The following is a 57,671-nucleotide window of genomic DNA, read 5'->3' on the forward strand; positions in this document are numbered from 1 at the left end:
AGGGGGTTTTTTGTTGGGGGGTTACATATATTTATTAATGGATAATTTGCCATCATCCAAGGTGATTTGGGAGCGCGAGATTATGTGGTCCATTCCAGCGCATCAAGGATCTGTGCAATGCCATCCTCATCGTGACGAGGCGCTATAATATCTGCAGCTTGCTTGGTTTTTGGATGGGCGTTCCCCATGGCGATGGCAGTGCCAACCAAGTCAAACATTTCTAGATCGTTTAGGCCATCGCCAAATGCTGCTGCATCTCGAGGCTCGATATTAAGCTTTGCTAACAGCTGCTCGATGGCCCGAGCCTTTGAACTTCTGACATCCAGCACATCCACAGCGTTTGCATGCCAACGAGTGGTTTTGATGCCCTCAGGTAATCTTAAGTGGATGCCTTGTTGTTCTGTATAAAACGCCAAAATCTGATAAATCGGTTCATTCAGTATGTCGGTAGAGTGACGATCGACAAGAATGGGATGAATGTTTAAAGAGCTGAGTGCTGATCGCAAATAATCGCTGTCAGCAAAGTGATAAACTTCGGATTTGGTCATATAAGCGGTCGCAATTTGATGCTTATCAAAGACATCAAAAATCGATATCACCTGTTCAGGCGTCAATGGGTGATCGAATAGCAGCTGATTTTGATATTGATTGTACTGGCCATTCATGGTCAGCAGATACTCGATACCCACTGTGTCTATCAGTTGGCGGATGGGTTTGGGTATGATGCCTAGACTGCGACCTGTGGCGATGGCGAGTATGACGCCCTGCTTTTTAAGTGCCATCAGTGCGCCTTGCACGCTTTTTGGGATGCGCTGCTCGTCTTTGATATATAATGTATCATCAATATCAAAGAAAATGATTTTTGGGCGCGCTGTTTGTTGATCAGTCATGTTTCCTCCAAACAGTTTTGATGCGTCGATAAAGCAGATAACTAAAAATCAGCACCATTAGCAAGACAACATAATGGCTGACGGACTCAATGTATATCCCCACTTTTTCATAATTAGCACCCAGTACAAAGCCAGCATAAGCCAGTAAGGCGCTCCAAATCATCGAACCCATTGCCGTCAGCATCAAAAACGGTAATAACGACATGCGCGCCATGCCTGCTGGAATCGAGATCAAAGAGCGTATCGCTGGAATCATACGCCCAAAAAACACCACAGTTTTGCCGTGTCTATCAAACCATGCTTGGGCGCTGACGATGTCTTTGGGTGTGATTAGTAGATATTTGCCGTAGCGTTCGGTGAGTCGAATGAGCCTGGTTTCATCCAAGCGGCTGCCAAGATAATACAAAGGCAAAGCGCCCAGCACGGAGCCGATGGTGCCTGCGATGATCACGCTGATCAAACTAAGTTCACCGATGGCGGCTGCAAATCCTGCAGCGGGCATGATCAGTTCGGAGGGGATGGGTGGAAAGACATTTTCCAAAAACATCATTAGAGTCACTCCGATAAGCCCAAGCTTATCCATGACCATCAAAATCCACTCGCTTAATTGCATTGGTTGTGCCTGCTATCAGATCATTTGTGTTAAATCGATGATTTTAACATTTTTGGGCGATCTTTGGGCGGTTTTTGTTGCCTTGTTGGTTTTTTGTGTTTAAGATAAATTTAAGGTTTTTGGGCTAAAATAGGCCAAAATTTTATGCTAAAATCAGCTTTTGACATTCATCTGGTAAAATTATGACCAAAATTTTATTGATCGAAGATGATGCGGACATCGCGCGCGGTTTGATCTCTGGCCTATCCATGCAAGGCATGAGTGTGGAGTGGTTTTCTGACGCCAAAACTGGTGAGGCAGCGCTGCATAACGCTGCGTTTGATGCGGTGTTATTGGATTTAAGTTTGCCTAATGGCGATGGCATGCAGGTGCTGGATCATTGGCGCTCAGAAGGCATCACTACGCCTGTCTTGATCATCACCGCACGCGATGCGATTGCCAATCGCGTGGCAGGACTTAATGCTGGCGCTGATGATTATTTGGTGAAACCGTTTGCGCTTGATGAGATGGTTGCCAGAATCTGGGCATTGATCCGCCGCAGCCAAGGCCGCGCTCAATCGTTGATGGAGTTTGGCTCGTTGAGCTTTGATGCGCAAAACCGACAAGCTTTTATTCATGGCAAACCGATTGAGCTTAATAATAAAGAGTTGGCATTGTTAGAGCAGTTTTTGGCAGCACCAAAGATGATCCATAGCCGAGCTGCGCTTGAGGATAAATTGTATGGTTGGAGCTCAGAGGTGGACAGTAACACCATTGAAGTACACATCCATCATCTGCGCAAAAAGCTGGGCAGCGATTTTATTTTAACCAAACGTGGTATCGGTTATTATCTAAACCCCGCATGGCAAGCTGAATAAAAGACTGGATCGTATTTGCCGATCATCTGCCGATGTCGTATTTGTCAAATCTTAATTTATCATAAAACACACATCATAATGCCACTGTCCTTGTTAAAATCATCAAAAAAACCGCTTCCAAACAAACAAGCAAATTATAGCATTCAATCGCGTCTGTTAAAGGTGCTGCTCATCGGGCTGCCAGTGATTTGGCTAGGCGTGGTTGGCACGGTCGGAGTGATGCTATGGCAGCAAATGAGCAAGCTTGGTGATGCCCAGATGATGCAGCTGTCAACCTACATGCTGGCGTCGTCGGTGGAGTTTTATGATGGCGATGACGATGATGCGCTAAGACTGGTGGAAGATGCCAGTTTTTCGCAGGTGCAGACAGCACGGCTGAAAGATTTTGAGGATGAATATACGGGCTTTGCCATTTGGGATGGTGGCGGTCGCTTGCTGATGGCCGATGATAATGGCGAGGAGTTTTTGTTTCGCTCCGATCGGCAGGGCTTTGTTAATACCAGTCGGGGCATCAATCCGCTTGAAGATCGCTGGCGATTGTTGTATGTGCGTGATGAGCAGCATGATCGCGTGTTGGCCGTTGGTCAAAATCTTGAATCTCGTCAAGAGATGATCATGGCAGCAATGCTTGCGCAGCTTTTGCCTGTGGTTTGTGGTCTTTTGTTGTTTTTGTTGTTGGTGTGGTGGTCGATCCGCCGCGGCTTTGCGCCATTAACTGCACTTAGCAAAAACATACAAGCGCGAGATCCTGCAAGCAGCTCACCTTTGGATGTTGGGGTGCCAAAAGAGGTGCAGCCGTTGATCGATGCTTTGAATCGATGGTTTGTTAAAGTCGCCGAAGCCATCAGTCGCGAGGAGCGTTTTACTGCCGATGCGTCACATGAGCTAAAAAGCCCGCTAACAGCGATGAAGCTGCAAGCGGACATGCTTGAGCAGGCGATACTCACCGCATCTTTGGATGAAGCCGATGAGCGTACCTTGTTCGAGCATAGCCTTGCCATCAAAGCTGGCATTGAGCGCAGCAATCATTTGGTCGGTCAGCTTTTGACCTTGGCAAAACTGTCTGCCGATGATCGTCAAGCGATGGTTTTTGATCAAAAAATAGATTGGCAGGCCATCACTGAGACGGTGCTGAGTCAAAGCAATCTGTTTGCGCGTCAAAAGCACAGTCAACTCATCCGCCTGCTCGATGATGAGCCAATGACGCTTTATGGCGATGAGACTTTAATAGAAATTTTATTGACCAATTTGATCGATAACGCCATCCGCTATTGCCCCGAGGGTAGTCATATTTGGCTAGAAATTGGCCGCAGCGCCATCTGTGTCTATGACGATGGCATGGGCGTTGACGAGGCGCATTTGTCGCGGCTAAGCGAGCGCTTTTTTCGTCCTTCAGGGCAGGTGCAGTCAGGCAGCGGTTTGGGTTTGTCAATCGTGCTGCGCATCTGTCAGCTGCATGGCTTGCAGGCCAATTTTGCCAATCGGTATCAAGGCAAGCAGCGCATTGGCTTTAGTGTGACCATCACGCCCAAATCTTAATATGAGGCGATAATCATGCTAAAAACTTGTATTTTTGACAAAATTAGCACAGTTAACCAAAAAAAAGTGTAATCTTATGTAAAAATCGGCGATTTTTTGGCGATTTTTTGGCGATTTTTGCCATTTATCACTTTCACTTATCGATAAAATACGCTAACATATGCTAATTTTTCTCAATGTTAAGTTTGAGCGGCGCTGACTGTGGTTTTTATGGGATCGGATGATTCAAAAAGTCAAAAATTTGCCATCAAAGCCGAGTAAATCGCCGAAATCTTATGCATAAGATTGATTAAAAAAGTTTGACAATCAGCTGGCAACCTATCCATGACCAAACAGTCCATTCAACAATTTGCATTTAAGCCTTGGCAGTCTGCACTGATCATTCTGCTATTGATTGCTGTGTTTGGATTTTTGGCGGTGTATTTGCTCAAAAATGAAAGTGCCAAGCCAGTGGTCATCACAGCCCAAAATCTGTCGGCGGCACAGCATACTGCACTACAACAGGCAGTTGAGCCTTTGGGCGGTGTCCGATTTTTTAGTGCTGATTTAAGTCAGATCCATGATAAGATCAGTCAGCTGTCTTGGGTTGAGAGTGCCAGCGTTTATCGGGATTGGCAAGAGGGCGTGGTGGTCTCAGTGACTCCCAGAAAAGCCGTTGCCAATTTTGGCAGTGATCAGTTGGTCGATGCCAATGGTGTGGTATATCAGCCAGCCGATGGCGCGGAGCTGATGGATACACGCTTGGTGAATCTGCACGGCCGCGACACTGAAGCGATGCAAATCATGCAAAAGCTCAAGCGCATCAATACTTGGTATGCACCTTTGGGTGTGCATGTGCAAGATCTGATTCTCACACCGCGTCAGACTTGGATTGTCCGCTTTGATAATGGCATGCGCATCATGGTCGATCACGAAAACACTGAGCAAAAATTATACAACTTGGCATTACAACTTCAAAGCTCATTGGCCAGCGATTTTCCCAAAATCGACTCGGTGGATCTGCGCTATAAAAATGGCTTTGCCATCGCATGGCGCACTCAGGCTTGATGGCGTGATTGGATTGAATTTAAAATGACATCGTATTTGTTGCGGTGATATTGGGGTAGTTTAAGGAAATTGCGTGACTCTTCAGGTGGTAATACACATCAGTTCCACTGCTGTCTGCACAGCCGTCGGTCAATTTGAGACCAAAGGGGCGGAGAAATATCTAAAAATTGCAGCTGTGGGCTTGGCACACACAGATGCTTATTTTGGCGGTCGTGTGGGTAACCGAGAGCATCTGCTGTCTGCAATTCACAAATCCGTACGCGAAGCCAGTGATATGGCTGGGCTGCAGATCATCTCATCGGCACTGTGTATCGCCTCGCCGGTGATGCAGATGCAAAACATGCAGCAAGCCATTAAAATCGACAGTCCTGATCGCAGCGTAACATCCGAACACATTCATGCTGCCAATCAAGCCATGGCTGCCAAAATTGCTGCCGAAGATCGCGCAGCTTTTCAAATTTGCCGCCAGTTGATTTTTTTGGATGATTATTTTGTTCAAGATGCCAAAGGATTGATGACTGATGAGATCTCGGTGGCAAGTCATGTGATTGATATGCCAGCACATCAACTTAAACAGATGATTGGCCTTGTCGAGCAAGATGATCTGCGGGTCGATGTTGGGATTTTTGATGGCGTGGCAGGCGCAGAATACGCGCTTAGCCAAGAAGAAAAACAAGCAGGCGTCTGCTTTATTGACATCGGCGCTGGCACGACCAAAGTATGTATCTATAAAGATGGCGTGCTGATTTATAGCCGCTGTCTTGAGATGGGTGGCGTAACTGTCGATATGGACATCGCCAAAGAATGCGGCATCGCGCTCAGTGATGCTGACAGCTTTAAGCGTCAAGAAGGCACACTCAATCGCCGCAAATACAGCCCTGGCGCTGTCGTCACCTATAAAAAGCACACCAAACACGAAAAAACCATGCTCAGACGAGAACTTAATCAGGTGATCGAGGCGCGATATCGCAGGCTGTTTGATGAGCTGATTGGTGATATCGATGAGTCGCTGCTGGTGAGCTTGGATGCTGGCATTGTGTTGGCTGGTGGTGGCGCGATGATGGATGGCTTGCTGGATTTTGCTCGTAATCAACTGGGCATCAAGGCTCGCATGATCACAGGCAATCCATACATCAAGCTTGATCCTGAGCATTTGACCGATGACAATATTAAGTTATTAAACAAACATTTGTCGGACAACACATTGCATACAGCCATTGGTGCTTTGTTGTTCATGGGCAGCACACAATTTGCCCAAGATCAACAGATCGAAGAGATGCAAGTCGCTAAACAAAACTGGTTTAAAGAGTCTTGGGTAAAAATCAGCACGCTGTTTGCGCAGTTTTCGGCGTGGATTCGACGAGTTTTTTAATAAAATTTTGCTGCTAGTGGCTTGATGGCTATTGATTGAGTTTTTACTCAGTGGCATGACAGATAATTTCTTAAAAATTTCTGCGCGTAATGGCTTGAGCAGCTTGCCAAAAATGCCGATTGTGCGTACAATGGTACTATACATTTTTAATTTTACATTTTATCGGAGTTAGGTTATGAAATACGGAATGGCTGATGAATTTCAACCAGAAACCAACGGTCAAGCACGCATCATCGTATTCGGTGTCGGCGGCGGTGGCGGCAATGCCGTGGAGCATATGGTTCGCCAAAACATTTCTGGCATCACTTTTGTCTGCGCCAATACCGACCTACAAGCTCTGAACAAACTGTCTGCACCAAATAAAATTCAGATCGGTGCCGATGCCACGCGTGGCTTGGGTGCAGGCGCCAACCCTGAAGTCGGTCGTAATGCCGCTGAAAGCAACGAAGATGAGATTCGCGCCATGCTTGAGGGCTATAACATGGCTTTCATCACCGCAGGTATGGGCGGCGGTACAGGCACAGGCGCTGCCCCAGTGGTGGCGCGCATCGCCAAAGAAATGGGTATCTTGACAGTGGCTGTCGTCACCACGCCATTTACCTTTGAAGGTAAGCGCCGCGCAGCAGCAGCGCGCAATGGCATTGATGCACTGACTCAGCATGTCGATTCGATCATCACCATTCCAAATGACAAGCTGACCCAAGCGTATCGCAACCTAACCATGGTCGATGCCTTTAAAAAGGCGGACGATGTGCTATTGCACGCGGTAAATGGCTTGACCGAAACCATCGTCAATCCTGGTATGATTAACATTGACTTTGAAGATGTGCGCACTGCAATGAGTGCCAAAGGCCATGCGATGATGGGTATCGGCCGCGCCAGTGGTACCAACCGTGCTGCTGAAGCGATGGAAAAAGCGATCCGCTCACCACTGCTTGATGACCTAAATCTGCGCAATGCTCAAGGTTTGATCATCAATATCATCGGCTCTGGTGTGAGCATGGATGAGGTGATGTCGATCGTTGCCATTGGTGAGGGCATGATGGATGAAGACGCGCATGTATTTTATGGCTTGGTCGAAGATCCAGACATGGAAGATGAAATCCATGTGACTGTGGTAGCTACAGGCTTGACAGTCAATGATCAGCCAGCGCCGACCAAAGTAAAAGTCGAGCCACAGCCTTCATTGGATCAGCATACCAGTGCATTGGCTGAAGAAAATCGCCAAGCGCCAACTGTGCGTCAAAGCTCACCAAAGCCAATTAGCGTCGGTACATTCCTACAAAGAGAACAGCAAAAAAACAGCTGATTGACTTTAAAGCCCTGCCATGCGGTGGGGCTTTTTGATGGACCGTATTGCCATATATAGCCAGATGATCTCAACCCTTTGCCGCTTTGATATTCATGACAAAAATAGATTTACACACTCACAGCACCTGCTCTGATGGTACTAATACACCGACCAGACTGATCGAACTTGCCAAACAAGCCGGCATCGATCTGCTCGCCTTAACCGATCATGATACTGTGGCAGGACTAGAGGAGGCGCGCAGTGCCGCCGATGCTGCTGGTATTCGACTGATAGATGGGGTGGAGATCAGCTGCACGCATACGCTGTCAGGCGGCTATGGCAAGCATCAGCAGATCGACAAGATCATCCATGTGGTCGCATTAAATTTTCATGACATCAATCGGATGCATCAAGCGCTGCAAAGTCTGCAAGACAGCCGCCATCAGCGCGGTCAAGCGATGGTCAATAAGCTGTCAGAGCTGATCGATGATGGCAAAGCGGCTTTGCAAGAGCGTCTATGGCAGGCAGTGTTGGCGAAAGTCGGTGGTAATCCGCGTGCAGTCGGTCGAGCGCACATCGCCCAAGTGCTGTATGAGATGGGGTTTGTGGGATCGGTACAAGCGGCTTTTGATAAATATCTGGCGGATAATAAGCCTGCTTATGTGCCGATCCAGACCATCAGTATGGCCGAAGCTGTGGCGCTGATCCATGACTGCGGTGGCGTCGCTGTGCTGGCGCATCCGACACGCTATAAGCTGTCAGCGACGCGTATCCAAAGACTGATCGCTGACTTTGCTGAGTGCGGCGGTGATGGCTGTGAGCTGCCCAATGCCGAACCTGTCAGCACGGTGGATATGGTCAGCCGAGCCATCGCCAAGTATGGCCTGCTCGTGTCTGTTGGTAGTGATTATCATGGCGCCAATATGCCGTGGCGAAAACTTGGCGCAACCGCCACTCCCCGAGTGGATCAAACAGGTGTTTGGTCAAGATTTTGATACAATCTGCGCTATTTAATTTTAAGTTCAGTAAACGATGCTGTACTAAAAATCGGATGGACGCAGCTTTAAAGCATCCAAACAAACGCCCATCTCAAAACCCCGATATTGCAAAAATCGCAACTGCCGTGCTTTTTCTTTGGGCGTGGTGGGAATGCTGTCGCCATATTTTCTGGTGCGCGCTTCGACAGCAAGCCGCAGCCAGTCTACTTCCTCGCCATCATCATCAGCCAATGCTGTGCCATCTGTGAGGCTATCGATACCAGCTTGCTCAATCAATACATCCAGTGAGTCTGGCAGGGCGATGTGCGCTGACTTTAGCGCCTGACGGATGTGGATTTTGCCGCGACCTTTGCGGATGCTTTCGCGAATCAACATCGCAGCACAGCGCTCATCAGACTGATAGCCTTTTTCGGCAAATTCTTCGATGAGTGCATCGATGGCGACAGGATCGCAGTCTTTGGCGAGCAGCTTTTGGCGCAGCTCATGTCGGGATAGTTCACGGTTTGATAGATAATAAAACGCCAGCCAGCGCATGTAGTTGGTCGCGCGATCATTGATAGCCAGTGGCTCGATCGCGACATCAGATAGGGCGGCAGCAAGCTTGTCGGTGATGACGGCATTGGTTTGGCCTTGTTTGGCATCATCGAGCAGGGCTTTGATTTTGGGTGTGTCATCATGAGCTTGGCGACGACGGCGAATTTTGCCGATCGCTTTGGGCTGCTGTACTTCATCAGCGCAGGTTTGTTCATTTGATGCTGTGCTTGGCTTGGGCTGTGTCTGATGGCTAGGTGTGTCATGTGCATCAGCTGCTTGATGGGACGCGGGGTTTGTTTGTGGCTGATTGGTTGTCTTTTTGGCGGTGTGCTTGACGGAGGCTGGTTTTTTGGTGCGCAGCTGTGGTTGTTTAAAAGCTGGCTTGGTGGTCGTGAGCGCATAAAAATTGGACGCATCAAGCACGGTCGGCTGATACGACTCGGCAGAAACAGGCGACTCGCCCATTTCTGCCAAGATTTCAGATAAGGTTTTGATGGTCATGGTTGATTAGACAATGACTAAGCTTGATTAAAAGGCGCCGCCATCTTCCATGCCTTCGACAAATTCAGGCACCTCATCAGGCTCGTCTGCAGATGGCGCAGGCTGGGTGGCAAGCTTAGCTTCACGCACCTTGGCCTCGATCTCAGCGGCGATGGCAGGGTTTTCTTGTAGGTATTTGACGGTATTGGCTTTACCTTGGCCGATTTTGCCGTCGCCATAGCTGTACCATGCGCCTGATTTGTTGACAGCACCGATGTCCACACCCAGATCGATGACCTCGCCCAAGCGGTTGATGCCCTCACCGTAGAGGATTTGGAATTCGGTTTGGCGAAACGGAGGCGCCATTTTGTTTTTGATGACTTTGACGCGCGTTTCTGAGCCGACGATTTCTTCGCCCTCTTTCACGGCACCGATACGGCGAATGTCTAAGCGTACTGAGGCATAGAATTTAAGCGCATTACCGCCAGTGGTGGTCTCAGGTGAGCCGAACATGACACCGATTTTCATACGGATTTGGTTAATAAAAATCACCATACAGTTTGAGCGCTTGGCATTACCGGTGATCTTGCGCAAAGCTTGGCTCATCAGACGCGCTTGCAGACCCATGTGGCTGTCGCCCATTTCGCCTTCGATTTCGGCTTTTGGGGTGAGGGCGGCGACTGAGTCCACGACGATCATGTCGATGGCACCCGAGCGCACCAGCATGTCAGCGATCTCAAGGGCTTGTTCGCCATTGTCAGGCTGTGAGACCAATAGGGCATCGATGTCCACGCCCAGTTTTTTGGCGTAGATCGGGTCGAGTGCGTGTTCAGCATCGATGAACGCACAAGTGCCGCCTTGCTTTTGGCATTCGGCGATGGTTTGCAGGGTCAAAGTGGTTTTGCCCGAGCTTTCGGGGCCGAAGATCTCGATGATACGGCCTTTTGGCAAGCCGCCAATACCCAAAGCGATGTCTAGACCCAGTGAGCCTGTTGAGACTACATCCACATCCAGCTTGGCAGTCTCATCACCTAAGTGCATGATGGTATTTTTGCCGAACTGCTTTTCAATTTGTGCCAAGGCAGCCTTGAGTGCTTTTTCTTTATTTTCGTCCACAGTGGATTCCTTTGATGAGGGCAGTGCGTCTGATAGCGCTTGCCGTATGAATAGTCAAGATGATTAATTATAACATACAATAGCACATTAGATCGAAAAAATCATCTGCAAAAACCCGAACTTGATGGCGCAGATCTGGGCGTCAAGTTTTTGGCGCCACACTCATCGGATGCGTCTTTTGCCTTATTTAAATGATGTTCAGCCATCGATCAGCCATGGCAGTCGGGTGCATTAACAGACCAGCTATTGGCATAGGCATGGAGGAAAGTCATGAATGCTGTGATCGCAGGCGTGACAGATCGTCGCTTGTGGGTGTAGAGCATGAATCGGCGGCTGATGATCGGGGAGGCTAAAGGAATCATCACTAGCCCATGCTGATCCACCCAATTTTTGGCATAAGGCATGGCGATGCTAAGACCAAAGCCCTTTTGGGTCATGCCCAGCGCTGTCGATAAAAAATTCACCTGATAATCAGGGCGAAATAGGCGATGGCTGATCTCTTTGGGCAGCTCATCGATCAGCTTTTGGGTGAAATTCCCCCGCAGCGTGGTCACAGGCTCATCGATATCATCCCAAGCCACCCATTGTCGATCGGCAAAGGCGTGGCAAGGCGGCACCACCAAACAAAAATCAGCAGAAAAAAGTGCACTGGCAGCGACATCTTGGATCAGCACGCGCTCAGGCCCGATGCCGATATCCGCCTCCAATGACTGCACCCGGCTGATGACCTCTTCGATGGAGCAGTCCAGTAGAGTCACTTGAATGTTCGGGTGCGCTTGGCGAAACTGATGAATCAAACCTGGCATCGCTGATGCAGCCAGCTGCTGTGAGACCGCCAGACGCACTTTGCCTTGATCGAAATCTTTGAGATCATCAAGTTCATTGCCTAGCAGTCTTAGCTCGCCCAACACCCGAAATGCATAAGGCAGCAGCCGCTCGCCTGCACCAGACAGATGCAGCTGCCGTGTGGTGCGATCAAACAACTGCACCCCCAAATTTTTCTCAAGCTCTTTGATAATACCGCTTAATGATGACTGTGTCAGATGCAGCTCATCGGCAGCTTTGGTAAAGCTTTTATATTCGGCGATGGCCACGAAAGCTCTGAGTTGTCGCAGGGTGATATTCATTGAATCATCCGATAAATAAAAGAAAAAAACTGTTTGTCTAACATCTTTGCTTATTCTATGATAAAGCCATCAGCTTGGCAATGATGGCGCATCAATCTTTTAGATTCTGTGGATTTGATGAGTTTTTCGCATTTTTGCCAGACTGCTTTGCGATTAATATCTGATCAAAATTTCATGATAATCATCTGGGATATGGAGGAAATGTAATGGATTTATTTGATAACCCAATGGGATTGTGTGGCTTTGAATTTGTGGAATTTGCAAGTCCGACACCAAATGTGCTTGAGCCATTATTTGAAAAAATGGGCTTTACGCTCGTTGCCAAGCATCGCTCAAAAGATGTGCTACTGTACCGTCAAGGCGGCATCAATTTTATCGTCAATCGTGAGCCGAAGTCTGAGGCGATGTACTTTGCCAATGAGCATGGCCCATCGGCGTGCGGTATGGCGTTTCGGGTGCGTGATTCGCAGTTTGCGTATCAGCGTGCCATTGAGCTGGGTGCTCAGCCTGTACAGATTCCGACATCGGTGATGGAGCTTCGCCTGTCTGCGATCAAGGGCATCGGTGGTGCGCCTTTGTATTTGATTGACCGCTATGAGGATGGCAAATCGATTTATGATATTGATTTTGAATTCATCGAAGGGGTGGATCGCCATCCAGTTGGTTATGGCTTTTCGGTGGTCGATCATCTGACGCACAATGTCTATCGTGGGCGTATGGATTATTGGGCGAAGTTTTATGAAAAATTGTTCAATTTCCAAGAGATTCGCTATTTTGACATCAAAGGTGAATACACAGGATTGACCAGTCGTGCGATGACTGCACCAGATGGCTTGATTCGCATTCCATTGAATGAAGAGTCCAAGCAAGGCGGCGGTCAGATTGAAGAGTATCTGATGGCGTTTGGCGGTGAGGGTATTCAGCATATTGCATTATTGACCGATGATTTGCTTGGTGCGATTGATAAGCTTAGAGCCGCTGGCATTCCGCTGATGACTGCGCCTAATGATGCCTATTATGAGATGCTTGATGAACGCCTACCAAATCACGGCGAAGATGTCAAAGCACTACAATCTCGTGGCATTTTGCTTGATGGTACAACCGAAGGCGGTCAGCCACGCCTATTATTGCAGATTTTCTCAGAGACGGCGCTTGGCCCTGTATTCTTTGAATTTATTCAGCGTAAAGGCGATTATCGCGAAGGTTTTGGTGAGGGTAACTTTAAGGCACTGTTTGAGAGCCTTGAGCGAGATCAGATCCGCCGTGGTGCTTTGGCGGTGGAGTGATTGATTATTTTTTAGAAAAAACTTAAAAGGATGATCGGCACCCATCAGCACTGGAATTGATATTAATCGATGTGGTTGATGGGTGTTTTGCAATGGATAGCAAGTGATCAAGTAGGGATATATCACCATTTGTGCGATATTTATCAAGTTTTCTGTGAGTTGGGTGTATCAAAGTTTGTTATAGTAAATGACAGACACACTTTTGTGATGAATATCCATAGCTGCTTAGCATGGCTCGTCGATTGACAGTCGTGGTATCATGGTAGATTGATTGGCTTTTGCCACTTTGCTATCCATTTTAAGCGTTAAGGATATGGATATGAACGAACACAACAAACACGAACCATTACTTAAAATCAGCCCAAGTGCCGCCGTACCGATGGCAATCGTGATGGTCATCATCTTGGGCGTGACGATGATTGCTTGGGGCTGGGTACCGCATCTATCGCTACTGCTTGTGATTATCGGCTTGATGATGTTTGGCCTGATAAAAGATGTCAAATTTGACGCCATGCAAGACAAGATGATCAGCGGTGTCGGGGCGGGCATGGGGGCGATTTATCTGTTCTCATTCATTGGGCTATTGGTATCGGCTTTGATGATGTCTGGGGCGATTCCGACGCTGATTTATTATGGCTTTGGTATTTTGTCCGCTGATTTGTTTTATTTATCAGCATTTGTCTTATCAAGCATCGTCGGCATTGCACTGGGTAGTGGCTTTACGACTTGTGCGACCATTGGGGTGGCGTTTTTGGGTATGGCGGCAGCGTTCGGTGCAAACCCTGCCATCGTCGCAGGTGCAGTGGTGTCTGGTGCATTATTTGGTGACAAAATGTCGCCACTGTCTGACACGACCAGTATCGCAGCATCGATTGTTGGTGTGGATTTGTTTGATCATATCAAAAATATGATGTACACCACCGTACCAGCTTGGCTCATCAGCGCAGGGCTGTTTTGGTTCTTATCCAGTGGTCAGCTGTCGGCAGATCTGATCGATGTCACTGTGTTAAAAGAGCAGCTCATCACCAGTGGCTTGGTTCATGGCTATGCTTTGTTGCCATTTGTGGTGCTTGTTGTGTTGGCAGTGTTAAAAGTCAACGCCATTTATACCATCTCAGCGACCATTGCCGTGTCATTGGTGCTGACCTTTACACACAGCAGTCCAAGCTTGTCTGAGTTGGGCGGTTGGTTCTTTGCAGGCTATGCACCTGCGGAGAATCTGGCGCTTGGTGATGTTGGCAAAATCGTCAGTCGTGGCGGACTACAAAGTATGTTCTTTAGCCAAATTTTGGTGATTTTGGCATTGTCGTTGGGCGGATTACTCCAAGGCTTGGGCATCTTGCCTGCACTGCTTGATGGGATGCGTCATCTATTGACCAAAGCAAGTCGTGGTGTGGCAGCGGCAGCCTTCACATCACTTGGCATCAATGTGCTGGTTGGTGAGCAATATTTGAGCTTATTATTATCGGGTAATGCATTTTTGCCTGAGTATAAGCGACTTGGACTACATCCAAAAAATCTGTCACGCACCATCGAAGATGCTGGCACGGTCATCAATCCGCTTGTGCCATGGGGCGTGTACGGCGGCTTTTTGGCAGGGGCATTTGGGATGCCTGTGGTGGCGTATCTGCCGTATGCGTTCTTTTGTTATTTGTGCTTTGTGTTGACGCTGTTTTTTGGGTTTACGGGCTTTACCATTACCAAGCTTGATAAGGCATGAAGATCAAGTCAGTTACAAGCTTGGCCATCAAGCAGACCCAAAGCCCACTTGGATTGTGATGTTAATTTACTTCTGATTAAGGATGAATGATGAAACTCTACTCATATTTTCGCAGTTCAGCATCGTATCGTGTGCGTATTGCTTTGGCACTCAAAGGATTGGATGCTGACATCTTGCCAATCAATCTGCTCAAAGGCGAGCAAAAAAGCGATGATTATCTCGCCATCAATCCCCAAGGGCTGATACCTAGCCTGCAAGTCGATGATACCGTGCTATCGCAGTCGCTTGCCATCATGGAGTATTTAGAAGAAGTGGATAACACTGTGCCACTTTTGCCAAGTGATCCTGTGGCTCGAGCAAGCGTGCGAGCGATGTCGCAGCTGATTGCCTGTGAAGTGCATCCGCTGAATAATTTACGCGTGCTTCAGTATCTCACTGGTGAGCTGGGTGTCGATGATACGACCAAGGTGACATGGTACGCGCACTGGATTCATCAAGGCTTTGCATCACTTGAAGCCATGCTAACACAGCACGCAGGTCAGTTTTGTTATGGTGATATCCCAACGATGGCAGACTGCTGTCTGATACCACAGGTTTATAATGCCAAGCGGTTCAATGTTGATTTGTCCAATTATCCTACCATCATGCGGATTTATGAGCATTGCAACAGCCTGCCAGCTTTTATTCAGGCCCAGCCTGAAAACCAAATCGATCATCAGTAATCATAATGCGCCAGAGTGATTCTGGCGCATTTAGCTTGCATTGATTGGTGGCCATCATAGCGCCCAAGTTTGGCAAATCTTCGAGGATATTGCGATCATCAAAAAAAGTTATCCACAATTTTATCCACAAATTTGTGGAAAAATCGTGAAACCAAAAAGCCTGTTATTTTGGGGAAAATATTTTGATTGATTTGTCAATATTTGGCAGTTAAAATCATAAAAATTTTTATAAGTATATGATTTTTAATGATTTAAAATATGATGATTGAATTGGTTAAATTTTGTACAGTTGCAGCCAAGCCAAGATGGATACACGCTTTGATGACCAAAAGTACGCCGATTTTAAAAAGTTATCCACAGTTTGTGTGGAAAAATATCACCAGCCTAATGATCATCAGGGATGGCGCAAGTGGATAATAGACTTGCAGGCATTTTACTCTGAGTCACGCTCAAATCCACCGACAAAAAAACCACCAACTGATCGCTTAAAGCACCTCCAAAATCAGCGATGTTTCACAAAATTGTCATCAAAATCTCTTGGGTCATCTATAAGGCTGCCATTGGTTGAAGTGAGGGTCTTGGGTGTCTGACACCAAAGCATGACACAAAATGTGGTACAATGATTGGATTGGCAGTGTGATGCGATGCGATGGGCGCTCGCTGAATCACTGTAAGTTCATATCATAACAAGGATCACCATGAGCAGATATCAAGCGGCGATCACCCAGCTTCAAGCGCGTTTTGATCGCCAGTTATCGACCAATCTCACCGTGCGACAGCAGCATGCGCATACCACCACTTGGCTGAATAACCAGCCTGCTGATGCGGTGCTGACTGCCAAGAATAAATATGATGTGGCAGATGCCGTAAAAATTTGTGCAGAGCATCAGATGCCTGTGGTGGCTTTTGGGATTGGCTCATCACTTGAGGGTCAGCTCAATGCACCACAAGGCGGTCTGTGCATCGATATGTCGCAGATGGATCAGGTACTTGAGGTGAGTGCTGAAGATCTCACCGCCACAGTGCAAGCAGGCGTGACGCGTGAGGCGCTCAATCACTATCTGCGGGATACAGGCTTGTTTTTCCCGCTTGATCCAGGGGCGAATGCCACCATCGGCGGTATGGTCGCGACACGCGCCTCAGGCACCAATGCGGTGCGTTATGGCACGATGAAAGATGTGGTGCTATCCTTAGAGGTGGTAATGCCTGATGGCCAGATCATCAAGACCGGCAGCCGCGCCAAGAAATCATCGGCAGGCTATGATCTGACGCGTCTGATTGTCGGTTCTGAAGGGACGCTGGGCATTGTCACGGAAGTGACGGTCAAGTTGTTTGGCCAGCCTGAGGTGGTGGGCAGTGGGCTATGTCATTTTCCCAGCATTGATTTGGCATGTCAGGCGACCATCGCCACCATACAGATGTGCCTGCCGATCGCACGCATCGAGCTGCTCGATCCTGTACAGATCCGTGCGTGCAATCAGTATTCACAGCTAAATCTGGCAGAGCAGGCGACTTTATTTGTCGAATTTCATGGCACACAGCAAAGTGTGGCCGAGCAGACGGCGCTGTTTGCCGAGATCATCGCGGACTTTGGCGGCGCTGATTTTAGTTGGCATAGCGACGAGGCGGCACGCAAAAAGCTGTGGACAGCCAGACATCATGCGTATTTTGCCGCGTGCGCCTTAAGACCTGGGGCTAAGGGTCTATCCACCGATGCTTGCGTGCCGATCTCACGACTGGCCGACTGCGTCACCGCCACTCAAGATGACATCATCGCCTCTGGCATGCTGGCACCGATCGTCGGTCATGTCGGCGATGGCAATTTTCATGTGCTACTCTTGGTCGACACCAACAATCCTGATGAGATCAAAAAAGCAGAAGAGATCATCGGCAGACTGGCGCATCGCGCCATCGAGATGGGTGGCACTTGCACAGGTGAACATGGCGTCGGGCAGGGCAAGCGCAAATACATGGCCGCAGAACATGGCGAGGCGCTCAAAGTGATGCGCGCCATCAAGCAAGCCATCGACCCAAATAACATCATGAACCCAGATAAAATCTGGCCAGATGAGCTGTAAAACTGCCGCCTGCCGATCGTTTCGTCATCAAGCAGGCCTGACGATGATCGAGCTGCTGACAGTGCTTGGCATCATCGCGGTGATGGCGATGATCGCGCTGCCTGCTTATGACAGGCTGATGCAGCGTTATGAGTCGCACAGCGTCGCTCGCCATATTCAAGAGGCCATCCGCCGCGCCAAAATCGAAGCGGCGCTGCACCAAAAAGATGTCATCGTCTGCATCGTTAATGATGCAGGTGTCTGCGATCGCTTCGGTCAAAACGCTTTGATGGTGTTCGTCGATAAAAATCGCAACAACCGCCCAGATGCTGCTGATGTGATGGCGCTCAATCAGCCTTTGCAGCTACAGCACGGCATGCTGTCGATGAATGTATCTTTGTCGCGTCATTACATCAAATTTATGGGTGATAATGCCAAACCGCGTGGCCACATCGGTAATATCCGCTACTGTAGCCACGCCAAAAACAGCTCTTTGGATCATAAAATGGTCATTAACATGCATGGCTTGGTGAGAGTAGAGCGCGGCGATGTGGAGAATTTAAACTGCTGATCACCAAACAACTACCCAAAGCGGCTAACTGTGATAAAATGGTCACAAAGTGGTGAGTTGGCATAAGGCAGACTATGGCGGTAGATTTTTCAAATACATTAATCGTGGCGATCTCGGCGACGGCGCTGTTTGATTTGGCAGAAAATGAAGCCAAATTGGCCGAGCTTGTCGCCAAAAATAAAGACACGGCAGCACGCAAGTTTCAGGCCTATCAGCAGGCGCGTGAAAATGACATCCTACAAAAAGGCTCGGGCTATCCACTGATCGAAGCCTTATTGAATCTCAATCAGTATCAGGACAATCAGCACTATGAGATTGAGTCGCCATTTGTTGAGGTGGTGATCGTCTCCAAGTCATCCCCAGACATCGGTATTCAGGTGTTAAACTCGATCCGTGCCTATAATCTTGGCATCACTCGTTCGGCATTCATTTCGGGTGATTCGGTGGCAAGCTATATCAAGGATTTTGATGTGGATCTGTTTTTGACCACCAACCATGACGATGCCCAAGCGGTCGTCGATGCCAAAATCTGTGCCTGTGCGGTGCTTGATGCCACGCCTGTGCCGATGGATGAGCTTGATACCGAGCAGCTGCGCATCGCTTTTGATGGTGATGCGGTATTGTTCGACGACTCAGGCGAGCTGGTGTTTAAGCAAGAAGGTCTGTATGCTTTTCACGAGCGTGAGACGCAGATGGCAGATATGCCCATCGAAAAAGGCCCTTATGCAGATTTTTTAATAAAACTTTCAAAATTACAAGCCAAGCTGCCCAATCAAAGCACCGATGCACCACACAATCCGATCCGAATCGCTCTTGTGACTGCGCGCAATGCACCAGCAGATATGCGTGCGATCAAGACCTTGCGAGAGTGGGGCGTGACAGTCGATGTGGCGTTTTTCTTGGGTGGGCTTGATAAGACAGGCGTGCTAAAAACCTTTGCACCGCACATCTTCTTCGATGATTCGATCAAGCATATCGATGCAGCGCGCTCGGTCGTGCCATCGGCTTTGGTCCCTTATCATTCTGAATCCCAGCTTAATATTCTGGCGCCTCAAGCAGTGCCTGATATGGAAGATCAGGCGTTCACCCCAGTCAAAAAATCAAAGGCAAAACCATGATGAAATCCGCTCTTAAAATCGCCATCGTATTGGCATTGGTGCTGATTCCAAGACGCAGCAGTAGATCCGTCAAGCCCCACCGAAAAGACAAACGCCATGCTACAGCTGATTGATACACATACGCATTTTGATGTGCCTGAATATGATGGGTTTCGTGCCAAGATGGCTGATAGCGCTTATCAACAAGGCGTGCGTCATTTGATTTTGATTGGCTTTGTTGCCAAATATTTTGCGCAAATGGTCGCTGCCAATGATGAGATTAATGGGCTTGATCGCGCGCCAAAGTCGCATTTGGCATTTGGATTACACCCTTTATATATCCAAGAACAGCAGCATAAAGATTTATACATTCTTGAAGAATTTATAAAAAATCATAAGCCAATCGCGCTCGCTGAAATTGGCCTCGATACTTATCCAAGTGAATTAAAAGAGCCAACAATTTTTGCTAAGCAAGAGCTGTTTTTTATTGAGCAGATCAAACTTGCCAAAGCATATGAATTGCCGATTTTATTGCACATTCGCAAAAATCACGCCGATGTGTTGCGACTGCTTGAGCGATATCAGTATCATGCGCATGAACGGGGCGGTATCGCACACAGTTTTAGCGGTGGCGAACAAGAAGCTTTGGCCTTCGTCAAGCGGGGCTTTAAGCTTGGCATCACAGGACAAATCACCAATCCCAATGCCAAAAAACTGCGTCGCGCTGTGATGGCGGTATTTGCCAAATATGGGGCGGATGCTTTTGTGATTGAAACCGATTGCCCTGATATGATGCCACTGCCGTGTCAGCATTTAGGCAGTTTTAATGAGCCTGCCAATTTGCCTTATGTGCTGGATGAATTATCCAGTTTGTTTAATATATCTAAAGATGAATTGGCACAAATTTTGTGGAATAATAGTTGCCAAGCATTACGAGTTGATTGGAAATATCATGACCCAAATTGATGATTATGAACGCCGTTTCACGGGTGTGCGGACGCTGTATGGCGATGCATTTGACAAATTTACCAATGCCATCGTCTATGTCATCGGCGTCGGTGGCGTCGGTTCGTGGGCGGCCGAGAGCCTTGCGCGTACAGCGATTGGCAAAATCGTGCTTGTGGATATGGATGTACTGGTGGCCAGTAACATCAATCGCCAGTTGCCTGCACTGACGGACACCATTGGCGAGAGTAAAATCGATGTGATGGCAGATCGCATCCGTGGGATTAATCCGAAGATTGAGCTTGAGTTGATTGATGATTTTTTGACACCTGAAAATGTGACATCGATTTTGCCAAACAAGACACAAGCACAAGCTTTGGCAGCTGATGGTAGGCAGGTGGTTGTGCTTGATTGTGTTGATGATATGGCGGCGAAATTTGCCATCGCCATGCATTGCCGATACCACAAAGTCCCATGCATCGTCTCAGGTGGTGCAGGGGCGAAATTTGACCCAACACGGCTAAAAATTGCTGATTTGCGTGATGTCACCCAAGATCCACTACTTGCCAGACTGCGTGCCAAACTACGTGAAAAAGGCATCGCCAAAGGCGGCAAGGCAAAATTTGGGCTAAAATGCGTCTATTCGGATGAGCAGCCGACGGTGAATAAGTCTTGCCAAGCAGGGCTTAACTGCGGCGGCTATGGCTCGGCAGTGGTGATGACGGCAACAGCGGGCATGGTGATGGCAAGTACGGCACTGCAGCTGGTTGCTAAGAAATAAATATAATTTCCAGAAATTCATACTGGTAAGCAGTGCAAAACCAAAGAATTAAGTGACGGCGCCCGTGCCATATCCCAAGAAATCATATCGCAACTTTCTTGGAATTGCCTATGAGACCAAGGCTTGCTTTCTCAAATAGCAAGCTTTTTTAATTTTTAGTGTATTATATAGATATTGACTAATGGTATGTTAATTGGTATCATTAAAAACATCAAGAATAATCATTTATAAAAAACATTATGCATCCAATGATATACGAAAATTATTCCGAACCAGCCCCTGATAGCATCAGATTGCTAATCAATCACATTTTTGAAATTATTAATAGTAAGAGTGATGATTTTAGCAAATCAAGAAATTATAAAATCAGAGGTGCTAATAGAATCATTCAGCACCTGTTGCGCTGTCGCTATACAGCAGAATGGCTAGAAAAACTGATATTTTTATTCATTCTTCTATTGGCGTGTTTTATTCAAGCTAATAAAAAACCAAAACACTTTTTCAAAAGAACCAATCTAAACAATGAGCCAACATTCTTAGTTGCAAGGCTAAGCAGCCCATTGTTTAACGAACCTAAGGAGACCCTATGCTTAACACCATCCACAGCAAATACATTGCAAGCATCAGTGAATTTAAGAAAAGTCCAATGGATGCTTTAAAGATTGCCAATGGTGAAGCTGTTGCCGTGCTTAACCGTAATGAGCCAGCATTTTATTGTGTTCCAGCTGCACTATATGAAAATATGCTTGACCTTATTGAAGATCTAGAACTTTCTCAAATTGCAGAGGAGCGAAGAAATGAACCTAGAATTAGAGTAAATATTGATGAGTTATGACTTAGCTTTCACAGAATCAGCCCTAAAAGAATTTTCAAAGCTGAATGACAATATTAAGAACCAGTTTAAGAAGAAGCTGATGAGTATTTTGGAAAATCCAAAAATTCCAAAAAACAAGCTTAGCGGTTCTCATGCTGCCAATTTGTACAAAATCAAACTTAGGACCGCTGGTTATCGATTGTTATATGAGGTCATTGATAACGAAGTTGTGGTTTTGGTAGTTGCTGTCGGAAGAAGAGATAAAATATACAAAAAGATCAATGATTGATGGGTGTAATAAGCGTGTACTGGTACAGACCAACATAAAAAAGTGAAAGTAGTATAAAAAATTGGGCGTATCATCGGATACACCCAATTTTTTTTATGCAGGTGAATGATTATTCAGCACGCAATAGGTCGTTTAGACTTGTTTTGGCACGCGTTTGTGCATCGACTTTTTTGACGATGATGGCAGCGTATAGGCTGTATTTGCCATCTGCTGATGGTAGGCTGCCTGGTACGACGACAGAGCCTGCTGGTACACGGCCATAGTGGATTTCGCCAGTTTCACGATCGTAGATACGAGTTGATTGACCGATATATACGCCCATTGAGATGACTGAACCTTCTTCGACGATGACGCCTTCGACGATTTCAGAGCGAGCACCGATAAAGCAGTTGTCTTCGATGATGGTTGGGTTGGCTTGTAGCGGCTCAAGTACGCCACCGATGCCGACACCGCCTGATAGGTGGACATTTTTACCGATTTGAGCGCATGAACCGACAGTCGCCCAAGTATCAACCATCGTGCCTTCATCGACATATGCGCCGATATTGACATATGATGGCATTAGTACGACATTTTTGGCTTGATAGCTGCCGCGACGAGCGACCGCAGGTGGGACGACACGCACGCCAGCTGCTTTAAAATCTTCTTCGCTCCAGTTGGCATGCTTGGTAGCAACTTTATCAAAAAATTGCAAATCGCCTGATTGCATTGGGGCGTTGTCATTGAGTTTGAATGAGAGTAGTACAGCTTTTTTTAGCCATTGATGCACGACCCATTCACCGTCGATTTTTTCGGCGACACGGTATGAACCATTATCAAGACCTTCGATGGCTTGTTCAACAGCATCACGAATCTCGGCTGATACGGTTTCGGCGGTGAAATTGGCACGGTCTTCGAACGCTTGTTCGATGATGGCAGCTAGATTTGACATAAAATTTCCTTAAGGTTGGTGAAGTGAATGAGTGTTAAGCTGGTCTTTGAGCCAGCACAAAATATCTTGGTGTACCCGCTGATAATCACGCTCATGCAGTGGCTCATGACGCATATTTGGGTATAGTTGTACTCGCACATTGCGTCGGCCCGCACGGATGAGCGCTTGCTGTAGCTGTCTGATATCGGTACCTAGATTGCCGACGGGATCGTCTTTGCCGCTGACTAGGAGTATGGGATAATTGGCATCCATCATCTGATACCAGTCGCTTTGGCAGGCACGGGCGATGAGTGCTTGCAAGGTGACAAAGCCATTATTGGTAAAACAAAATCCGCACAAAGGGTCGGCTTCAAAGACCTTAATGGCATCGATATTCTCGCTAAGCCATGCAAATGGTGATGCGCTGATTGGCGATCGCAGCTGATTAAGCAGGTATTGATTGAGTAGATATCCCATGCGTTCGTTAATTTGCTTGGGGGCAAGGCGATTCATTAGGCTTAACGCACCTAGGCTAAGTTGATTGATCAGTCCAAAGCGATTGCCCGTACCCATCAAAATCACGCCATCAAAGCTTGTGGCATGATGCACAAGCACTGTACGCACGATGAACGAACCCATCGAATGACCCATGATAAAGTGTGGCACGGTGGGTGCTTTTTCTTTGAGCTTGTCTGCCATGATGATGACATCTTTGCACAAAGTCTGTACGGGGTGCTTTTCGTCAAAAAACCCAAGCTCGTATTTGTCCTTGACCGTCTGTCCATGCCCAAGCTGATCATAAGTCGCAACAAGAATGCCATGCTCGGCAAGGAATTTGGCAAAGGCATCGTAGCGACCGCTATGCTCACTCATGCCATGCACGATGAGCAGAGTCGCTTTGACATCGCCTGCCGGCTCATAGAAGCGATGGTGTAGGCGATGGACTTGGTTGGATGATAAAATAATCTGGGTCATGGTGTTTAATTAATGACTTATATATTCAACGGTATTGCCTTGTTTATCAATAAATTGCCATTGACCATTTAAACTAACCAATGCAACACCATCATGAAAGATATACGAATAAGATGAATATATCATATTCATTGTAATAAGACCTGATGAGTCATAATCAATAGGATAATCATAAATAAAGGGTAGAATAGTATTGCCGTACTTGTCAATAAAACCGTATTTATATTCTTTATTTAGTACGCCGATTAAGCCTTCGCTATAGTCTTGACCAAAAATATAAATGGGTTCAACGACAAAACTGCCTTTCTTGTCAATATAACCAATATGCCTGCCAAAGATACTATCATCATTTTCAACATCTATGGCAACCCTTGCCAAGCCGTCAGAAAATGAGCTTGCGCTTTTAAATTGATGGGGGATGATAACCTTCCCGTATTCATCGACATACCCATGTTTACCATCAATAACATCATGCGCCAAACCATCAACCAAGCAACTTGTGTAATTGTTAATATAGTCTGATTCGCCAGTTTTGATGACGGTTGGTATAAAGCATTTTCGCAGAAAATCTATTTCTTTGCCATAATGGCTGAAATATTCATTAAGTCTGTCAGGCTGTTGCGGGTCTGCACCATGTAATAAAGCCGAGTGGGCAAATTGCGTCATGCCGACAGTTATCATAACAATCAGTAATTTTAAATAACTTAACATCAATTACTCCCACATGATTTCTTAACAATAGAAAAAATTCCAATTGTTAAAAACATCCAGCTTTCTCACCACTCTCCGCCTTAGCCAATTTTTCTTCGGCAAGGGCTTTGGCACTACGCACAGGCGGTGGGCAGTCTTCGCCATAGTATTGGCGATCGGCAAAGTAGCTTGAGCGTACCATTGGGTTTGCCCAAATGTTAAAAAAGCCTAATTTTTTGCCGTATTCGGTATAGCGTGCGAACTCATCAGGGTGTACATAGCGATCGACTGGCGCATGGTTTTTGCTTGGTGCTAGGTACTGACCGATGGTGACGATATCGACATCATGGGCTTTTAGGTCGTCCAGCAGCGCATAGACTTCTTCTTCGGTCTCGCCAAGTCCCACCATAAAACCACACTTGGTTGCCACATCAGGACGGCGAGCTTTATAGTCTTTTAGCAAATTCAATGAGTGCTGATAGTCTGAACCTGGACGAAATGCCTTATATAGGCGTGGCACAGTTTCGATGTTGTGATTGAAGACATCGGGTGCTGTCTCGGTCAATAGGTCCAGTGCGATGGCTTCACGGCCACGAAAATCAGGCACAAGAATCTCAATCAAGCAATTGGGACTAAGTTTCTTGGATTCGGTGATGACTTCAACAAAATGACCAGCACCACCATCTTTTAGGTCATCACGATCAACTGAGGTGATGACGGCGTATTTTAGCCCAAGACCCAAGATGGTCTCGGCAGTATGGCGTGGCTCATCTTTATCCAGTGGATTTGGTCTGCCGTGTGCCACTTCACAAAACGGACAGCGGCGTGTGCAGATATCCCCCATGATCATAAAGGTCGCTGTACCATCACCAAAGCACTGCGGTAGGTTCGGGCAGGCGGCTTCTTCGCAGACGGTGTAGAGCTTTTGTTTGCGAAGCGTGGCTTTGATGCGATCAACTTCGGCAGGGCTTGAGAGCTTGACACGAATCCAGTCGGGTTTTTTTGGTGTTTCGACCGTTGGAATGACTTTGATGGGAATGCGAGCAACTTTATCATAGCCACGCAATTTTTCGCCTTGGATGGCTTTTTTTGGGGCGGGCTTGGCTTCTGGGGTAAAGGTTTGGACAGTCATGGCTTATCCTAATGGTATGATAGCTAATTTGATAGAGGGTGTTGCGATAAATGGTTTATAAAAATTATCGTGTAAAAATCGTCTTATTATACGCCAAAATGCCAAAAATAACACGCACAAATTGGCATTGTCTGTATCTCGGGGCGAATGTCAAAAATACAATCAGTGTAAATAAAATGTCTGTCTGAGTTGAGCGGATTCATAGGATTGACGGTCATTGATACTTACAATATACTAAGTTGCAGAGAATAAATCAATCAAGGTGGTGATGATATGCAAGCATTGGTGAATGCGTTGATCTTGGTGGTGGTGCTTGCGGTATTTATGCTGTCTGTCCGATGGATGCCGTGGGTACAAAAGATTTGGATAAAAAACGGCAAATGGCACACTTGGCGATTTATGCTGATAATTATGTCATTGATCATTATCCAAAATATCATCACAAACGCGTTTGCTAAGCCAATCGCGGCGTGGCTGACAACACAAGGCATAAGCTTTGGGGCGGCATATGCTGTCTATGCGCTACTGGTGGTGATGGCTGTGATGTTGAGTCAAAATACTTCTAAAACTTCTCAAACAACTCCAAAATGGCTGGGTGTTGGCATTAATGTGGTGCTATGTGTGTTGATGCTATCAATGCCGTTTTGGTGATGATTTGATGAGCGAAAGACAAAAAGCAAGCAAAACCGCAGATTTTTTGGCAAAACAGTGCTAAAATTAACCCGATTTTATAAAGATTTACTGTTATGACCAACAAAAAAACCGCCATCATCCTCGCCAATCTTGGCACGCCAGATGCGCCGACCCCGACAGCGGTGCGCGCTTATCTAAGAGAGTTTTTGAGTGACACGCGCGTCATTGAGATCCCTAAGCTGATCTGGCAGGTGATTTTAAATTGCTTTGTTTTAACCACACGCCCCAAGCGCGTCGCAGAAGCTTATGACAGCGTCTGGACAGCCGATGGCTCACCACTTTTGGCGATCCTAAAGCAGCAAGCCCAAGATCTGCAGACGCGATTGAGCCATCAAGGCATTCACACGCCTGTCTATGCTGCCACGACCTATGGCAACCCATCGATCAAGTCGGTGATGACCCAGCTGATGGCCGACGGTGTAGAATCCTTTGTGGTGCTGCCGTTATTTCCGCAGTATTCTGCGACCTCGACCGCAGCTGCTTTTGATAAGATATTCAAGCTGATGCTAGATACGCGCAATGTACCTCAGTTGCAGCTGATCAAAGATTATCATGATCATCCTTTGTACATCGAGGCGTTGGCACAAAGTGTGGAGCGCTATTGGCAAGCTCATGGCCGCGCCGATAAGCTTTTGATGAGTTTTCATGGCATCCCAAAGCCGTATGCCGATAAAGGCGATCCATACCCTGAGCAATGTCGCACCACGGCTGTGCTGCTGGCTGATCGCTTGGGTCTGGCGTCAGATGCATGGGCGATCAGCTTTCAGTCGCGATTTGGCGCGCAAGAGTGGCTCAAGCCTTATACCGATGAGTTGCTGGCTGAATGGGGGCAGGCAGGCGTCTCGGTGCAGGTGATGAGTCCTGCGTTTTCGGCGGATTGTCTTGAGACATTAGAAGAGCTTGCGGTCGAAAACCGCGATCACTTTTTGCAGGCGGGCGGCAAGTCCTATGACTACATCCCTGCATTAAACACCGATCCTTTGCACATTGATATGATGGCTGATCTTGTCAAATGGCGTCTGATTGATCGGTATGATCACGCCTAAAGCCATGCCGCCATACAGTGACTTGTGTGGCGTTTTTTTTATGCTTATTCATAAAAACAGTTTTTACAAATTGCAAGACTGATTGATGGACTGTGACAGTCATTTTCATAGTCATACATACAGTTTTTTGACAGAAATATATTAACATAAAATAACATATCCAACCCCAAACGACCACAAAAAGCGTCTCGCTAACCTCTTAAAACTTGTTATACTCAAATCATCTGATGAGTTATGCAAATTTTTAATAACCACCGATATTCGCGTGATGATTAAAAATATCATAAATAAATCATGCCAAGATGATCAGATCGTTGAGTGCTTGACAGCCTTAATACAGGTCAAAAATTCACTCAATGCTGTGGCATGAATGGCAGACACTGTGTGTGCAAATAACCATGGAAAATTGCTTTTAAGAGGAGAATATATGAAAGCTGTGCTAAAACAACTGCGTCAAACCCAAGCCAATCCTGCGGTGAGTGTGTTCGTAAAGACACATCGTACCCATCCTGAAAATGAACAAGATCCGATCGCCCTAAAAAACCAACTGAAAGTCGTCGAAGATCGCGTGACTGAAGAGTACGACAAGCGTACAGCCGATGCCATCATGGAGAAGATTACCGAGCAGACTGATGAGCTTGACCATAATTATAATCTGGATGTACTGGCGATTTTTGCCACCGAATCAGAAGCTGAAGTGCTGCGCCTGCCATTCACCGCCAAAGAGCGCGTGATCATCGGCAACAAATTTGCGACGCGTGATCTGATGCGCAATCTGTCAGAGGCGGTAAACTACTATGTCCTTGCCATCACCAGCGAGTCAGCGCGCCTATTGGTTGGCACCAATGATGTATTGGTCAAAGAAGTGGTGGGTAGCAGTCCGCGCCAAGAGCATCATGATGAGCTGTCTTTTCCGATTACCAATACCACTTTGCCATCAGGTAGCAAGTCAGATCGCACAGGGTCATCGGATGATCATAGCTACCTAAAAGAGTTTATGAATCGTGTGGATAAGAGCCTACAGCGCATCTATAATGCATCGCCATTGCCTGTGATTTTGGTGGGTGATTCGCGCACTTTGGGCTTTTATGAGCAAGTCTGTGACAACCCATCGGTGATTTTGGGTAAAGTGGATAATTTGGCAAACCTAAAAGATGGTAATGCTCAAGACATCATCGATGGCGTCCAAGAGCTGGTCGAAGAAAAACGCCAAAGCCGCTATGAGACTGCCAAAGGCGATCTGGAAAAAGCGCGCAATGAGAAAATGGTGCGCACTGATCTACAGCAGATCTATCGCTCAGCTGTCGAGGGTAATGCAGTGACATTGCTTGTGCGTCAAGGCCATAGTGTGCCTGCCACCATCGATGAACAAAACGCCACGCTACTGGTCGCGGACAATGCCAGTGATGAAGGTGTCAATGATGATGCAGTGGCAGAGATCATTGAGCTTGTGGATCATCATGGCGGCGAGGTGGTGTTCGTACCACAAGATCAGATGGATGAAAAAGAGCCGATTGCCCTGATCACCCGTTACTGATTCATCTTTTTATCTTGCAAAACACACTCCAGTTGGAGTGTGTTTTTTTTGTGCTACCAAGAAGGCATATTTGGCATTTTCGATTGGCTCATCTTTCAAGTACGAATCAGTGTATCTTAGGCGCCACCAAAAAAAATGATGGCCTGTAAAACAGACCATCATAATCATCCGCGATGGGATTAGTTTAGTAGTTCAAGTGCTTGATTAAGCGTTGCACTTGGGCGCATCGCTGCTGATGCTTTATCAAAGTCAGGCGCATAGTAGCCGCCGATGTCAGTGGCTTTGCCTTGAACTTGGTTCAGCTCTTCGACGATCTTGGCTTCATTGGCAGTTAGAGCTTCTGCCACTGGCGCAAATTTGGCGGCGATCTCAGCGTCTTTGGTCTGTGCTGCCAAGGCCTCTGCCCAGTACATCGCCAGATAGAAGTGGCTGCCGCGGTTATCAAGCTCACCGACTTTGCGTTTTGGTGATTTGTCTTCTAGCAGCAGTTTTTCGGTGGCGGCATCAAGTGCATCTGCCAGAACTTGGGCTTTGGTATTGCCAGTGGTTTGGGCTAGATGCTCAAACGATACCGCCAATGCCAAGAACTCACCTAGGCTATCCCAACGCAGATGGTTTTCTTCGTTGAACTGCTGCACATGCTTCGGTGCAGAACCGCCAGCACCCGTTTCGAACATGCCGCCGCCATTCATCAGTGGCACAATCGACAGCATCTTAGCAGAAGTACCCAGCTCAAGGATCGGGAATAGGTCGGTGTTATAGTCGCGCAGCACATTGCCTGTGACCGAGATGGTGTCCAGACCGTCTTTCATGCGCTTTAGACTTGCCAAACAAGCATCGGCTGGCGGCAGGATTTGGATATCTAGGCCATCGGTATCAAGATCGGCCAGATAAGTCTTAACCTTAGCAATCAGCTGGGCATCGTGCGCGCGTTTCTCATCCAGCCAGAAGATGGCAGGGGTCTCGCTTAGGCGAGCGCGGTTCACTGCCAACTGTACCCAGTCTTTAACTGGTGCATCTTTGGTTTGGCAAGCGCGCCAGATATCACCAGCTTCGACGGTGTGCGAAGTCAGCACGGTGCCATTTTCGTCGATGATCTCGACTTTGCCATCAGCTTTGATTTCAAAGGTCTTATCGTGCGAGCCGTACTCTTCAGCTTTTTGAGCCATCAAGCCGACATTTGGCACACTGCCCATCGTCGTCGGATCAAAGGCGCCATGTTCGCGGCAGAAATCAATCACTGCTTGATAGATGCCTGCATAGCTGCTGTCAGGAATGACCGCTTTGGTGTCTTGTGCTTGACCATTGCTATCCCACATACGGCCTGAGTTGCGGATCATCGCAGGCATGGATGCATCGACGATGACATCGCTTGGGACATGTAGGTTGGTGATGCCTTTGTCGCTATCTACCATGGCTAGGCTTGGGTTGGCAGCATAAGCATCAGCGATGGCTTTTTCGACGCCTGCACGAGTGTCAGCGTCAAGCTTATCTAGGTTTGATAAAAGATTGCCAAAGCCGTTATTGACATCGACACCAGCCGCTGCCAGTTCGTCACCATACTGTTCAAATACAGGAGCGAAGAATGCCTTGACAGCATGACCAAAGATGATCGGGTCAGAGACTTTCATCATCGTCGCTTTCATGTGCAGCGAGAACAGTACGCCTTGCTCTTTGGCATCTTTGATTTGGGCTTCTAAGAATGACACCAGTGCTTTTTTGCTCATGAATGTCGCATCGATGATCTCACCAGCTTTTAGTGCCAATGGCTTGCGCAGTTCGGTCTTGTTGCCTGAGGTATCGGTGAACACGAATGATACGGTGGTGGCTTGATCGACGGTTTTTGATTGTTCATTGGCAAAAAAGTCACCGCCTTGCATTGTTGCGACATGAGACTTAGAATCTTTGCCCCAAGCACCCATGCTGTGTGGGTATTTTTTGGCGAAGTTTTTCACCGCTTTTGGTGCGCGGCGATCTGAGTTGCCTTCACGCAGGACAGGGTTTACCGCTGAGCCTTTGATCTTGTCGTAGCGAGACTGGATGTCTTTTTCTTCGTCGGTTTGTGGGTTGGTTGGGTAATCAGGCAGTGCATAGCCTTGAGCTTGAAGCTCTTTGATGGCAGCCAGTAGCTGTGGCACTGACGCTGAGATGTTTGGCAGCTTGATGATGTTGGCTTCTGGTTTGGTGACCAATTCGGCAAGCTCACCCAATGCGTCAGGAATGCGCTGATCTTCATTTAAATATTCTGGGAAAGTGGCTAGGATACGGCCTGCAAGAGAGATGTCGCTGGTTACAAATTCGATGTCGGCAGTGTTGCCAAAGGCTTGAATGATAGGTAGTAGAGAGTAAGTTGCTAGTGCTGGGGCTTCGTCGGTGTGTGTATAGACGATTGTAGATTTACTCATACGAGCTCCTTTTTAATGTCGTTTGGTTGTTATCACTGAAATAAACGCGGTGTATTATGCCACATTTTCCCTGTTTTGCCTACTTATTTAGCTGTCAGCAGCATAGGATCATCACAAAAAGTTATAAAACGATACTGCAACTGATGCTGTCATCATAATGTGACTGCACAGTACACACTACAATTTACTATGTTTCAACACTAAAAACAAGCGTTTACTGAGCTTATCACCGTTGCTTTTGGTGATGATATTTTGATTGCCATTTATTATATGAATAATGGTCAAAAACTAGACAATCTTTGATTGACTTGCGGTGTATTAGCATTATTCTATGCTATAATTAAAAGTTTATTTTGATGATTTTTTGAAATTGATAAGCCATGAAAATTTTAGGCCTAGAAACTTCCTGTGATGAAACAGGGCTTGCCATTTATGATGACACACTAAATGACGGCAAGGGCGGCGTACTTGCCCAAGTGCTGTATTCCCAAATTGAGCTGCACGCCACATACGGCGGTGTCGTGCCTGAGCTTGCCAGTCGTGATCATATCCGTAAGCTGACCCCTTTGTTTCATGAATTATTAAATAAAGCCAATATTGATAAATCAGACATTGATGCTGTCGCCTATACCAAAGGGCCGGGGCTGATTGGGGCGTTGATGACAGGGGCGTTATTTGGGCGGACGCTTGCCTATGGGCTTGGCGTGCCTGCCATCGGCGTGCATCATATGGAAGGGCATCTGCTGGCGCCTGTGATGACAGGTGATGGCGTTGAGTTTCCGTTTGTATGCTTACTTGTGTCGGGCGGTCATACCATGCTTGTGCGTGCTGATGGCGTTGGACAGTACACGGTGCTGGGTGAGTCGATCGATGATGCTGCCGGTGAGTGCTTTGATAAGGCTGCCAAGATGCTAAACCTGCCTTATCCTGGTGGCCCGAATGTCGCCAAGCTTGCCGAAATGGGTAATCGCCATGCGTACGAACTACCACGCCCGATGCTACATAAGGGCTTGGATTTTTCGTTCAGTGGTATGAAAACAGCGGTACACAATCTCATCAAAGACACGCCCAATGCTGACAGCGACCCTGTGGTGCGGGCTGATATCGCAGCAAGCTTTGAGTATGCGGTGGTTGATACATTGGTCAAAAAATGCGTCAAAGCACTCAAAGAAACTAATCTTAAACGACTGGTCATCGCAGGTGGCGTGTCCGCCAATCGCTCACTTCGACAAAGCCTAGAACATGAACTGAACAAAATCAATGCCGTCGTGCACTATGCGCCACCTGAGCTGTGTACCGACAATGGTGCAATGATCGCCTATGCTGGCTACTGTCGCCTAAAGGCAGGGCAGTCCGATGGCTTGTCAGTGGCGTGCGTCCCACGATGGGATATGCAAAGCCTAAAAATCGCTTAATTGTCATCATTGTTCAATAAATTTACATAATCAGTTCATGACCGCACCTATCACTGTCTTACCATTCACCACAGCTGATTATCCAGAATGGCATAAAGGTCGGCAGCGTTATGGCGTGTGGTATATCCCGATTGATGATGCTGTAGTGGCTGAGTATTGCTGTCAGCTTCGAGGTGAGCTTCACGAATTATTGGCAGATGATTATCGCCGTCAGTGGCATATTACCCTGTTTGTCAATGGCTTTTATGTGGATGACTGCCAGTATGATGATGACTTTGATAATGATATTTTATCCAAGCAAATCAATGCGTTGGAACAATTATCATTATCCAATTTTCATCTGACGACACAGGCTTTAGGCAGTTTTATCAATTGTGTGTATTTGGGCATTGCACCGCATCTTGAGTTGGTACGCATTCGCCAACATCTTAGCAGTCAGCATCAGGAAATCGCACCACTAGCCTATACGCCGCACATCACCTTGGGACTGTATCGACAAGCATTTGATTATGACGGTGTGATAAATCGCTTGATGAGTGTGACAACAAGATCCCTATGCCTACCTGTCAATCGGCTGATTTTTGCGACTTTTGATGCCAATGATTTACAAGGTAAACTGTACAATCAGCATGAAATCACATTAAAATAAAAAGGATGTCGCATGATTTATTTTATCCTAGGTGGAGCAAGGTCGGGCAAATCTCGTCAAGCCGAACAGCTTGCCAAAGATTATGAACAACAAGGCAAACGCATCATCTATGTGGCGACTGCAGGGCGTTTTGATGATGAAATGGTCAAGCGTATCGAGCATCATCAACAGAGCAGACCAACGCATTGGCAAACGATAGAAGAGCAATATGATTTAGCCAAAATTTTTACTCAATATAACGATGAGCAAAGCGTGATTTTGGTGGATTGTTTAACGCTATGGCTGTCAAATTTATTATGCCAAGAAGATGGGCAATTTCAAACCTATAAAAATGAATTTTTAAATGAGCTTCAAACCAGCAACGCCACCGTGATTTTGGTGAGTAATGAAACAGGACTTGGCGTTGTGCCGATGGGTGAGCTGACACGACGATTTGTGGATGAAAGCGGCTTTTTGCACCAAACCATCGCTCAAATGGCACAAAGGGTAGTATTTTGTGTGGCGGGGTTGCCGATGATGTTAAAGGAATAATGGATGTTTATGGTGATGGTCAGAATATTCCTGACAAAATCTTTTATCAACCATGAAATTATAAATAAAATATCATGTGTATGAAATTTTATTGTATAAAAATACTTGTATTTTTCTGTTAGGCACTTTATAATACACTCAAATCAGACAAATGGTCAGATTTTTTTTGGAAGTTGCCAAGAAATATCACAAATATGAAATTATAGATTATGATAATGATACAAAAATAGATGAATGTATCTTTGTCATTCTGGTAGGAGGTAATATGATGTATGCTACGAGACATTTTAATCAACGCCAATCACAGCGTGGCATTGGCAAAGAAATGGTGGAGATTGTAATGGCATTTGGTGAAATTAAGGGTGATAAATTATTCCTAAATAAGAAGTTGTGTCAAAAGCATATCCAGCTTCTTGAGAAGGATTTAAGCCGTACATAATAGCCATTTATCGAAGTAGGAGAGGGGCCATGTGTTCATACACAATCAATGAAAAAATTATCAAAGGCATTGAGTTATCTGCACAAGAGGTGCGACACGCCATCAAAATTTTGCGTAAAATTATGGATAAAGGCGGTGTTGTTGTCATTTGTGAAAATGATGCGATGGTAACTTGCTATAACTATAACAGTTATAGTAAAAAGCTAGCGCACAAATGCCGTAAGCATTGATGTATCAAGAGAAGTTTTAATTTATCACTAGAGGTTTTATGAAAACTTTAGCAACTATTCACTCAATAAAACAGGCTGCAAAAACCACTCAAGATACTGTCATGACAGTGTATCGCAGCTTGGACCAGTTGCGAGGCGTAGGCACTATGGATGAAGTGCTTGCAAAAGTAATTCTACTGGCCAGTCTTCATCAGTCGGGCAAAATTTCGGCCGATCAGCCATCGATTCTGCGGCAAGTTCAAGCGCTCAATGATGCGGCGCTCGATGCGATCTTTGAACGAGATACGATTCTGGTACATACTGATGAGCAGATGGTTAAAGAGGTGATAATGCAGCTGAGTGCAATATCATTTGATACGCAAACGCTGTCTTTTCTATTAACTTTATGCTTATCCGATCGCAGATCGGGGCACGCAGTCTATCAAGATTCCGTGATGCGGCTGTTCAATGCGTTGATGGATGTCAAGAAAGGGCAATCGGTGTATGTTTCATCACCGGCAAGCTTGCCATTATTGCCTTATTTGGCGCAAACTAGCAATGTAACCTATGAGAGTATGCAGCTTGGTGTCATTGATCGCATTGCTCTATATCTGCTGAGTGATCAGGTGCTATGGCGCATGTCCGATTTGGTTGCCGAACCAGTTGTGCCAAAAAAACAAGTGGATTATGCCGTCAGCATCCCGCCATTTGGCGTGCGTTTTATGCACAATGGTGGTGAAACCGGTATTGATGGTAAAGGTTTTATCACTCGTAGCTATGATGTGGCGATGGCGTGGCAAATGTTGCATCTTGCCAAGGAGCAGGCGTGTGTTAGTATTGCAGCGGGCCATTTGAGTTCAACTATCGAACGAGGTTTTCGCAAACATTTGATAGATAACGGGTTCTTAAGAGCTGTGATTTATATGCCACAAGGTGCGGTGTTGAATAGTGGTGCTACCACTGCTTTATTAATTATTGACCCAAAGGGTGGGCATGATCGGGTGCGACTGGTGGAGCTTGAAAAGACTGATTTTGTAACAAAACACGGTCGGGATATTCAAATATTGGATATGGGTTCATTAGTTGAACATATCTGGGATGATGCTGAACATGCAGGTATGGTGAGTGTAGCCAATGAACGCTTGGCAAAAGATGACTATGTGCTCTCGCAAGCCAAATATGTTCTATCACCAACAGGCAAGGCGCTGGGTGAGCTTTTGGAAAATCGCCAAACATTACCGCTGAATAAGCTTGTAAATTTCCAGCGCGGATTGCCAAATGCTTCAAAAGAAGGCAATGCCACGATCTATGAAATAGGCGCAAATGATATTACTGAGACCGTACTGCATTCAGTGTGTCGTACTCGTGAAGTGGATCATCAAGTTGTCGATGATAACTATGATAATTTTGTGCAGCCAAATGATATCGTGTTGATTCACAAAGGTGGCGTGGGCAAGATTTGTTTTATTGGTGATAATGCGCCAAAGGCGGGCGAAGACGGTTGGGTGGCGGGCTTGGCAGCTCTGACGCTTCGACCAAAAAAAGATGCGCTAATCAGTCCAAAGGCACTGTATATGTATCTGCAATCACAAGCAGGACAAGAAGCGCTGTCGCAAATTGTAGTGGGTTCGGCGCTGGGTACGATACCGCTCAAAGAACTGCGTCAGCTACCAGTCATTATCCCAAGTAAGGATGAATTAGCGCAAATCGAGCGTGCGTTCGACCAGATTTGTGATCAAGAACAGGTATTGAGAGAGTTGACCCAAGAAATTTGGACGGCTCGACAGCAATTTTGGGCGCTTATTTAGTTATTACTCAGCTTAACACATGATGAAAGGGCAGGTATTTTGTTGTGTGTTAGGCCGATCAACCAATTTTGTTGAAAAATCGAGAGTGTGGTAAGATAGTGTAAATAGTTCATTTGGCAAATGCGGGTTGCTAATTTTATCATAGCTACGGATTGATTAACATGAAAATGATTGATAACAAAACAACATTGCTTGCGACCGATTTGCAAGAGCAAATCGGTTCAGGTGATTGCATTAAAATTAGCGCCTCATATTTTTCTATTTATGCTTATGATACTCTTAAAGAATCACTAAAAGATATTCAGCAGCTGCAATTTATTTTTACTAAGCCAACCTTTGTTGTGGATCAAGTCACCGAACAAAACAAAAAGGCGGAGCGAGAGTTTTTTATACCAAAGCCAAATGCAGCATCTAATATCTACGGCGCAGAATTTGAAATTCGCCTAAAAAACAAACTCACCCAAAAAGCCATCGCTAAAGAATGTGCCGATTGGATTCGCCAAAAGGCAGTCTTTCAAACTAATACCACGGACAATACTTTTGAGCAAAGTATCATCATTCAAACCGGTCAATCTCAAGAGTCTAAATCTGCTTATTTCCCAATTTATGATTTTGGGCTAGTGGGTCTTGGACTGGAGCGCGGAAAAACCGAGTCTAATACGGTATATCGGATTGATCGTGAAGCGGCCAGTCATCATCTAAACGTCTTTGATCAGATTTGGCATGATAAAAGCAAGACTCGAGATATTACCGATGAGCTGATTGCTCACATTGAAGCCGTCTATAAAGAAAACGCCCCAGAGCGGATCTATTTTTTGATATTGTATCATGTATTTAAGGATTTTTTATCAAATATTAATGAAGATGATCTGCCTAATGACCGCACGGGCTATCAAAACTCCAAGATATGGCAGGCGCTATATCAATTCCAAAAAGATGCAGCGGTGGGTCTGATTAATAAACTTGAGCGATATAACGGCTGTATTTTGGCTGATAGTGTTGGATTGGGCAAAACCTATACGGCGCTTGCTGTCATAAAATATTACGAGCTTCGCAACAAGAGCGTTTTGGTACTTTGTCCCAAAAAGCTTGGAGCAAACTGGACAAACTACAATACCAATGTCATTACCAATCCTTTTAGTCAAGATCGTTTTAATTATGATGTGATTTATCATACAGACCTGTCTCGCAAGCGAGGCGAAACCAATGGCATGGACTTGTCAAAAATTAACTGGGGAAATTATGACTTGGTAGTGATTGATGAGTCACACAATTTTCGCAATCGTGAAAGCTTTAAGGATAAAGACACTCGTTATGACAAGCTAATGAATCAGGTGATTCGCTCAGGGGTCAAGACTAAGGTGCTGATGCTCTCAGCGACACCGGTAAATAACCGCTTTAATGATCTTAAAAATCAGTTGGCCCTGGCTTATGAGGGCGATAGTGAGCTTTTGCAATCCAAGCTAGATGTTCGTCGTGATATCGATACTATTTTTGCACAAGCCCAAAAAAGCTTTAATGAATGGGCGAGACTTGAGCCAAGTGAACGTACGACTCAGGCTATCTTGGGGCGATTGGACTTTGATTTTTTCAAGCTATTGGACAGTGTAACGATCGCTCGTTCTCGTAAGCATATCCAGCGGTTTTATGACACCAAAGACATTGGTTCATTTCCCCAAAGGTTGCCACCGATTTCAGTGCGATCTGCTTTGTCTAATACGAAGTCTATTGCATTGAATGATTTGTACAGTCGTTTGTCTATGATTAAAATGTCGGTCTATGCGCCGGTGAACTATATTTTTCCAAGTCATCTTGATAAATATGAGGCCATGTTTGAATCTGGCGAGGGGCAGGCACGCAATTTTCGCCAAAAAGATCGTGAAAAAAGTTTGCAACGGCTGATGATTATCAACTTGCTAAAGCGACTGGAAAGTTCTGTGCATGCTTTTGGCTTGACTTTGCAGACTTTGGCACAGAAGCTGTCTGATACTCTCTATAAAATTGAGAGATTTTTAAATAATCATGATGACAAAATATTAATGATTGATGTGGGCTTGGGTTATGAAGATGATGAAGATAGCATCAGCATGGGCGGCTTTGATGGTGAAAAAGTAAAGATATTGCTTGAGGACATGGATTTATTGCAGTGGCAACGGGATCTGAGTGAAGACCTGCTGATGATTCAAGAACTCCAAGAGATGGTTCGTGCCATTACGCCCGAAGATGATGCCAAATTACAAAGAATCATTACTCAAATTCATCATAAAATACAAAACCCTATTAATGAAGGCAATAAAAAAGTCATCATCTTTACTGCCTTTGCAGATACGGCAGACTATTTATATGATCAGCTTGCGCCAGTGTTTTTGGAGCAGTACGGTATCCATACCGCCAAAATTACGGGCACGCAGGATATTAGCACCATCAAGACCGCTCAAGGCAGTCGCCATGGTTATGATATGCAGGGATTATTAACTTTATTCGCTCCCAAGGCCAAGCAAAAAGATCGGGTTTTTCCGGAGGAAACCAGGCAAATTGATATTTTGATTGCGACAGATTGTATTTCTGAGGGTCAGAATCTACAAGATTGTGACTATCTGATCAATTACGACATTCACTGGAATCCTGTACGCATCATTCAGCGGTTTGGGCGAATTGATCGCATTGGCTCAACCAATCGCCAAATCCAATTGGTAAACTACTGGCCGGATATTGATCTGGATGACTATATCAGGCTAAAAGAGCGAGTTGAGAATCGTATGGTCATCGTTGATGTTACTAGCACTGGTGATGACAATGTGCTGAGTGCCAAGGCGAATGACATCGCCTATCGCCAAGAACAACTCAAAAAACTACAAACTGAAGTGCTGGATCTGGAAGATGCCAGCACAGGCGTATGTATTACCGATTTGGGGTTGAATGATTTTCGTCAGGATCTGATGGCTTATTTGCAAGCACATCCTGATCTGCCATATCTACCACTGGGTCTGCATGCTGTCGTACCTGAGAATAGCGACATGGGATTACATCGTGGGGTGATTTTTGCACTCAAGGCGCGCCATGCCAAGCCAGATGAGCGTTATGCAGGGCAAAATCATCTTTATCCTTATTATCTAGTCTATATTGGTGAATCGGGTCAGATTCTGCTGGATCACACCACATCCAAGCAGGTCTTGGAGCTTGCACATATCGCCTGCCGAGATCGGCATGAGCCGATGTCGTGTGCTTATGAACCGTTTAATCAAAAGACACACGATGGCAGGGATATGACACAATACTCAACCCTGCTTGATGAAGTGGTGCTGGCAATCCAGAATATCAAACGCCAAAGTGATATTGACAGTCTGTTCGGTGGGGCAACCACGACCGCACTTGAAGACGAGGTGGTGGGGCTTGATGATTTCGAGTTGATTGGCTTTATTGTGGTGCAGGGGGTAGTGTGAGTTTGTATTTATACCCGCCACACAGTTTGGTTGATCGCCATATCAGTAAAAACACGCTATACGCTAAGGGGCAGGCAGCTGCTCATATCGAAAAACTTTTTATTGAGCAAGTGGAGAAAATCACTTGGGCGTATAAGCTGGCACCCACGATACTTCACCTACAAGAAGATGGCGCGGATATCAGGGAGGTGCAGATTTTTGTGATTCATGCTCGTACAGCTAGGGTGGATGAGCGGATTTTGCGATATATTGATGAGATTGTGCCATCACGGATTATCTTTGAGATTCATTATGCTAATACCATCACTGTGTCCGCCTGCTACAAAAGGCGCAATCTAGCTGATGGCTCAAAATCTGTACTCAGTCGCTATTTTTATAGAGAATATAACGCTGATTCACCACGCATGCCCTTGCCAACAGTGCTGAGCATGCAGGCGTTATACCATGACTTAATCAAGAATGTACTGCCAGTTGTGAGTGACTCACAGCTATCGATAGATGAGTGTATCACGCAGGCGGATAACTACACCAAGCTTGTCGCCGAAAGCCAAAAGCTGACTGCCAAACTGCACAAAGAAAAGCAGGCTAATAGAAAAGTTGATATTAATATCAAATTACAGCAACTCAAAAGACAGTTGCAGAATTTTACACTAAGAAGCGTATGACAGATTCTATTGAACAAGTAATTAAACACATTGCTGATAATGATTTATCCATACTTCAAGAGAGTGTGGATATAGAGTGCAAGCTGGCTTCTGGACAAGATGGCAAAGGTGAGCTGCCTGCTGATTTTTGGCAAAGCTATAGTGCATTTGCCAATACAGAGGGTGGTGTGGTTGTTTTGGGTGTCAAAGAAAAAAATGGTGCCTTTACCATCAATGGCATTCAGCAAGTCGCCAAAATCAAAAAGCAGCTGTTTGACCTTGCTGACAATACCAAAAAGGTCAGTCGCAATCTCATCACTGATCGTTCTGTGGTAGAGTGGTGTATAGAAGGCAAGACAATTTTATTAATCAGCATCCCTAAAGCAAGTCGCAAGCAGCAGCCTGTCTATCTTAATGGCAATCCAATGGGCAACAGCTATATCCGTCGCCATGAGGGTGATTATCGCTTGGATGATGATCAGGTCAAGCGGCTACTGGCAGAGCAAACAGACTCTCGAGATGATGAGATTTTGTCTGATTATGGTCTAGAGGATATTGCCATAACATCGCTTAGGGCTTATCGCCAGCGTTATGCTAATCTTAATCCCTATGCAGAACTTAATGAGCTGGAGGATTTGGAATTCTTGCGCAGAATCGGTGCTTATGGTAAAAACCGACAAACAGGCGAGCAGGGCTTAACCAAAGCAGGGCTGCTCATGTTTGGTCAGCATCACAGCATTTGTGAGATTTTTCCGCATTATTTACTGGATTATCAAGAAAAGTCTGAGGATGAATCTGTGCGATGGACCGACCGTGTGGTGTCGGGGGCGGATTGGAGTAGTAATTTGTATGAATTTTATCATCGTGTCATCTCTAAACTGACCCAGTCTCTCAAGACACCCTTTGTGCTACAAGATGGTGTACGGCAAGAAGACACCCCTGTGCATATCGCCATTCGTGAGGCGTTGGCAAATGCCATTATTCATGCTGATTATACTGACAGAGCTTCGATTCGCATTATCAAAAAATCCCACGGGTTTGAATTTCGCAACCCAGGTTTGATGCGCATTCCTATTGAGATCGCTCGCCACGGGGCGGAGACGGACTGTCGCAACCCAAAAATACAGCAGATGTTTCGCTTAATTCATATCAGTGAGCAGGCAGGATCGGGTATTCCAAAAATCTTCACAGGATGGCAGTCTCAGCACTGGACGCCGCCCAAGCTAAAGCAAGAGCGAGAGCCTTATCATCAGACATTGCTTGAGCTACAGATGATTGATCTTTTTCCAGAAAAAATCATGGATAAGCTAAAGAATGCTTATGGCAAGCCATTTGTTGCGTTATCTTATGAAGAGCAGATTATCCTTGCCATTGCCAAAATGCAAAATGAGGTATCACATGGTATGCTCAAAGACATCTTGGACAAGCACCCAGCAGACATCACCAAGATGCTGCAGCAGTTGGTGCTCAATCATTTTTTGATTAAGCATGGCTATGGACGCTGGGCAACTTATGTCCTAAATTCCGGACATAACGAGCCGAGCATAGGACATAACGAGCCGAGCATAGGACATAACGAGCCGAGCATAGGGCATAACGATGAGCATATCATTGACGATTTGGATGATTTAACTGATGATATGTATCAAATACTGGATGAAATCGCCAAACCATCCCAGCTGAAAGATCGTCTCAAGCCCGATGAGATGAAAGCAATCATCATCTCGCTTTGCACCAACGGTTTTTTTACAACCAAAGCGCTCGCCAAGCTGTTGAATCGAGGTGAGGAGTCCTTGCGCAAGCGTTATCTAAGCCCTTTGGTCAAACAAGACATACTGATCTTGGCTTATCCAGAGGCAAAGCAACACAACAAACAAGCCTATCGCACCAACCCAAATCAACCAAACTAAGGACATCCCATGACCGACCTAAAAATGCACACCCCGAACCTAACCGATGCAAACATCGCCAAACTCGCTGAGCTGTTTCCACACTGTATCACCGAAAGTCATGACGGCAAGGGCAATCTTATCCGTGCAGTGGACTTTGATCTACTTCGCCAAGAGCTGTCTGGCGTCGTGGTAGAGGGTGATCAAGAGCGCTATCGCCTAGACTGGGTGGGCAAAAAACAAGCCATGCTCACCGCCAATGCACCAATCACCAAGACGCTACGACCACAGCGTGAGCAGAGTGTGGACTTTGATACTACCCAAAATCTCTTTATTGAAGGGGATAATCTCGATGCACTCAAGCTGCTCCAAGAAAGCTATCTGGATAAGGTCAAAATGATCTATATCGATCCACCGTACAACACGGGCAATGACTTTATTTATAAAGATAACTTTGCAGAGAGTACTCAAACATTCCTAGAGCGCTCAGAGCAGATTGATGAGGAGGGTAACCGCCTAGTCGCCAATACCGAATCCAACGGCCGCTATCACTCAGACTGGCTATCGATGATGTATAGTCGTCTAAAACTGGCTCGCAATCTACTAACGGATGATGGAGTGATTTTTATTAGTATTGATGATAATGAACAAGCCAACCTTAAACGGTTATGTGATGAGATTTTTGGGGCAGGGAATTTTGTTTCAAATGTTGCGGTTTTTTCAAATCCTCGCGGTCGCCAATCTGATAAATATATCGCTGCATCACATGAAAGTTTATTGGTGTACATAAAATCTGAACGGGCAACATTACTTGGTGAGGCATTAACCGAGGAGCAGAAAATGGAATATAATAAAATGGATGAGCGTGGCTTATATAGGGAAATTGGGCTGCGTTTGCGTGGAGGTCGTGCAACAGCTGAAGAGAGTCCAACCTTGCATTTTCCTATTTATTATTCATTGGCTTTAAACAAGATTTCCTTGGTGGCGCAGGATGGCTATATTGAAATTATCCCAAAATTTTCGGATGGGACTCTAGGAACTTGGCGATGGAGTAAGGATAAAATTAAAAATCAAGAGAATGACTTGGTAGTAAGGTTGGTTCAGGGGTCGGATGGAGCAAGGTATGATGTATTTCAAAAAGACTACCTCACAAGTGATAAAAGAAGAAAGCTAAAAAGTTTATGGCTAGATAGGGAGATTAACTATGATAGGTCTAAGGATGATTTCAGATTTATCAATTTATCTGGAGATTATTTTAGCTATGCAAAGCCTGTCAGTCTTTTAAAGAAGATCATTTTATCGACTGCTTTACAGGACGATATCATCCTAGACTTTTTCGCAGGTTCGGCAACCACGGCGCATGCGGTGATGCAGCTTAATGCTGAGGATAGTGGCAATCGTCGCTTTATCATGGTGCAGCTACCCGAAGAGACTGACGCCAAGAGCGAGGCGTATAAGGCAGGCTACCCAACCATCGCCGAGGTCAGTAAGGAGCGTATCCGCCGAGCAGGGGCGAAGATCAAGTCAGAGCTTGTAGATCAGGCGGTGATTGAGCAGCTGGATACGGGGTTTCGTGTGCTGAAGGTGGATGATTCCAATATGCAGGATGTCTATTATCGCCCACAGGAGCTGACACTGGATTTGGTAGAGCGGATGGCAGATCATATTAAGGCAGATCGTGGCGATGAGGATTTGTTATTCCAAGTCATGCTGGATTTGGGGATTGAGCTGTCATTGCCGATTGAGTGCCGACAGATTGATGGGCAGGATGTGTATTTTGTAGCAGGTAATAGTCTTGTGGCGTGTTTTAATAACCTATCCATGGCGATTATTGATGAAGTGGCGACGATGCAGCCGCTATATTTTGTCTCATGTGAGCGCGCGATACAGCAAGATCATGATAAGGCGAATTTTAAAGAACGCTTTGGGCAATTATCACATAAGACGGATGTACGCTTTATCTAAGGGGTGGTTATGAAAATCCATTTTAAAACTTTGGCCTATCAGCTGCAGGCTGTGCAGGCGGTGGCGGATTGTTTTGTTGGGCAAGCTCGCCACAGTGGTATGCGTTATACCGTAGATCCAGGGCGTAAGACTGTGAGAGCAGGCGGTCAGTTTGAGATGTTCAGCCCAGGGGCGCAGGCATATATGGCGAGTCGGCCTGAGGAAATGGGCTTTGGTAATCACGAGATTGATAGCCTTGATCAGGTATTAAGTAATATCCGCCAAGTACAGATTCGCCAAGGTCTAGAGCCATCGACACAGCTAATCACCGCTGATAATGCTCGCAACAAAAATCTCACCGCAAGCCCGCTCAATCTCAATATCGAGATGGAAACAGGGACGGGCAAGACCTATGTGTATCTTCGTACGATATTTGAGCTAAACAAGCGTTATGGCTGGTCAAAGTTTATCATCGTCGTACCCAGTATCGCCATCCGTGAAGGGGTGTATCAGAGCATTCGGATGATGGGTGATCATTTTATGAGTGAATTTGGCAAAAAAGCCAAGTCGTTCATCTACTCATCCAAGAGCCTGCATGATTTGGAGAGCTTTAGTAGTGATGGCGGGATTAATATCATGGTCATCAATGTGCAGGCGTTCAATGTCAATGCCAGAGGCAAAGACCAACGCCGCCGTATCTATGAAGAGCTAGATGAGTTTGGCTCTCGTCGTCCGATTGATGTGATTAGTCGTAACCGCCCAATTCTTGTTCTAGATGAGCCACAAAAGATGGCAGCAGATAAGACGCTGGAGTCATTGGCAAAATTCAAGCCGCTGTTTATTTTGCGCTATTCAGCAACGCATAGGCGCGACTATAATCTGGTGCATCGCCTGGATGCGCTAGATGCCTACAACCAAAAACTGGTCAAAAAAATCCATGTCAAAGGCATCCAAATCAATGGGCTAACTGGCTCGGATCAATATCTGTATCTACAAGATATCAAGATCTCAAAATCCGCTCCAGAGGCGCTGATTGAGCTAGAGGTGAAGCAGTCATCGGGGTTTCGTCGTGCCATTCGCCGTGTCAAAAAAGGCGATGATTTGTACACTATCTCCAATGAGGCGGCGCAGTATAAGGATCGGTATATCATCAGCGAGATCGATGCGCGCACACGCACGGTGGCGTTTGCCAATGGTAAGTGTATCAAGGTGGGTGAGGCAGTGGGTGATGTCAATGAAACAGCCCTTCGCACCATTCAGATTCGTGAGACGATCCGTGCTCATCTGGACAAAGAGCGTCAGCTGTATATGCAAGGCATCAAGGTCTTGAGTTTATTTTTTATTGATGAAGTTGCCAAATATCGTCAATACAACGAGGCAGGTCAGGCGGTGGCAGGCGAGTATGCTCAGATTTTTGCCGAGCAATATCAGGCAGTGGTGCGTGACTATCTGGATTTAAATCTTGAGAATGACCCGTATCAGGCTTATCTAAAATCCATTGAGGTAGATAAGACGCATCAAGGGTATTTTTCGGTGGACAAAAGGACCAACCGCTTGATTGATCCAAGAGTGGAGGCACGATCTGAGGAGAAGTTATCAAACGATAGTGATGCTTATGATTTGATTTTAAAGGATAAGGAGCGGCTGCTGTCATTGGCGGAGCCGGTGCGATTTATCTTTTCGCATTCGGCATTGCGTGAGGGTTGGGATAATCCCAATGTATTTACCATTTGTACGCTCAAGCATTCAGACAATGTCATCTCACGCCGTCAGGAGGTGGGGCGAGGCTTGCGACTGGCTGTCAATCAGTCAGGCGAGCGTATGGATGCCAATTATTTTGGTGCGGTTGGTGAGGTGCATAAGCTCAATCAGCTGACAGTCATCACCAATGAGAGCTATACGGATTTTGTCAAGGCGCTACAAGGTGAAATCAGGCTAAGCTTGAGCAGTCGCCCAACCCAAGCCACGCCAGAGTATTTTAAAGCCAAACAGCTTATACTTGACGATGGCAAGACGGTGATGATCAGCGAGACGATGGCCAAGCAGATTCATAAATATCTGACTAAGCATGACTATATTGATGATAACGACCATCTGACCGAGGCTTATCATATGGCAAGACAGGCAGGCGAGGTGGCGTCTTTGCCTGAGGAATTGCAAGATTATGGTGAAGCGGTATTTGTGGTGATTGATGGTGTGATGAATGCACATGCGCTGAGTGATATGATTGAAGATGCCAATCAAAAAGTGGATAATCCAATCCAAAAACAAAATCTGGCACGCAAAGAATTTCAGCAGCTGTGGCAATCCATCAATCGCAAGGCTACTTATCAGATCCATATTAATAGTACGACACTGCAAAAGCACGTCAAAGAAGCGATTTTGGAGATATTACGCACCAAAAACAATCGCTTTGTGGAGACGCTCAGCTACACCATTGCCGAGGCTAGTCAAAAAGATGAGGTGAGCTATGAGGTGATGCAATCAGGTCAAATGTTTAATAATACCCAAACTTCTCGAGAGAAAGGTACGGGTATTCACAGCTATTCGCAGGTCAAATATGATTTGATTGATGAAATCGCCAAACAAACTGATTTGACTCGCAAGACTGTGGTGGCTATCCTAAAGGATAATGCGGTTATTTTTTCACAATATCGCCAAAATCCAGAGGCTTTTATTCGTGAGATGGTACGGGTTATCAATCAGGTGCGAGCAAATTTGGTGATCCAAAATCTTAACTATGACTTGTTGGATTGTTGCTTTGATAGTAATGAAATTTTTATGGATAATCAGATTATCGGACAGCCTAACGAAGTATTGGATAAGCATATTTGGCAGTATGTAACGACTGATTCAGCCGTGGAGAGACGGTTTGCCAAGGCGCTAGATGGCGCTTCAGAGGTGGTGGTATATGCCAAACTACCAGACAAGTTTTATATTCCAACACCGTTTGGGAATTATAATCCTGATTGGGCGATTGTCTTTGAAAAACGGCAAGTACGCAATATTTACTTTATTGCCGAAACCAAAGGTTCTGTGGATGAAAATCAGTTGCGCACCAATGAACAAAATAAGATTGGTAGTGCTAGAAAATATTTTGAAGTACTTAATCGCAGCCTGGGTCAGGAGGGTCAGTTCGCCGTCAAGTATGATGTGGTGAGCGACTTTGAGCAGCTAAGAGATATTGTTGCGATGTAGTGCTATATCACCAAAAAGGAGCATTTTATGTGGTATTTAAATCCTATTAAACCAATCAATCAAACCGCACGCAAGGGGGCTGGGGACCGCCAAAACCAATTAACCAAGCCAACAGGCGCATTAGGGCAAATGGAAGAGGTGGTGATTGAATTGGCAGGTATGCAAGGTAAGGTGTGTCCAACCGCAAAACAGCTTTATATTTGTACCTTTGCAGGCGACCATGGCATCGCTAATGCTGGGGTGTCTGCCTATCCACAGGCGGTAACTCGGCAAATGCTTTATAATTTCGCGACAGGTGGTGCGTGTATTAGCGTGATGGCACGTCATTATGGTGCGATAAGCCAAGTGATTGATTGTGGTTCAGTAGGTGAGCCTTATGCAGTGGATGGTGTGGAACAATTTCACATTGCCCCACAAACCCAAAACTTTTTAGATGGGCCTGCCATGACTGCCGAGCAATGCCAAAAAGCCCTAGAAATTGGTAAATACAGCGTTGAAAAAGCGGTAGAACAGGGCGCGGATATTTATATTGCAGGGGAAATGGGCATTGGCAATACCACAGCAAGTTCGGCTTTAGCAGGATTATTATTAGATGAAAATGCAGAGAGTCTAACGGGCTTAGGTACAGGCGTGGATGAAAAAACCTTTGTTCATAAAACCAAAATTATTGATCAAGCCATTGATAAATATAAAGAAACTTGTAAAGATAATCCACTGTTAGCATTACAAAGCGTTGCGGGGTTTGAGATGGTAGCAATGGTTGGTGCTTATCTGCGAGCGGCTCAATTAGGCTTGCCTGTGATTATTGGTGGATTTATTTCCGCTGTGTGTGCCTTATGTGCAGTACGCATCAATCCTGATGTTCGCCGATATATGTTATTTTCACATACATCTGCTGAATATGGCAATCAAAAAGTATTAGATGCGTTAAATGCAAAACCACTGCTGGATCTAGGTCTTAGACTCGGTGAAGGGACAGGAGCGACAACTGCATTTGGCATTATTCAATTGGCGTGTGTGGTACACGCGCAAATGGCGACCTTTGGGGAAGCTGGTGTGAGTGATAAAGATGGCTGATGAGCAACAAGGTCTTGTGCTGTCGTTTTTACGCCACGGCGAAACCGAACTGTTAACGCAAGGTTTGGTTTTGCGTGGTCGGCTTGATGATCCATTGACGGTGCAGGGTGAGCAGCAAATGCACACTGCCATCAATACGGCACTGCCTAAGCAAAGTTGGCAGGCCATCATCTCATCGCCATTATCTCGCTGTGCCAAGATTGCCAAGCAAAAATCAGCACAATATGGCCTGCCTATCGTGCTGATGGATGAGCTTGGTGAGATGGATTTTGGGGATTGGGAAGGGAGATTTACCGCAGAATTATTTGAACAATACCCTGATGACATGGCGCTGTGGTGGCAAAGCCCAACGAAGTTTACACCGCCTAATGGCGAAAGCATGGCTGATTTTGCCAAACGAATTGATACTGCATTAATCAAAATCAAGCAATTTGCCCAAGCAAATCACTATGATAAACTGTGCATCATTTCGCATGGTGGGGTGATTAAATATCTATATTGTAAAGCGCAAGATTTATCGCTTGATGAGATTTTAAAACAACCTGCCGAATTGGGTGAATTTCATACATTTATCCTGCAAAATAATCGCTTGTTATTACCATGATTTATCATAAAATCATCATACCTTTTTTAATCGCCGTGCAGTTTATGACCACGATTCCGATTAAATTACCCTGTTTGCCAAGCCGTGAACAAAACGCCTTATCCATGCTATTTTACCCTGTCATCGGTTTGATGATTGGCGGTGTATTGTGGCTTGTGGCAAGCTATGTTCAGCTGCCGATTATGCTGTTATCTTGTGCCGTCATGGTGGTGTGGGTGTGGCTGACAGGCGGATTGCACTTGGATGGCTTGGCAGATACTGCCGATGCATGGGTCGGTGGTTTTAGCGATAGACAGCGTACATTGACGATCATGAAAGACCCAAATACAGGGGCGATGGGCGTGATCGCCATCGTGCTGTGTCTGGCGCTCAAATGGGCGGCGGTGTACTGTCTGCTTGAGCTGGATGCTGTGTTGGCGTTGTTGTTCGTACCGATGCTTGGCAGGATGTCGGCTTTGGCACTGTTTGCGACGACGCCTTATGTTCGGCAGAATGGCTTGGGTTCGGCGTTGCAAGATGTGCCAAAATGCTTACTGTGGCTTGTCATGCTAAGCTTTGGAGCAGCTGTATTTGCATTGTCTTGGCAGATGGCTGTGGTGATGATTGGTGTGTGGGCAGTGATGCTTGCGTGGCTACGATGGCGATTTGTTGGGCGAATTGGCGGTATCACCGGCGATACAGTGGGGGCAAGCATCGAGATGGTGGAGGTGGTGATGCTGGTGGCTGTGGTGGCGATGTGTAGTCATTGAGTGGTGATTTAAAGTATGTTATGATAAAACTACTTTTGACTACCCATGACTACCAAAGATAGGGAGTGACTATGGCAACTACTGTGCCAATTTCTCTAAAAATACATCCTGATATCAAACAGCGTCTGCAAGTGATTGCCAAAACTCAAAAACGCTCAGTGCATGGAATTTTGTGTGAGTTGGTTGAGAATTTTGTCAAAGAGCAACAGATGCAAGATGAGCATCAGGCATGGATTGAAGAGCAGGTTATGGCGGTGTATCAGCGTGTGCAACACGAAGGATGGCAAGGTACGCCATCGACACAAGTTCATGCCGATATAAGAGCCAAGATGAGACAATATGCAGGCGAGTGATATGAATGATTATCACATCGAATACAGTCCAGAGTCGCAGCTGAATTTGGAGAAAATTGCTCAATATTATGTGGATGTGCTTGGTTATGAACAAGCGATGAATCTGATGGAGAGGATCTTTGTGGCGATTGATTCTCTGTCGTTTATGCCGATGCGTTGCCCAAAAGTGCATTGGCATAGCCACATTCATAAATTGGTGGTGCCAAGCCTACCGTATGTGGCGTATTTTACCATTTCCCAAAATCCCATCAACAGAGTTGAGATTTTGCAAATTATGCATGGCTCAAAGTCTGACGCCAAGTTAATCGAACACTATCAAGGCTTCACGGCTTTTTAATCCCATCTAACAATCCCAAAAATCCCTTCATAAAATCCAACTGCCGATCATCAGTGCGAAACGCTGCATATAGCTGACAATACACGCCGCTGCCCAGTGGGCGAGATACCACCCAGCCTTTACGCTCATATTCTGCCACGACCCAATCAGGCAGGGCCGCCACGCCACGCTCAGATGCCACCAGTTGAATCAGCATGGCGGTCAGTTCTGTGGTGCGAATATGTGCAGGTGTGATGCCGGCAGGGGCGAGAAATTTGGCAATGACATCAAGGCGACTTTCTTCGACAGGATAGGCAATCAAAGTCTGATTGCTGAGCATCTCAGCACTGATGGTATCTAGACCTGCCAAGCGATGTGCAGGCGAGAGTACCAGACGGCTTTCATAAGTAAATAGCGGCTGATAGCTGATACCTTCCATCGGCAAGTCACTGGCGGTGATCAATAGATCAATCTCATTATCAATCAGCATCTGATGTGGCTCAGGTTCAAAGCCTGTGGCAAAATCCAATTCCACGTCGCTGTACTGCTTGCGATACACATTCAAAATCGGCATCAGCCAGTCAAAGCAGCTGTGGCACTCACTGGCCAGTCTCAGCCGTCCTGCCTGACCGTGAGCCAGTCTGCGGATGTCGGATTTGGTGCGTGCGACTTGCGGCAGAATATTATCCGCCAGCTGCAGCATCAAAAGTCCTGCAGGCGTGAAACTGATAGGGCGAGTGCGACGATTCACCAGTGTGATGTCATAGAAGCTTTCAAGCTCTTTAAGCTGATGACTGATGGCAGATGCGGTGAGATTCATCTCTTCGGCAGTGGTGGCAAGCGAGCCGTGACGCTTGAGCGTGCTGAGCATTTGTAGATGTCGGATTTCGAGCATGGTCATTGATCTGCTGAAAATTTGTACAATTATAGCATAAGCATGCATAAAGTGAATATTTTTTCATGCCTATCAGCCTAAAGTGAGTTTTATTCAGCTTTGGATGGCTTACTAAGATATCATTGCAAAATCGCTTAAATTATGATGAAATTTGGCTGATTGCCATGATGATTGACGATGATAAGGGTAGAAAAATGAAACAGTGGTTATTGTGCGTAAGTTTGGGACTGTCGATGTCTGCGATGGCGATGACAAATGACAGTCAGCAATGCGAGTTCTTGGTAGAAGGAGGTAATCCAATTGCCAATACACATTTGGGCTTTGCCGATGGCGTAGTTTCTCTTGAAGGCTGCGAAGAAGGATTGTTTGTCTTTTCTGATACCACATCACCACAAAGGCAAGTCGGCTTTGTGGATAAATTTGGTAATCAGGTGATTGAGCCAAGCCCTGATATTGCCTTTGCTCGTCCCTTTAAAGATGGCGTGTCTATTGTAACATCACAAGATACAAAATATGGCTTGATCAATCCCAAAGGAGAATGGATACTCAAGCCTACTTACGATGGTATTTATGATTTTAAAAATGGTGTAGCAATCGCAATCAATAAAAAAGGTGATACTTTTGACCATGCGTTGATTGATACCACTGGGCGTGAAGTTATTGCCATGCAGTCGGCGAATATTTATGAATTTGGCAATGCACCGATTGAAAAATATATCATGATAAAGTATGACGAAAATGATAATTTATATTCGGCATTATATAATAAAGATGGCACGGTGCTGATCGCTATGGATAGGCAAACCATTTCTTATGATGAACAAACAGGCGAAATAACCGTTTGCCATTGGCAGCAAGACTGCCATTAAAACAATGACAAATTTGTCCAAATCAAATTTGATAATAAAAAATTACTTACAATCGAGCGGTTTTCTGCTAGGATAGGCACTATTTTTGGTGGTTTATCTACGCTTGATTGATATTGGTTGGCAGTTATGGATATTATTTTGCAAATGATTGATTTTATTTTAAATATTGATCAACATTTGGCAGTGTTTTTGCACGATTATGGGATGTGGATTTATGGCATCTTATTTCTGATTATCTTTGTGGAGACGGGGTTTGTGGTGATGCCGTTTTTGCCAGGGGACAGCTTGTTGTTCGCGGCAGGGGCGTTGGCGGCATTTACAGGTGCGCTCAATCCGGCTTTTTTGATCGTGCTTTTGTTTGTGGCGGCGGTGCTTGGTGATACGCTCAACTACCATATCGGTAAGTACATCGGGCCAAAAGTCTTTGACATTGACTCAAAATGGATCAACAAACAGCACCTGATCAATACCCAAAAATTCTTTGCCAAGCATGGCGGCAAGACGATCATCTTTGCGCGCTTTATCCCGTTTGCACGGACTTTTGCGCCGTTCGTGGCAGGCGCAGGCAGTATGGATTACAAGTATTTTTTAAGCTACAATGTCATCGGTGGCTTTTTGTGGATCGCCTCATTTGTGCTGCTCGGTTACTTTTTTGGCAATCAACCAGTCATCAAAGACAACTTCACCTATGTGATCTTTGGCATCATTGGCTTTAGCGTGCTGCCTGTGATTTTCTCATTCATCAAACAAAAACTCAAAAAAACCGCCTAAGCCATCAGCATCGCCAAGCCATTGAAAGTCATCGCTTGGTCATTAGCCAAAAAAAGCTGCACCAAAGTGCAGCTTTTACGCCTAAAGATCAAAAGATCAATGGCGTATGGCAGGCAGGCTGTCACGGCCATCGATGCGCACCACTTGACCTTGATTGTTAAAGTAAATGCTTAGGTACTGTGAGGCATTTTTGATGTCTGCTTTGTCTTTGCGCTTGCCATCGGTACCTGCGGTATAATCATAGATATAATCCCAGCGATTCGGTGCCAGTGTGTCTTTGAGTGCAGGCGAACCCAAAATATACAGCACCTGATTGGCACTCATGCCGACTTGCACTTGGGCAGCCTGTGCGGCGGTCAGTGGCGTGCCTTGAGGCAGATCGATGGTATAGACACGAAATGCGCTGCAGCCGCTTAAAGTCAGCACAGCAGCCATGCCCAAAGTCAGCAGGGATAAAGTTGGCTTTTTCATTGTATTTCCAATTTTTTGTTTCAATTTAAGGGCTGATGATCTGATGGATGCCACCATATTAAACAAAGGTCGGCGATTATGCAAGCATCTTTTGGTTTTTGGTGGGATTTTTCGGCCATCATTGCCGCCAAAGCATTGTGATTATCATCGATGGCTGATTTGTGTGGTGGTTGTGTGATTATCAGGTGCAAGATGTCGGATTTTATGGTAAATTATCCTGCATGGATCATCATTGATGAATGTGCGCTCGTTGCGCGTTTTTAGACTTTAATGAATTTGGTTATTTAGTTGATTTTGGGGTTGTGATATGGCATTTACCAACAAAGATTTGCGCAAGGCGGGATTGAAAGTGACGCTGCCGCGCATCAAGATTTTGGAGCTTTTGGAAAGCGCCGAGAATCATCACATGAGCGCGGAGGATGTGTACCGTGCCTTGGCGGATCAGGGCGAAGATGTGGGCTTGGCGACGGTGTATCGCGTGCTGACACAGTTTGAGCAGGCAGGCATCGTTGAGCGTCATAATTTTGAGAATAACCTATCGGTGTTTGAGATCGTCCAAGATGAGCATCATGACCATCTGGTGTGCGATGTGTGCGGTAAGATCGTCGAGTTTCACAATGCCTTGATCGAAGAAGAGCAGTTTAAGGTCGCAGAAGCGCATAATTTTAAGCTGTCGGGGCATTCTCTGGTGCTGTATGGTGTCTGTGACAGCCCAGATTGCCAAAAGTCATTGGGCGAGTAATTCAAGCCATCCCAAAAATTGATGGCATGCATCATCTGATCAGTAGTCACCTTTGTCTCCAAACCCAGCGTTTTGCTGGGTTTTTTGTGGCTAAAAGCGCAGATGATCGGCGTGCGCATTGGCCGTTTGGCTTGTGATCTTGGCTTGATGGATCAGCTTGCTTAGATGTTGATCCAGACTGATCATGCCTTGGCTTGCGCCCATTTGGATGATCGAGGGCAGCTGTGAGAGTTTGTTTTCGCGGATTAAATTGGCCACAGCTGGCGTGTTTTTTAGGATCTCAAAAGCAGCAACGCGCCCGCCACCGACAGCAGGCAGCAGCCTTTGGGCGATGACGGCGGCGAGCGAATCGGCAAGTAAGGTGCGGATCAGCTGTTTTTCGTGACCATCAAAGACATCGACGATGCGATCGATGCTTTTGGCCGCGCTGACGGTGTGCAGCGTCGCTAACACCAGATGGCCTGTCTCGGCAGCGGTGAGTGCGAGGCGTATGGTCTCAAGATCGCGCAGCTCGCCCACCAAAATCACATCAGGATCTTCACGCAGTGCTGAGCGTAGCGCTTGGCCAAAACCCATCGTCGAGCTGCCGACTTGACGCTGATTGATGAGTGACAGCTGACAGCGATGCTCAAACTCGATGGGATCTTCGATGGTTAAAATGTGTGATTTTTGGCTTTGATTGATGTGATCGATGAGGCTGGCAAGCGTTGTTGATTTGCCCGATCCTGTCGCGCCTGTCACCAGCACCAAGCCAGATCTAAGTTTGGTGATCTCGATCAGGCTTTGGCGCACAAACTCATCATCGATGAGTGTGGTTAACCTTGGCACCTGATCGGCGATGAGGCGAAACACCGCAGCCGCTCCTTGCGCTTGAAAAAACGCATTTACCCGAAAGCGACCACTGCTCTTCGTACTGATGACAAAATCATGCTCAAGTTTATTCTGCCACTGCTCAAAATCCACCTTTGACATGATCGATGAGAGCATCGCGCGGATCTGTGCATCTGTCATCACTGGCATATCCAGTACTGACAGCTCGCCATCGATACGCAGCATCACAGGCTTTTGGGCTGAGAGATGTAGATCAGAGGCGCCTTTGGCATGGGCAAAAGCCAATAGATCACCTAAAGTTGGGGTATTCATAGGCAATGTTCCTTATGATTGATCTTGTTATTTGTTAGGTTATTAAAGCAAAACCCGTCTGATTTCACAAGTGCCATCACAAATTATGCTACAATGTTGATGGATGTGCGTCATCATAGACGATGACGAGTTGACACATGGTTTTATTTAATCAATCAAGCCAAGCAAAATTTCGAGGTGTGTATGCATTGGGATAAATCTAAGCTGCTAATCAATTATCAACAAGTCCTACAAGCATTAGATGCCGCCAATCAAGCAGCCAATCGCCAATCACCTGCCGGCCTTTTGGCGGTATCAAAAACCAAACCTGCGACGATGATCCGAGCGCTGTACGAGGCAGGTCAGCAGGATTTTGGTGAAAATTACCTGCAAGAAGCATTGGATAAGATCGATGAGCTCAAAGATCTGCCGATCACTTGGCATTATATCGGCAGCATTCAGCGCAACAAGACCCGAGACATCGCCAAATATTTTGATTGGGTGCATACCATCGAGCGCGAGGTCATCGCCAAGCGCCTTAATGAGCAGCGAGCAGGGCTTGCGCCTTTAAATGTGCTGATTCAGGTGAATATCGATGATGAAGACAGTAAATCTGGCTGCTTGCCTGATGAGCTGCCATCACTGATCAGCTCGATGATGGGCTATGAAAATCTGTGCTTGCGTGGGCTGATGGTGATTCCTGATAAGGCAGGTGGTGATGCCTTTGTGCGCACCAAAGCGTTGTTTGATGAGATGGCTGAGCGGTTCAAGCTGCCACAGTGGGACAGTCTTAGCATGGGCATGAGTGGGGATATGGCGGAGGCTGTGGCAAATGGCTCAACCATGGTGCGTGTGGGAACGGCGATTTTTGGGGCGCGAGAGTACGCATAACGACTGCATCAAGATGATTTGATGGCATATAAATTTTAATAGATATATTCTAAATATATGTTTATAATAGCAAGCTGAGTCAAGTCATCTTTTGAGCCAGTGAGAGTGCCGATGCTAATCAATATCGCCAAACCCCAAAAATCCCCACATCCAGTGCTGAATCTGGGTTTTCGGCTATTTTTCTTGGGGGCGGCGCTCTTTGCCGTCATCACGATGGGGGTGTGGCATCTGTTGCTCACTGGAGGAGTGCAGTTTTTGGCGGCACTAAACCCCATCTTTTGGCATGGGCATGAGATGCTGTTTGGCTATGGCTGCGCGGTGATCGCTGGATTTTTATTGACTGCGGTCAAGGCGTGGACAGGCGTGCCAATGCCTGTGGGCTGGCGATTGTTGGGTATTTTTATGCCTTGGTTGATCGCTCGAGTGCTGTGGTTTGGAGCTGGTGTCATGGGCGCCGATACGGGGCTGGTGGCGGCTTGGCTTTTTGATGTGCAGTTTTGGGCAGTGACGACTTTTGTGGTGACGCGTGCGGTGTGGCTGGCTCGCCAAAAGCGCCAATCAGGCATCATCGCTAAGCTTATGCTGCTTTTGGTGTGTCAGCTTGGCTTTGGCGTTGGTATGATAAGCCATCATCAGGCGTGGATGAGTGTGTCGCTGTATATCGCTTTATTTGTGATTGTCGGCGTGGTGTTGACGATTGGGCGGCGTGTGTTACCGTTTTTTATCGAAAAAGGCGTGATGGTTGATCGTGATGGCAAGCCAACAGGCGAGCAGCTGTCACTGCCCAATGCCGTGTGGCGAGATCGGCTAAGTCTCATCAGTTTTGTCGGTGTGGCGATCGGTGTGATGCTGCCGCAACCTCTGCTTTTGGCGGTGAGTGCGCTCGTGTGCGCAGGGGTCAATGCGTGGCGGCTGATTGGCTGGCATCATCGAGGCATTTGGCAAAAGCCGCTCTTATGGTCGCTGTATTTATCATTTTGGGGTTTGGTGGTGTCACTGATGCTCTTGGCGTGGCTGCCGTGGACAACATACAGCCTAAGTCTGGGCGTGCATGCACTGGCGCTGACTGCCATCGGGATGACGACGGTGGCGATGATGGCTCGGGTGA

52 protein-coding genes (1 of these 52 running past the window's edge) are annotated in these 57,671 nt (G+C 46.2%); 39 read left to right on the forward strand and 13 right to left on the reverse strand.

Annotated elements, in window-relative coordinates; all coding sequences use genetic code 11:
• Positions 1–80: 80 nt before the first annotated feature.
• Positions 81–890, reverse strand: a complete 810-nt coding sequence (locus B0681_RS05465) for a Cof-type HAD-IIB family hydrolase (protein ID WP_078317747.1) — start codon at positions 888–890, stop codon at positions 81–83.
• Positions 883–1,503 (reverse strand): DedA family protein, encoded by a 621-nt coding sequence (locus B0681_RS05470; protein ID WP_228143869.1) that lies wholly within the window; start codon positions 1,501–1,503, stop codon positions 883–885. Before B0681_RS05470 ends, B0681_RS05465 begins: the two co-directional genes overlap by 8 nt.
• A 182-nt stretch (positions 1,504–1,685) precedes the next feature.
• Here B0681_RS05470 and B0681_RS05475 point away from each other — a divergent pair, with 182 nt between their 5' ends.
• From B0681_RS05475 to B0681_RS05500, 6 genes are all read left to right on the forward strand, one after another.
• A complete protein-coding gene (locus tag B0681_RS05475) occupies positions 1,686–2,360 on the forward strand; it encodes a response regulator (protein WP_078317748.1) in 675 nt (224 codons plus the stop codon).
• 90 nt (positions 2,361–2,450) lie between these two features.
• Positions 2,451–3,899, forward strand: coding sequence for an ATP-binding protein (locus B0681_RS05480; protein ID WP_228143870.1), 1,449 nt, complete (start codon positions 2,451–2,453; stop codon positions 3,897–3,899).
• 324 nt (positions 3,900–4,223) lie between these two features.
• Positions 4,224–4,946 carry a cell division protein FtsQ/DivIB gene (locus B0681_RS05485; RefSeq protein ID WP_078317750.1) on the forward strand — a complete coding sequence of 241 codons (723 nt, stop codon included), beginning with the start codon at positions 4,224–4,226 and terminating at the stop codon, positions 4,944–4,946.
• Positions 4,947–5,019: 73 nt separating this feature from the next.
• Positions 5,020–6,318, forward strand: coding sequence for a cell division protein FtsA (ftsA, locus tag B0681_RS05490; RefSeq protein ID WP_078317751.1), 1,299 nt, complete (start codon positions 5,020–5,022; stop codon positions 6,316–6,318).
• 187 nt (positions 6,319–6,505) lie between these two features.
• The gene (gene ftsZ, locus B0681_RS05495) at positions 6,506–7,627 is read left to right on the forward strand and encodes a cell division protein FtsZ (protein WP_078317752.1); all 1,122 of its coding nucleotides are present in this window, start codon (positions 6,506–6,508) and stop codon (positions 7,625–7,627) included.
• 95 nt (positions 7,628–7,722) lie between these two features.
• Entirely contained in the window at positions 7,723–8,604 is an 882-nt protein-coding gene (locus tag B0681_RS05500) for a PHP domain-containing protein (protein ID WP_078317753.1), read from the forward strand.
• Between the two features lie 45 nt (positions 8,605–8,649).
• Here the strand turns inward: B0681_RS05500 and B0681_RS05505 are convergent, their stop codons facing one another.
• From B0681_RS05505 to B0681_RS05515, 3 genes are all read right to left on the reverse strand, one after another.
• Positions 8,650–9,642, reverse strand: coding sequence for a regulatory protein RecX (locus tag B0681_RS05505; RefSeq protein WP_228143871.1), 993 nt, complete (start codon positions 9,640–9,642; stop codon positions 8,650–8,652).
• Between the two features lie 27 nt (positions 9,643–9,669).
• Positions 9,670–10,737, reverse strand: a complete 1,068-nt coding sequence (gene recA, locus B0681_RS05510) for a recombinase RecA (protein WP_078317754.1) — start codon at positions 10,735–10,737, stop codon at positions 9,670–9,672.
• Between the two features lie 209 nt (positions 10,738–10,946).
• Positions 10,947–11,864 carry a LysR family transcriptional regulator gene (locus tag B0681_RS05515; RefSeq protein ID WP_078317755.1) on the reverse strand — a complete coding sequence of 306 codons (918 nt, stop codon included), beginning with the start codon at positions 11,862–11,864 and terminating at the stop codon, positions 10,947–10,949.
• A gap of 206 nt (positions 11,865–12,070) precedes the next feature.
• Here B0681_RS05515 and hppD point away from each other — a divergent pair, with 206 nt between their 5' ends.
• The 10 genes from hppD to B0681_RS05565 all read left to right on the forward strand — a co-directional run bounded on the left by hppD (position 12,071) and on the right by B0681_RS05565 (position 22,146).
• Positions 12,071–13,150, forward strand: a complete 1,080-nt coding sequence (gene hppD / locus B0681_RS05520; RefSeq protein ID WP_078317756.1) for a 4-hydroxyphenylpyruvate dioxygenase — start codon at positions 12,071–12,073, stop codon at positions 13,148–13,150.
• Between the two features lie 319 nt (positions 13,151–13,469).
• On the forward strand, positions 13,470–14,870 hold the full coding sequence (locus B0681_RS05525) for a Na+/H+ antiporter NhaC family protein (protein ID WP_114144958.1): 1,401 nt from the start codon (positions 13,470–13,472) through the stop codon (positions 14,868–14,870).
• Between the two features lie 89 nt (positions 14,871–14,959).
• Complete coding sequence (gene maiA / locus B0681_RS05530) at positions 14,960–15,592, forward strand: maleylacetoacetate isomerase (RefSeq protein ID WP_211271510.1); 633 nt, start codon at positions 14,960–14,962, stop codon at positions 15,590–15,592.
• Between the two features lie 698 nt (positions 15,593–16,290).
• Positions 16,291–17,670, forward strand: a complete 1,380-nt coding sequence (locus B0681_RS05535) for an FAD-binding oxidoreductase (protein WP_228143872.1) — start codon at positions 16,291–16,293, stop codon at positions 17,668–17,670.
• The gene (locus B0681_RS05540) at positions 17,660–18,220 is read left to right on the forward strand and encodes a GspH/FimT family pseudopilin (RefSeq protein ID WP_078317760.1); all 561 of its coding nucleotides are present in this window, start codon (positions 17,660–17,662) and stop codon (positions 18,218–18,220) included. The genes B0681_RS05535 and B0681_RS05540 overlap by 11 nt, the downstream gene beginning before the upstream one ends.
• Positions 18,221–18,294: 74 nt before the next feature.
• Positions 18,295–19,338 carry a 5'-nucleotidase gene (locus B0681_RS05545; protein WP_078317761.1) on the forward strand — a complete coding sequence of 348 codons (1,044 nt, stop codon included), beginning with the start codon at positions 18,295–18,297 and terminating at the stop codon, positions 19,336–19,338.
• Between the two features lie 96 nt (positions 19,339–19,434).
• The gene (locus B0681_RS05550; RefSeq protein ID WP_078317762.1) at positions 19,435–20,283 is read left to right on the forward strand and encodes a TatD family hydrolase; all 849 of its coding nucleotides are present in this window, start codon (positions 19,435–19,437) and stop codon (positions 20,281–20,283) included.
• Positions 20,270–21,043, forward strand: coding sequence for a tRNA threonylcarbamoyladenosine dehydratase (locus B0681_RS05555; RefSeq protein WP_078317763.1), 774 nt, complete (start codon positions 20,270–20,272; stop codon positions 21,041–21,043). The genes B0681_RS05550 and B0681_RS05555 overlap by 14 nt, the downstream gene beginning before the upstream one ends.
• Positions 21,044–21,629: 586 nt before the next feature.
• Positions 21,630–21,878 carry a type II toxin-antitoxin system Phd/YefM family antitoxin gene (locus B0681_RS05560; RefSeq protein WP_078317764.1) on the forward strand — a complete coding sequence of 83 codons (249 nt, stop codon included), beginning with the start codon at positions 21,630–21,632 and terminating at the stop codon, positions 21,876–21,878.
• On the forward strand, positions 21,868–22,146 hold the full coding sequence (locus B0681_RS05565) for a type II toxin-antitoxin system RelE family toxin (RefSeq protein ID WP_078317765.1): 279 nt from the start codon (positions 21,868–21,870) through the stop codon (positions 22,144–22,146). The genes B0681_RS05560 and B0681_RS05565 overlap by 11 nt, the downstream gene beginning before the upstream one ends.
• A gap of 109 nt (positions 22,147–22,255) precedes the next feature.
• Here B0681_RS05565 and dapD read toward each other — a convergent pair whose 3' ends face one another.
• The 4 genes from dapD to lipA are packed head-to-tail and all read right to left on the reverse strand — an operon-like array spanning position 22,256 to position 25,853.
• Positions 22,256–23,077, reverse strand: a complete 822-nt coding sequence (gene dapD / locus B0681_RS05570) for a 2,3,4,5-tetrahydropyridine-2,6-dicarboxylate N-succinyltransferase (protein ID WP_078253236.1) — start codon at positions 23,075–23,077, stop codon at positions 22,256–22,258.
• A gap of 9 nt (positions 23,078–23,086) precedes the next feature.
• Complete coding sequence (locus B0681_RS05575; protein ID WP_078317766.1) at positions 23,087–24,031, reverse strand: alpha/beta fold hydrolase; 945 nt, start codon at positions 24,029–24,031, stop codon at positions 23,087–23,089.
• 9 nt (positions 24,032–24,040) lie between these two features.
• Complete coding sequence (locus tag B0681_RS05580) at positions 24,041–24,742, reverse strand: WG repeat-containing protein (RefSeq protein ID WP_078317767.1); 702 nt, start codon at positions 24,740–24,742, stop codon at positions 24,041–24,043.
• 46 nt (positions 24,743–24,788) lie between these two features.
• Positions 24,789–25,853, reverse strand: coding sequence for a lipoyl synthase (gene lipA, locus B0681_RS05585; RefSeq protein WP_078317768.1), 1,065 nt, complete (start codon positions 25,851–25,853; stop codon positions 24,789–24,791).
• 273 nt (positions 25,854–26,126) lie between these two features.
• On the opposite strand from lipA, the gene B0681_RS05590 reads away from it, so the two are divergent.
• The 3 genes from B0681_RS05590 to B0681_RS05600 all read left to right on the forward strand — a co-directional run bounded on the left by B0681_RS05590 (position 26,127) and on the right by B0681_RS05600 (position 29,129).
• Entirely contained in the window at positions 26,127–26,504 is a 378-nt protein-coding gene (locus B0681_RS05590; RefSeq protein ID WP_078317769.1) for a rhomboid family intramembrane serine protease, read from the forward strand.
• A gap of 95 nt (positions 26,505–26,599) precedes the next feature.
• Entirely contained in the window at positions 26,600–27,592 is a 993-nt protein-coding gene (hemH, locus tag B0681_RS05595) for a ferrochelatase (RefSeq protein ID WP_078317770.1), read from the forward strand.
• Positions 27,593–28,019: 427 nt separating this feature from the next.
• Positions 28,020–29,129 carry an AOC03_06830 family ribosome hibernation factor gene (locus tag B0681_RS05600; RefSeq protein WP_078317771.1) on the forward strand — a complete coding sequence of 370 codons (1,110 nt, stop codon included), beginning with the start codon at positions 28,020–28,022 and terminating at the stop codon, positions 29,127–29,129.
• 179 nt (positions 29,130–29,308) lie between these two features.
• Here the strand turns inward: B0681_RS05600 and B0681_RS05605 are convergent, their stop codons facing one another.
• Positions 29,309–31,534, reverse strand: a complete 2,226-nt coding sequence (locus tag B0681_RS05605; RefSeq protein WP_078317772.1) for an NADP-dependent isocitrate dehydrogenase — start codon at positions 31,532–31,534, stop codon at positions 29,309–29,311.
• A 380-nt stretch (positions 31,535–31,914) separates the two neighbouring features.
• On the opposite strand from B0681_RS05605, the gene tsaD reads away from it, so the two are divergent.
• The 15 genes from tsaD (at position 31,915) to B0681_RS05685 (ending at position 50,823) form a co-directional block, all read left to right on the forward strand.
• On the forward strand, positions 31,915–32,949 hold the full coding sequence (gene tsaD, locus B0681_RS05610) for a tRNA (adenosine(37)-N6)-threonylcarbamoyltransferase complex transferase subunit TsaD (protein WP_078317773.1): 1,035 nt from the start codon (positions 31,915–31,917) through the stop codon (positions 32,947–32,949).
• Positions 32,950–32,986: 37 nt separating this feature from the next.
• Positions 32,987–33,598, forward strand: a complete 612-nt coding sequence (locus tag B0681_RS05615) for a 2'-5' RNA ligase family protein (RefSeq protein WP_078317774.1) — start codon at positions 32,987–32,989, stop codon at positions 33,596–33,598.
• A 12-nt stretch (positions 33,599–33,610) separates the two neighbouring features.
• Positions 33,611–34,129 (forward strand): bifunctional adenosylcobinamide kinase/adenosylcobinamide-phosphate guanylyltransferase, encoded by a 519-nt coding sequence (gene cobU, locus B0681_RS05620; protein ID WP_078317775.1) that lies wholly within the window; start codon positions 33,611–33,613, stop codon positions 34,127–34,129.
• Positions 34,130–34,295: 166 nt separating this feature from the next.
• Positions 34,296–34,568, forward strand: coding sequence for a hypothetical protein (locus tag B0681_RS05625; RefSeq protein ID WP_143821223.1), 273 nt, complete (start codon positions 34,296–34,298; stop codon positions 34,566–34,568).
• A 268-nt stretch (positions 34,569–34,836) separates the two neighbouring features.
• Entirely contained in the window at positions 34,837–36,585 is a 1,749-nt protein-coding gene (locus tag B0681_RS05635; protein WP_114144959.1) for an N-6 DNA methylase, read from the forward strand.
• A gap of 161 nt (positions 36,586–36,746) precedes the next feature.
• Positions 36,747–40,028 (forward strand): helicase-related protein, encoded by a 3,282-nt coding sequence (locus B0681_RS05640; RefSeq protein ID WP_078317779.1) that lies wholly within the window; start codon positions 36,747–36,749, stop codon positions 40,026–40,028.
• The gene (locus B0681_RS05645) at positions 40,025–40,693 is read left to right on the forward strand and encodes a DUF4391 domain-containing protein (RefSeq protein WP_078317780.1); all 669 of its coding nucleotides are present in this window, start codon (positions 40,025–40,027) and stop codon (positions 40,691–40,693) included. The genes B0681_RS05640 and B0681_RS05645 overlap by 4 nt, the downstream gene beginning before the upstream one ends.
• On the forward strand, positions 40,690–42,582 hold the full coding sequence (locus tag B0681_RS05650) for an RNA-binding domain-containing protein (protein ID WP_078317781.1): 1,893 nt from the start codon (positions 40,690–40,692) through the stop codon (positions 42,580–42,582). Before B0681_RS05645 ends, B0681_RS05650 begins: the two co-directional genes overlap by 4 nt.
• Positions 42,583–42,591: 9 nt before the next feature.
• Positions 42,592–44,526: a site-specific DNA-methyltransferase gene (locus tag B0681_RS05655; protein WP_078317782.1), complete on the forward strand. Its 1,935-nt coding sequence runs from the start codon at positions 42,592–42,594 to the stop codon at positions 44,524–44,526.
• A gap of 9 nt (positions 44,527–44,535) precedes the next feature.
• Positions 44,536–47,703 (forward strand): type III restriction-modification system endonuclease, encoded by a 3,168-nt coding sequence (locus B0681_RS05660; RefSeq protein ID WP_078317783.1) that lies wholly within the window; start codon positions 44,536–44,538, stop codon positions 47,701–47,703.
• A 27-nt stretch (positions 47,704–47,730) separates the two neighbouring features.
• The gene (gene cobT, locus B0681_RS05665; RefSeq protein ID WP_078317784.1) at positions 47,731–48,780 is read left to right on the forward strand and encodes a nicotinate-nucleotide--dimethylbenzimidazole phosphoribosyltransferase; all 1,050 of its coding nucleotides are present in this window, start codon (positions 47,731–47,733) and stop codon (positions 48,778–48,780) included.
• Positions 48,773–49,384 carry a histidine phosphatase family protein gene (locus B0681_RS05670; RefSeq protein WP_078317785.1) on the forward strand — a complete coding sequence of 204 codons (612 nt, stop codon included), beginning with the start codon at positions 48,773–48,775 and terminating at the stop codon, positions 49,382–49,384. The genes cobT and B0681_RS05670 overlap by 8 nt, the downstream gene beginning before the upstream one ends.
• A 14-nt stretch (positions 49,385–49,398) precedes the next feature.
• Entirely contained in the window at positions 49,399–50,133 is a 735-nt protein-coding gene (locus B0681_RS05675; RefSeq protein WP_078317892.1) for an adenosylcobinamide-GDP ribazoletransferase, read from the forward strand.
• 71 nt (positions 50,134–50,204) lie between these two features.
• On the forward strand, positions 50,205–50,486 hold the full coding sequence (locus B0681_RS05680; RefSeq protein ID WP_078317786.1) for a ribbon-helix-helix domain-containing protein: 282 nt from the start codon (positions 50,205–50,207) through the stop codon (positions 50,484–50,486).
• Position 50,487: 1 nt separating this feature from the next.
• Positions 50,488–50,823, forward strand: a complete 336-nt coding sequence (locus tag B0681_RS05685) for a type II toxin-antitoxin system RelE/ParE family toxin (RefSeq protein ID WP_158077924.1) — start codon at positions 50,488–50,490, stop codon at positions 50,821–50,823.
• Here the strand turns inward: B0681_RS05685 and B0681_RS05690 are convergent.
• Positions 50,810–51,697: a LysR family transcriptional regulator gene (locus B0681_RS05690; RefSeq protein ID WP_078317893.1), complete on the reverse strand. Its 888-nt coding sequence runs from the start codon at positions 51,695–51,697 to the stop codon at positions 50,810–50,812. The genes B0681_RS05685 and B0681_RS05690 overlap by 14 nt on opposite strands.
• A gap of 164 nt (positions 51,698–51,861) precedes the next feature.
• Between B0681_RS05690 and B0681_RS05695 the strand changes: the two genes are divergently transcribed.
• Both B0681_RS05695 and B0681_RS05700 read left to right on the forward strand, forming a co-directional pair.
• Positions 51,862–52,566, forward strand: a complete 705-nt coding sequence (locus B0681_RS05695) for a WG repeat-containing protein (RefSeq protein WP_143821224.1) — start codon at positions 51,862–51,864, stop codon at positions 52,564–52,566.
• Between the two features lie 138 nt (positions 52,567–52,704).
• Complete coding sequence (locus B0681_RS05700) at positions 52,705–53,337, forward strand: DedA family protein (RefSeq protein WP_078317894.1); 633 nt, start codon at positions 52,705–52,707, stop codon at positions 53,335–53,337.
• Positions 53,338–53,433: 96 nt separating this feature from the next.
• On the opposite strand, the gene B0681_RS05705 is transcribed toward B0681_RS05700, so the two are convergent.
• Positions 53,434–53,808: an outer membrane protein assembly factor BamE gene (locus tag B0681_RS05705; RefSeq protein ID WP_078317789.1), complete on the reverse strand. Its 375-nt coding sequence runs from the start codon at positions 53,806–53,808 to the stop codon at positions 53,434–53,436.
• A 307-nt stretch (positions 53,809–54,115) separates the two neighbouring features.
• On the opposite strand from B0681_RS05705, the gene fur reads away from it, so the two are divergent.
• On the forward strand, positions 54,116–54,550 hold the full coding sequence (gene fur / locus B0681_RS05710; RefSeq protein WP_078317790.1) for a ferric iron uptake transcriptional regulator: 435 nt from the start codon (positions 54,116–54,118) through the stop codon (positions 54,548–54,550).
• 90 nt (positions 54,551–54,640) lie between these two features.
• On the opposite strand, the gene B0681_RS05715 is transcribed toward fur, so the two are convergent.
• Positions 54,641–55,693, reverse strand: a complete 1,053-nt coding sequence (locus B0681_RS05715; protein WP_078317791.1) for a type IV pilus twitching motility protein PilT — start codon at positions 55,691–55,693, stop codon at positions 54,641–54,643.
• Positions 55,694–55,876: 183 nt separating this feature from the next.
• Between B0681_RS05715 and B0681_RS05720 the strand changes: the two genes are divergently transcribed.
• Together B0681_RS05720 and B0681_RS05725 are read left to right on the forward strand one after the other, a co-directional pair.
• On the forward strand, positions 55,877–56,563 hold the full coding sequence (locus B0681_RS05720; RefSeq protein WP_078317792.1) for a YggS family pyridoxal phosphate-dependent enzyme: 687 nt from the start codon (positions 55,877–55,879) through the stop codon (positions 56,561–56,563).
• A 111-nt stretch (positions 56,564–56,674) separates the two neighbouring features.
• A protein-coding gene (locus B0681_RS05725; protein ID WP_078317793.1) for an NnrS family protein crosses the window boundary here: on the forward strand, positions 56,675–57,671 show its 5' portion. It continues 230 nt past the right edge of the window; 997 of the gene's 1,227 nt are visible here — the first part of the coding sequence; its start codon is at positions 56,675–56,677; the stop codon falls past the right edge of the window.

The organism is Moraxella porci DSM 25326, assembly GCF_002014855.1.
Classification (GTDB): domain Bacteria; phylum Pseudomonadota; class Gammaproteobacteria; order Pseudomonadales; family Moraxellaceae; genus Moraxella; species Moraxella porci.

Excerpts from the sequence above, each read along its gene's own strand:
- B0681_RS05615 (WP_078317774.1), top strand. The coding sequence starts at position 32,987 with ATGACCGCACCTATCACTGTCTTACCATTCACCACAGCTGATTATCCA.
- B0681_RS05485 (WP_078317750.1), top strand. The coding sequence starts at position 4,224 with ATGACCAAACAGTCCATTCAACAATTTGCATTTAAGCCTTGGCAGTCT.
- B0681_RS05605 (WP_078317772.1), bottom strand. The coding sequence starts at position 31,534 with ATGAGTAAATCTACAATCGTCTATACACACACCGACGAAGCCCCAGCA.
- hemH (WP_078317770.1), top strand. The coding sequence starts at position 26,600 with ATGACCAACAAAAAAACCGCCATCATCCTCGCCAATCTTGGCACGCCA.
- B0681_RS05650 (WP_078317781.1), top strand. The coding sequence starts at position 40,690 with ATGACAGATTCTATTGAACAAGTAATTAAACACATTGCTGATAATGAT.
- B0681_RS05580 (WP_078317767.1), bottom strand. The coding sequence starts at position 24,742 with ATGTTAAGTTATTTAAAATTACTGATTGTTATGATAACTGTCGGCATG.
- B0681_RS05515 (WP_078317755.1), bottom strand. The coding sequence starts at position 11,864 with ATGAATATCACCCTGCGACAACTCAGAGCTTTCGTGGCCATCGCCGAA.
- B0681_RS05500 (WP_078317753.1), top strand. The coding sequence starts at position 7,723 with ATGACAAAAATAGATTTACACACTCACAGCACCTGCTCTGATGGTACT.
- B0681_RS05680 (WP_078317786.1), top strand. The coding sequence starts at position 50,205 with ATGGCAACTACTGTGCCAATTTCTCTAAAAATACATCCTGATATCAAA.
- B0681_RS05715 (WP_078317791.1), bottom strand. The coding sequence starts at position 55,693 with ATGAATACCCCAACTTTAGGTGATCTATTGGCTTTTGCCCATGCCAAA.
- B0681_RS05685 (WP_158077924.1), top strand. The coding sequence starts at position 50,488 with ATGAATGATTATCACATCGAATACAGTCCAGAGTCGCAGCTGAATTTG.
- cobU (WP_078317775.1), top strand. The coding sequence starts at position 33,611 with ATGATTTATTTTATCCTAGGTGGAGCAAGGTCGGGCAAATCTCGTCAA.
- B0681_RS05565 (WP_078317765.1), top strand. The coding sequence starts at position 21,868 with ATGAGTTATGACTTAGCTTTCACAGAATCAGCCCTAAAAGAATTTTCA.
- cobT (WP_078317784.1), top strand. The coding sequence starts at position 47,731 with ATGTGGTATTTAAATCCTATTAAACCAATCAATCAAACCGCACGCAAG.
- B0681_RS05465 (WP_078317747.1), bottom strand. The coding sequence starts at position 890 with ATGACTGATCAACAAACAGCGCGCCCAAAAATCATTTTCTTTGATATT.
- B0681_RS05720 (WP_078317792.1), top strand. The coding sequence starts at position 55,877 with ATGCATTGGGATAAATCTAAGCTGCTAATCAATTATCAACAAGTCCTA.
- B0681_RS05470 (WP_228143869.1), bottom strand. The coding sequence starts at position 1,503 with ATGCAATTAAGCGAGTGGATTTTGATGGTCATGGATAAGCTTGGGCTT.
- fur (WP_078317790.1), top strand. The coding sequence starts at position 54,116 with ATGGCATTTACCAACAAAGATTTGCGCAAGGCGGGATTGAAAGTGACG.
- B0681_RS05635 (WP_114144959.1), top strand. The coding sequence starts at position 34,837 with ATGAAAACTTTAGCAACTATTCACTCAATAAAACAGGCTGCAAAAACC.
- B0681_RS05640 (WP_078317779.1), top strand. The coding sequence starts at position 36,747 with ATGAAAATGATTGATAACAAAACAACATTGCTTGCGACCGATTTGCAA.
- B0681_RS05535 (WP_228143872.1), top strand. The coding sequence starts at position 16,291 with ATGAGCAGATATCAAGCGGCGATCACCCAGCTTCAAGCGCGTTTTGAT.
- B0681_RS05550 (WP_078317762.1), top strand. The coding sequence starts at position 19,435 with ATGCTACAGCTGATTGATACACATACGCATTTTGATGTGCCTGAATAT.
- B0681_RS05525 (WP_114144958.1), top strand. The coding sequence starts at position 13,470 with ATGAACGAACACAACAAACACGAACCATTACTTAAAATCAGCCCAAGT.
- dapD (WP_078253236.1), bottom strand. The coding sequence starts at position 23,077 with ATGTCAAATCTAGCTGCCATCATCGAACAAGCGTTCGAAGACCGTGCC.
- B0681_RS05590 (WP_078317769.1), top strand. The coding sequence starts at position 26,127 with ATGCAAGCATTGGTGAATGCGTTGATCTTGGTGGTGGTGCTTGCGGTA.
- B0681_RS05505 (WP_228143871.1), bottom strand. The coding sequence starts at position 9,642 with ATGACCATCAAAACCTTATCTGAAATCTTGGCAGAAATGGGCGAGTCG.
- B0681_RS05560 (WP_078317764.1), top strand. The coding sequence starts at position 21,630 with ATGCTTAACACCATCCACAGCAAATACATTGCAAGCATCAGTGAATTT.
- tsaD (WP_078317773.1), top strand. The coding sequence starts at position 31,915 with ATGAAAATTTTAGGCCTAGAAACTTCCTGTGATGAAACAGGGCTTGCC.
- B0681_RS05690 (WP_078317893.1), bottom strand. The coding sequence starts at position 51,697 with ATGCTCGAAATCCGACATCTACAAATGCTCAGCACGCTCAAGCGTCAC.
- lipA (WP_078317768.1), bottom strand. The coding sequence starts at position 25,853 with ATGACTGTCCAAACCTTTACCCCAGAAGCCAAGCCCGCCCCAAAAAAA.
- B0681_RS05540 (WP_078317760.1), top strand. The coding sequence starts at position 17,660 with ATGAGCTGTAAAACTGCCGCCTGCCGATCGTTTCGTCATCAAGCAGGC.
- B0681_RS05545 (WP_078317761.1), top strand. The coding sequence starts at position 18,295 with ATGGCGGTAGATTTTTCAAATACATTAATCGTGGCGATCTCGGCGACG.
- B0681_RS05600 (WP_078317771.1), top strand. The coding sequence starts at position 28,020 with ATGAAAGCTGTGCTAAAACAACTGCGTCAAACCCAAGCCAATCCTGCG.
- B0681_RS05475 (WP_078317748.1), top strand. The coding sequence starts at position 1,686 with ATGACCAAAATTTTATTGATCGAAGATGATGCGGACATCGCGCGCGGT.
- B0681_RS05655 (WP_078317782.1), top strand. The coding sequence starts at position 42,592 with ATGACCGACCTAAAAATGCACACCCCGAACCTAACCGATGCAAACATC.
- B0681_RS05705 (WP_078317789.1), bottom strand. The coding sequence starts at position 53,808 with ATGAAAAAGCCAACTTTATCCCTGCTGACTTTGGGCATGGCTGCTGTG.
- B0681_RS05695 (WP_143821224.1), top strand. The coding sequence starts at position 51,862 with ATGATGATTGACGATGATAAGGGTAGAAAAATGAAACAGTGGTTATTG.
- hppD (WP_078317756.1), top strand. The coding sequence starts at position 12,071 with ATGGATTTATTTGATAACCCAATGGGATTGTGTGGCTTTGAATTTGTG.
- B0681_RS05660 (WP_078317783.1), top strand. The coding sequence starts at position 44,536 with ATGAAAATCCATTTTAAAACTTTGGCCTATCAGCTGCAGGCTGTGCAG.
- B0681_RS05555 (WP_078317763.1), top strand. The coding sequence starts at position 20,270 with ATGACCCAAATTGATGATTATGAACGCCGTTTCACGGGTGTGCGGACG.
- maiA (WP_211271510.1), top strand. The coding sequence starts at position 14,960 with ATGAAACTCTACTCATATTTTCGCAGTTCAGCATCGTATCGTGTGCGT.
- B0681_RS05670 (WP_078317785.1), top strand. The coding sequence starts at position 48,773 with ATGGCTGATGAGCAACAAGGTCTTGTGCTGTCGTTTTTACGCCACGGC.
- B0681_RS05575 (WP_078317766.1), bottom strand. The coding sequence starts at position 24,031 with ATGACCCAGATTATTTTATCATCCAACCAAGTCCATCGCCTACACCAT.
- ftsZ (WP_078317752.1), top strand. The coding sequence starts at position 6,506 with ATGGCTGATGAATTTCAACCAGAAACCAACGGTCAAGCACGCATCATC.